The sequence below is a fragment of the Glycomyces sp. NPDC046736 genome (assembly GCF_040645615.1).
Classification (GTDB): domain Bacteria; phylum Actinomycetota; class Actinomycetes; order Mycobacteriales; family Micromonosporaceae; genus Glycomyces.
Genome location: NZ_JBEYYO010000009.1, coordinates 57,672 through 113,913 on the forward strand (window position 1 = coordinate 57,672; position 56,242 = coordinate 113,913).

Consider the following 56,242-nt stretch of genomic DNA (forward strand, 5'->3'; position numbering starts at 1 on the left):
TGCCGTTCCTGACGTACTTCCGCCGCGCCGTCACCATCACCGACTCCTACCCCTACCAGGAGATCGTGGAGTTCCTCGCGGGCCAGCGCCTGCGGGAGGACCGCGTCTTCTCCACGCTGGACTACTTCGACGGGATCCACTTCGCGGCCCGGGCAACGGCCCCGGCGCTGTATTCGGTGGGCTTGATGGACGAGACGTGCCCGCCTTCGACGGTGTTCGCCGCGTACAACCTGTGGCAGGGCCCGAAGCGGATCACGGTGTGGCCGTGGAACCGCCACGAGGGCGGTGGGGTGCACCAGCGGGGCGAGCACTTGAAGTTCCTCGCCGAGGTTCGCTGATCGGATAGGGAAAGGGGCGCGGCCGCATCGGCCGCGCCCCTTTCTATTCCCGGATCTTGAGCCGTTCCAGGGCCTGCTCGTGGAGGAGCCCGTTGGTCGCCAGCGCGGACCCGCCGTCGGGTCCGGGGCGGCCGCGCAGGTCGGTGAAGGTGCCGCCGGCCTCTTCGACGATGAGCGCGAGCGGCGCGAGGTCCCACAGGGCCACTTCGGGTTCGGCGGCGATGTCGACGGCCCCTTCGGCGAGGAGGCAGTAGGAGTAGAAGTCGCCGAAGCCCCTCTCGCGCCAGGCTTCGTGGAGCAGGGCGAGCATCGCGCCCTGGCGGTCGAGTTTGGACCAGCCGGTGATCGAGGAGATGCTCACCGAGGCGTCGCCGAGCGAGGCGACCTTGGAGACGTTGATGCGCTTGCCGGCGCGCTGGTCCCGTCCGGCGTAGGCGCCGGCGCCCTTCATGGCCCACCAGCGGCGGTGGAGGGCGGGGGCGGAGACGACGCCGACGACGGGTTCGCCGCGGTCGAACAGGGCGATGAGCGTGGCCCACACGGGTACGCCGCGCACGTAGTTGCGGGTGGCGTCGATCGGGTCGATGACCCATTTGCGGCCGGACGCCCCGGGGTTGTCGCCGAACTCCTCGCCGAAGATCCCGTCGCGGGGCCGGGCGCGCGCGAGCGTGGACCGCAGGACCTCTTCGATGGTGGTGTCGGCGTCCGAGACCTCGGTCATGTCCGGTTTGGAGGACACGCGCAGGTCGGAGGCCCTGAACCGGCTGGTGCCGATCTGCGCGGCCGAGTCGGCGAGCAGGTGCGCGAGGCCGAGGTCGTCGTTGTAGCTGGAGGTGGGCATGCCCACATCCTACTGAGAGCGGTACACCTGGCTAGTTCTTGGCATCGGACTCGTGGAGCGAGGCGAGGACGCGGCGGAAGGACGCGAGCCGCCCGGACCGCGGGTCGTCGGGGCCGATCTGGGCGTCGAGGGCGCAGTCGCCGATCTCGGGGGTGTGCGTGCAGCCGCGGGGGCAGTCGGCGGCCACGGCTTCGAGTTCGGGGAAGGCCTTGAGGATCGAGTCGGCGGTGACGTGCGCGAGCCCGAACGAGCGCACCCCGGGGGTGTCGATGACCCAGCCGCCGCCGGGCAGCGCGAACGAGACGGTGCTGGTGGACGTGTGCGAGCCCTTCCCGATCGAGCGGACCTCGCTCACGGCCCGGCCCGCGCCGGGGACGAGCCGGTTGACCAGGGTGGACTTGCCGACCCCGGAGTGCCCGAAGAACACGTTCTCCTTGTCTCGCAGCAGGTCCGTGAGCGCTTCGAGCGGCGCGTCGGGTTCGGTGGCCACGATCGTCAAGTCCAGCTGCGAGTAGTACGACCGCGCCTGTTCGACCACTTCGGGGGCGAGGTCGTTCTTGGTCAGGCACAGGATCGGCGCGACCCCGGCGTCGAACGCCGCGACCAGGCAGCGGTCGACGAACCCGTACCGCAGCGGCGGATCAACGGTCGCGGCCACGATCACGAGCTGGTCGACGTTGGCGACCACGACGCGCTCGGTGGCGTTCTCGTCGTCGGCCGAACGCCGCAGCTCCCCGTGCCTCTCGGCGATCCGCACGATCCGCGCGAGCGTCCCGGGGTTCCCCGAGAGGTCCCCGACCAGCGCCGCCCGGTCACCGACCACGATGGACTGCTTGCCGAGCTCGCGGGCCTTCATCGCCGTGACCGGCTCGCCCTCGACCAGGCACGTGTACCGGCCCCGGTCCACCGCCGTCACGAACCCCTCGACGGCGTGCTCGTGCTTCGGACGGATCTTCGTCCGCGGCCGCGAGCGCCGCGTGGGCCGCACCCGCACGTCGTCCTCGTCCCAGTCCTCGTCGTCCGGGTCGGCGGCGTCCCAATCGGGCCTCGGCACTAGGCCTCCCCGACCGGGCCGCCGAGCACGGCCCGCTCCCACGCCTCGGCGAAATCGGGCCACGTCTTCGACACGCACGCCACGTCGTCGAGCACCAACCCGGGGATCACCAGGCCCGCCACCGCACCCGCGTGCGCCATCCGGTGATCGGCGTACGTCGCCCACGTACCAGGCGTCGACCCGCCCTTGTTGACCCGCAGGCCGTCCTCGAACTCGTCCACGTCCGCGCCGATCTTCCGCAACTCGGTCACCAGCGCCGAGATCCGGTCGGTCTCATGCCCGCGGATGTGCGCCACCCCGCGGATCGAGAACGGCCCGGCATTCACCCCGAACAGCGCCGCCAGCGACGGCGTCAACTCGGAAGCATCCGACAGATCCAGCTCCACCGGCAGCAGACTCGGCGCCCCGACCACCGTCAGCCCGCCCCGCGACCACTCCACCCGCGAACCCAATCGCGTCAAGACCTCCCGGATCGCGTCCCCGGCCTGCGTGGTCTCGGTCGGCCAACCCTCCACGGTGACCCGCCCGCCCGCCGCCAGCGCCGCGCACAGGAACGGCGCCGCGTTCTGAAGATCAGGCTCGATCACCCACTCGCGGCCCTGAAGCTCACCGGGCTCGACCCGCCAGCGGTTCGGCTCCGCATCGTCCACCACCGCCCCGGCCTCGCGCAGCATCCGCACCACCATGTCCAGATACGGACGGCTCGGCACCGGCCGGTCACCCACATGCCGCAGATCCAAGCCCCGCTCGAACCGCGGCGCGGCCATCAACAGCGCACTCACCAGCTGCGACGTCTTCGAAGCGTCCACCTCGAGCACCCCGCCGCGCACCGCGCCGGTCGCGTTCACCGTGAACGGCAGCGCCAGACGGCCCCCGTCCTCGATGTCCACGCCCAGACCCCGCAGCGCCAAGATCACCCCGTCGTTCGGGCGCTTCCTCGCATGCGGATCCCCGTCGAAGGACACCGGGCCGTCGGCCAGCGCCGCCACCGGCGGCAGGAACCGCATCACCGTCCCGGCCAGACCGCAGTCCACCTCGGCCTCGCCCGCGAACGGCCCCGGCTCCACCGTCCACCGATCCGCATCCGAGGTGTCCACGCCCACCCCGAGCGCCCGCAGGCCCTCGACCATGAGCAGCGTGTCCCGCGCGATCAACGGCCGCCGGATCACCGACGGACCCGACGCCAGCGACGCGAGCACCAGAGCCCGCGCCGTCATCGACTTCGAACCGGGCACGCGCACGACCGCGTCCAGCTCCGACCCCGCGAACGGAGTCTCCCAACGGCGCTTCTGGGGGGCGGCGGTAGCATTCACGCCCGCCATTCTAAAGGCCCGCCCGGCCCAGGCCCGCATCTCGCCGAGCCCGCGCCGAAATGCAGGAACCGCATGTCGGTGCCCACCGCTACGGTGAACCCATGTGCGGAAGGTACGCGAACGCGAAATCCAGCCCCGACATGGCGGCACTCTTCGACGCCGAAGACCTCATAGCCGGCGCTTGGGCCCCCAGACACAACATCGCCCCCACCACCCAGGCCCCACTCGTGCGCCACTCCACCAGCAGAGCCAAACGCGTCCTCGAACTCGCCCGCTGGGGCCTGGTCCCGCCCTGGGCCGACGACCCCGCCATCGGCACCCGTATGTTCAACGCCCGCATCGAAACCGTGGCCACCTCCCGCGCCTACCGGCGCCCCTTCGCCTCCAAACGCGCCCTCATCCCCGCCGACGGCTGGTACGAATGGCGAAAACTCCCCGGCGGCGGCAAACAGCCCTACTACTTCACCCGCCCCGGCGGCCTCCTCCTCGCAGGCCTGTGGGAAACCTGGCGCAGCGACGACCTCGACCTCCTCACCTTCACCGTCCTCACCTGCCCCGCCCTCGACGACGCCATCGGCGCCGTCCACGACCGCATGCCCTACGTCCTCCCACCCCACCGCGCCGCCGCCTGGCTCGGCGAAACCGACGCGAGCGAAGCCGAACTCCTCGCCGGACCCGACACCGCCCTGACCCGCGACCTCGAAATCCGCAAAGTCAGCCGCGCCGTCGGCCGCGCCGACAACGAAGGCCCCCACCTCATCGCCCCCATCGACACCCCCGACGAACCCGACACCCTCCCCGGACTCTGACCACAGAATGTGAAGTCAATCACCACCCTCGAACGGTATCTGTACCCCAAGTCACCGATCTTTCGTGTACAAGCCGCCGCGGGCTGAAGGGAATCGCTTCCGAGCGCCGAGCCCATCGCACCCGGAAGGGCCCACGCCGGCAAGGAAAAGGGAGGCAGCAATGCGTCGAATCCGCCCCGAGGAAGTGGAACGTGCCCGCAGGGACCCCCGCCTGCACGACGCCACCGAATACCGCAACGAAGTCATCAGAGGCGCCTACCGCATGAGCGGCGACGACTGGCTCCGCCAAGGCAACTGCGCCGACGCCGAACTCGACACCATGTACCCCGAACCCCGCGAACCCGTCGACGCCGCGCTGGCGATGTGCGCGGCCTGCCCGGTGCGCACCCCCTGCCTGGTGCGCGCGCTGGAGGCCCGGGACCGCCACGGGGTGTGGGGCAACACCGCGCCGCGCGAGCGGCGGGCCATGATCGAGGTCTGGAAGGAAGTCAACCCCCTCGCCGTCGGCGCCTGACCGGCGGACCGAATGCCGCGACCGCTTCCGAGCGGGGCGCGGCTTCTCGGTGTCTGGAGGAAGTACCGCTCGCGGCGGTGCAGTGGGGGAGCTCCAGCCTCCCCGGACCGGCGACGGTGTCAAGTCCGCCGGCCCGGGGCAGGTACTGGGAGTTCACGCATCGGTCTCCCGACGCGATCGTGGCCCTCGCGGGCTCATTCACGATAACGGCTACTCGCACCGAAAGTCGCCGTTTCAATCCACAAAGTAATAATTCGGTGCGATCGGGCGCTCTGGGGCCGATCCTTCGCACCGCGCGCGGTGTGGCGAACGCGACGCGAGGGGTTTGGCCGGCGGCGGAATGAACCCCGACCGGGTGATGTTGTGGGTAGCGAGTCTCCGACCTCGGCTCGTCCGGTTCCCGCCTCGCAGTACCGGCGCGGCGCCCGGCGGGTCACGTACCAGTCCAGCAAGGAGCGCATCGCATATGACCACCACCCTCCGCGGACGCGAGGACCATCGCGTCGCCGCGCTGCTGAACGCCCCCGAGTGGACCCCGTCGGCCGGTGCCGACCGCGCCACCGCGCACGTCGGCGGCGTCACCGCCGACGGTATTTCCGCCGTCCCCGCCCGCACCCCTGCCGTAGGCTCGGAAGTGCCGGGCGACGAGAGGGAGACGGTGACCGAGGCAGGCAGCGAGAGCACCCAGGAGCGGCGCGACCGGTTCGAGCGCGACGCGATGCCGCTGCTCGACCAGCTCTACGGCGCGGCGCTGCGCATGACGCGCAACCCCGCCGACGCCGAGGACCTGGTGCAGGAGACCTACCTCAAGGCCTACTCCAAGTTCCACCAGTTCCGCGAGGGCACCAACCTCAAGGCCTGGCTGTACCGGATCCTCACCAACACGTACATCAACACCTACCGCAAGAAGAAGCGCCAACCCCTGACCTCGCCCACCGACGAGATCACCGACTGGCAGCTCGCGGACGCCGAGTCGCACTCGGCCCAGGGCCTGCGCTCGGCCGAGACCGAGGCGCTCGACCACCTGCCCGACTCCGACGTCAAGGACGCGCTCCAGAGCCTCGGCGAGGACTTCCGGCTCACGGTCTACCTCGCCGACGTCGAGGGCTTCGCGTACAAGGAGATCGCCGACATCATGGGAACGCCGATCGGCACCGTCATGTCCCGCCTCCACCGGGGCCGCCGCCAGCTGCGCCAGCTGCTCAGCTCCTACGCCGCCGATCGCGGCCTGTCGCCCGCACGGGAGGTTCAGTCGTGACCGGTCCCGAGGCGTCCAAGCCCAAGCTCGACTGCCGGGAAGTGCTCGAAGAGGTCTACCTGTACCTCGACGAGGAGTGCTCCGAGGTGCGGCGGAACGTGATCCGCGATCACCTGGAGGAATGCTCGCCGTGCCTCGCGGAGTACGGCATCGAGCAGGAGGTGCGCGTCATCGTGCACCGCTGCTGCTCCCAGGAGAAGGCCCCCGACGAGGTCAAGGAGCGCCTGCGTCAGAAGCTCAGCGCCGTCGAGCAGGTCAGCGAACTGTTCAGCGAGGCCGCCGAGCGCGATCGCTGACCGCGCCCGGCTTCGCTCAGAAGTCTCGGTTCAGGAGTCCAGCCGCTCGGCCTCGTTCGACCTGAGCAGGCCGATCGAGATCTGGAGCGAGGCCTCGCGGATCTCCTGCTCGGAGTCGTCGATCCTGGGGTAGGTGATCCACGCGCTGTAGAGCGTCGTGATCGCGTCCCACGCCCGCAGGCGGTGGGTCAGCGGATCGTCGGTCTCGATGAGCAGGGCGTGAAGCCTGCGCTGCCGCATCCGAAAGACCGACATGCGGTCCAGACGCGTCAAGGCGGCCTGGTTGTTCTGCATGAACTTCAGCACCGGCACATGCGAGCGGATGACCTCCGCGTACCGGCGCAGCAGTTCGGTGCGGGTATCCAGGTCGCGCGGCTGCGTGTCCCCCCACTCGCAGATGCGGTCGACGTCCTCGGCGTACGAGTCGAAGAAACTCGCCGCGATGTCTTCCTTGGTCTTGAAGTGGTAGTAGAGCGCGGCCTTGGTCACGCCGAGCTGCTCGGCGATCTCCCGCAGAGAGGTGCGTTCGTAGCCGTGCTCGCTGAAGAGCGCGATCGCGGTCTGCTGGATCCGCTCGCGGGTGCTCGGCTGCTGCTCGCGCGCTTCGCGCGGCGTATCGGTCATCTGGGCAAGTCTCGTTCTTGTCCGGTGTCGAGCTGTGCGATCGCGGAGCTGTGGCGGCCCGGGGGCCGCCTGCCCCACCACGCGCTAGCTGTTCGGCCGCTTCCCGTGGTTCGCGGCCTTCTTCTTACGCGACTTGCGCTTGCGAGCTGCTTTCGCCATGGCTCCTCCTTGATCGGTGTGAATGCAGGGGTCAACCTTACCGGCAACTTCACCGCCGCCCCGAGGGCGTTGACGAGTGCGTGAACTCGGAGGAGTGTTGAAGGGGGCGGCGCGTTCCGCACGGGCGGTCACCGCCCGTGCGCGGGACGCATCGCGCCCCGCCTTGGCGGCGAGAAGGGCAACGGCCGGTGGACGGGCGTGGTCAAGGTCGACTACCCTTCATTATGAAGGTTTATTTAATATTGGCTAGGCATCCGTGTACAAGGAGCGTCCCGTGAACCAGCCCCAGGTCGGCGCCGCCGACGAGACCAACGCCGCGCCCGGTGCGGGCATGGCCGCCGACATCGCCGAGCAGCCCGACGTGTTCACCGGTCTGCTCGACCACGGCGCCGCCGAGATCGCCAAGATCGCGGCCATCATCGCCGAACGGCGCCCCCGGTCGATCGTGTTCACCGCCCGCGGCACCTCCGACCACGCCGCCCTCTACGCCGCCTACCTCACCGAGATCCGCCTCGGCCTCCCCGCGAGCCTGGCCAGCCCCTCGGTCGTCACCGTCTTCGACGCCCGCCCCGACTGGTCCGACAGCCTCGTCATCGCCGTCTCCCAATCCGGCGGCTCCCCCGACCTCGCCCAGGTCGTCGCCGCGGCCCGCGCCTCCGGCGCGCTCACCCTCGCCGTGACCAACAACCCCGCCTCGCGCCTGGCCGCCGAAGCCGAACTCCACATCGACGTCCGCGCCGGCCACGAGCGCGCCGTCGCCGCCACCAAGACCTACACCGCCGAACTGCTCGCGCTGCTGCTCCTCATCGAGGGCATCCGCACCGGCACCGGCCGCCTGGAGACCGCCGAGGCCGCCGCCCTCGACAAGCTCCCCGAACTCGCCCAAGGCGTGCTCGACAACGCCGGCGCCCCCGAGCTGGCCGGGCGCTACCGCTTCGCGTCCCGCTTCGTGACCACCGGCCGCGGCTACGCCTACCCGACCGCCCGCGAGACCGCGCTCAAGCTCATGGAGACCTCCTACCTCCCCTCGCTCGCGTTCTCCGGCGCCGACCTCCTCCACGGCCCCCTCGCCATGACCGACCCCGGCGTCCCGGTCCTCGCCGTCGTCGGCTCCGGCCCCGGCGGGCACGCGATGTGGAACGTCCTCACCCGCTTGGAGAAGCAGCGCGCCGACGTCGTCATCGTGGGCGCCGCCGACGTCCCCGGCCAGAGCGCCCGCCTCGCCACCCCCGCCGTCGACGAGCGCTTCGCCGCCCTCATCGACATCCTTCCCCTGCAACAGCTCTCACTGCACCTCGCGATCGAACGCGGCGAGAACCCCGACGCCCCAAGAGGTCTCAAAAAGGTCACGGAGACGGTGTGATCCCAGCTCGCGGGCGTCGCCGGAGCGGTTGTTCACCTCGGATTCACCGTGATGTTCACCGTTCTCCGTACACTCAACGTCATGCAGGCACCACCGGCCGCGTTGTCCGGCACCACCGAGATCGTCTGGCACGACAGGCGTTACCGGGCCCGCCCGATCGCCGGTGGCGCCGCGTTCGAGATCTATTCGGACACTCGCGAGCAGGGATTCCAACTCAGCGGCAGCGCCTACCGCCGCTACGTCCACGCCTCCGAGGTCACCAGCGAGGGCGCCGAACTGCTCCGCGCCGGCGTCGCGCCGCTGTCGGTCCCGGTCATGCCCGGGGCCGACGCGGCCACCGTCCACCGCTACAGCCAGAACCCGCGCATCGGCGCCGCCGAGCGCGCGCTGGTCTCGGCGGTGCGCGCCACCGCGTTCGTGACCCCCGGCACACGCATGGTCAAGCCGCTCAGCCGCCACCAGGTCGCCAAGCAGCTCACCACCGCGCCGCTGGTCGGCGGGGTGTGCTTCCGCGAGTTCGACGTGGCCCACCTGCGCACCCCCGACGACCGCGTCGTCCTCTCCGGCGACCCCGACGACCTGCGCGACATCGCTTTCGCGTTGCGCTGGAAGGCCATCGCGGCTTGCGACTACATCAGCACCGAGGCGGTCAACCTCCCCGGCCTGGTCGGCATCCCCGGGCGCGAGCGGCGCGGCTCGATGATCCTCGGCACCGGGTTCCTTCCCAGCGGTACGCATCTGATCCCCGAATTCGCCACGGCCGGCCTCGCGGACCTGCCGCTCACCGCGCGCGCCGAGATCCTCGCGTACACGCCCGACGGCGGCGAGGTCGCGCTGTTCCAGTACCAGCCGCAGACGAACGTGTGGGACCGCATGGCCGGCGCGCGCCACCGCGACCTGGTCAACCGCATCCCCGGCCTCGAAACCGGCCGCGCGCTCTTTCGCGTCGACCCTTCCGTCCATGCCGGACTCATCGGCGAACATGAGGGCGAACGCGTCCCGGTCACCGCCGACCCGGGCCACGGCTTCAGCGTCTACGCCCGCGGCGCGGCGAGCCGCAGCCCGGTCGCGCGCCCGCAGCGGTTTCACACCCGCGCCACGTGGCGCGGCATCGACGTGCTCGCTTTGGGGCGCAACGAGGACTGGGTCCGCCTGCGCCTGGGCGAGCCCGACATCGAGGCGGTCATGGCGACCGATGCCACTTGCGTCGAACGCGGCGTCTACGAATGCTGGGCCCCGCGCGCCGAACTCGAACATCCCCGCACGATCACGATCGACTACCCGACCCCCACCAACCCGGCCCCGCACTGACCCGCCGGCGCCGGCCCGCGAAGCGGGTCGGCGCCGGGGGACGGTGCCGAGGCCGAATCGCTTTCGCCAGAACGGCGTTCGGCGGAGTACCGGGAGGGCTGTTCGCCTCGGCGGGGCCGAATCGCTTGCCGGAACCGCATTCGGCCGAATGCCGGTTGGCCGATCGCCCCGAGCCGAGTCGCCCGCTGTATTCGCGATCGGCGAGCGCAGTGCGGCACGCTCCGTCGGCGGGCCGCCGTAGGCGTCGCTGCGACGGGCGCAGAGATGCGAGGGTGGCTCGTGAAAATCTGCGCGCTCTGGGGGCCTCCCCCCCGCCCCCACCCCACCCCCTCCCACCCTTGTTGTTTTCGGACACGGTGCACCGTGATGTCAGCCGTTGGTCGGCACTTGGGTGCGCCTTCGGGGCGCTCTGGTGTCGGTCAGGGTTGGCCTCCTCTCGACAGGCGCCAGCGGCGGTCGATCTGGTCGACCCATCCGGTGGTCCGCAGGCGCTCTAGGGTCTCGGTGGCCGCGGTGAGGGGGATTCCTGCGGCTGCCGCCAGGCGGGGCGTCTCTACTACGTAGCCTCTCGGTAGGGCCTCGACCAGGCGGGCTTCGATCTCGTTCAGGCTGTCGAACGGGCGATGCTGTGACGGGGGACCGGTGGCCGCGAGGCCTCCGATGCCGGTGAGGTCCTCGATGACCTCCTCTGCGCGCGTTACCAGGCGGGCGTCCCAGGGTTCCCTCGCGAGTTGGTGGACCCCGGCGGAGGCCGAGGAGGTCACCGGTCCCGGGGTGAACATCAGGACCCTGCCCAGCTCGGCCGCGTGGCGGGCCGTGTTCCTGGCTCCTGAGCGGTTCGCCGCCTCGACGACCACCGTGCCCGCTGTGAGCGCGGCGATGACCCTGTTCCTGGTCAAGAAGCGGTGCTTCATGGCCGACGAACCCGGCGGCCACTCGCTCAACAGGAGGCCCTGCTTCAAGACCAGCTCGAACATCGCCCGATTGCTCTTCGGGTAAGGAAGCTCCACCCCCGAAGCGAGCACCGCGACCGTGGGGCCTCCCCGCGACATCGCACCCAGGTGAGCGGCACGGTCGATGCCCAGGGCTCCCCCCGAGACCACCGTCCACCCGGACTCGGTCAGATCAGTCGCCAGGTCGTCGGCCAGATGCTGGCCGTAGTCCGTGGCCGCCCGGGAGCCCACGATCGCCACCGAGCGGGCGCACAGCGCCGCCAGGTCGTGGTCGCCTCTGATCCACAGGCACCGCGGCGGCCGCACATGCGGTTCGTCGGCGTCGCAGACCAGATGGAGATCGTGCAGTTGCGGCGGCCAATCCGGGTCGCCCGGGATCACCACCCGTGCGCCGCAGGCTTCCGTGGCCTCGGCGATGTCCCTCGCGCTGTCCGCTGGGTCTTCCGCGCAGGCCACCGCCGCACTCGTGATGCGGCGCAGGCGCTCTGGGACTTCGCCCTCCCAGATGCGCCGCACCGCCTCGATCGGGCCCGTTTCGTCGAGCAGCTCGTCGAGTTCGGCGTCGCCCGGCTCCACCACTGAGGACAAGAGCATCAAGGCGAGTCTCGGATCGTTCGGCAGGTTCGTCATGACGCCTCCTCCATCGTGTTTCCGTTCTGCGGGTATCCCAGCCGCAGCTCCGTTGCCGCGAGCACGTCCTCAGCGCTCGGGCGGTCGTGGTCTCCCAGATCGGCGATCGTCCAGGCCAGGCGCAGCACCCGGTCGTAGCCGCGGGCCGTGATCCGCTCCTTCAAGAGCAGGTCGTCGACGTGCCTGCGGGTCTTCGGCGGCAGCCGCCAGCGCTCCGAGCGCAGCGCCGAGCCGGGCACTTCGCTGTTGAGCAGCCACGGTTCGCCGGCCTCGGCCCAGCGGGCCGCTCCCGCTTCGCGGGCTCGGGAGACGCGCTTGGCGACCGTCTCGGAGGACTCGGCCTCGCCGACCGCCGACAGGATCTCCGAAGGCGGCACCGGCGGGAGGTACACCCGCAGGTCGATCCGGTCCATCAGCGGGCGCGAGATGCGCAGCAGGTAGGAGCGCTTGACCCGGGGAAGACACGTGCAGTCCTGCGGTTTGTTCGGCGAGCACGGGCACGTGTTCGCCGCCAGGACCAGGATCACCTTGGCCGGGTAGCGGATCGAGGAGTTCGCTCGGCGCAGCAGGACCTCGCCGCTCTCCAGCGGTTGGCGCAGCGAGTCGAGGACCGTCCGGCGCCACTCGGGAGCCTCATCTATGAACAGGACCCCTCGGTGCGCCAAGGCCAGTGAGCCGGGGCCTATATGGCCGGAACCTCCTCCTACCAAGGCCTGCATGGTGATCGAATGGTGCGGCGACTCGAACGGCGGGTGTTCGATGAGCGTGGCCGCGCCTCCGGTGAGCCTGCCTCGCAGCGAATGCAGCGAGGTCACCTCGACGGCGTCGGAGTTCGACAGCGGCGGCAGGATCGACGGGAGGCGTTCGGCCAGCATCGTCTTCCCTGCGCCTGGAGGGCCCACGAGCAGCATGTGGTGGCCTCCCGCCGCGGCGATCTCCAGGGCCTTGCGGGCCTGGGACTGGCCCCTGACGTCGGCGAGGTCGGGCATCGGCGGCGGCTCCGGCTTCGCCGAGCGCAGGACCGGGTCGAGGGTGGTCTGGCCGTACAGCCAGGCCACCAACGTGGTCAGATCAGGTGGGGCGAGGATCGTGAGGTCCTCGACCAGGGCCGCCTCCTCGGCGTTGGCGGGCGGGACGATGGCCTTGCGGATGCCGAGCTTGCGGGCCTCGATGAGCGCCGGCAGCGTGCCCGGGACCGCGCGGAGACTGCCGTCGAGGCCCAGTTCGGCCAACAGGACCGTGTCCTGGAGTCTCTCCGAGGGCAGGGTCTCGTCAGCGCACATGATCGTGACCGCGAGTGCGAGGTCGGCGGCCGATCCGGTCGTGGGGACCGATGCGGGCATGAAGTTGACGGTGATCGACTTGTCGGGAAAGCGCATGGCGGAGTTGGCCATCGCGGAGCGGACCCGGGTCTGGGCCTGGTTGACCACGCTGTCGGGCAGGCCCGACATGCGGACCGTGTCCGCGCCTTTCGAAGTGGACTTGAACACTGAGGCCTCGACGGTGACGGCCACGGCGTTCGCGCCGATCATGCAGACGGTGTTGGTGCGTGCGTAAGCCATGGCGTTCTCCCCGGTGGTGTTCGACGCTGAGGGTGTGGTCGTCGGTGGCGGTCAGGCCCAGGCGGTCGATGCGCCAGGGCTGGTCGGGTCGGCAGTGCTCGCGGAGCCAGATCCTCGCGAGCTTCTCGACCTGGTCGAGCTTCTCGCCGTCGACGGCCCCGAGCGCCCCGCCGTGGCGGCGGGACCTGCGGGTCTTGACTTCGCAGAACACGACCGTGTCGGATTCGCGGGCGATGAGGTCGAGTTCGCCCTCGCGGTGCCGCCAGCCTCGGGCCAGGATCTGCATGCGGTGGCGCCGCAGGTGGATCGCCGCGAGCTGTTCGCCGAGGCTGCCGAGTTGGCGTGGTGTGAGGTCGCGGAGGCGGACCGTCGAGTTCGGGGCCAGCCGGTGCGTGGCCGTGTGCGACCGCTCGCGGACGATGGGTGCGCGGTTCATGGCCGCACCTCCGTTCCCGCGCCGGTCGCATGGGTCGCGCTGGCGGGCGGGTGGCCGGGGCGGGGGAGGAGGCGGACTTTGCCCGCGCCGAACAGGAGCATCGGGTCGAGGTAGAGCGGGCCGCGTTTGAGGCCCAGGTGGAGGCAGGTCGATTCGGGGCACGAGGCGTGGCCCGCCTGGAGTGTGCCGATGCGGTCGCCGGCCGCGACCTGCTGGCCGACGGTGACCTCCGGTTCGACCGGTTCGTAGGTGGTGCGCAGGCCGTTCGCGTGGGTGATGCTGATGACGCCTCGGCCCGCGAGGTCGTCGGCGAAGCTCACCGTGCCCGCCCCGGCGGCCAGGACCGGGAGTGCGGAGTCTGCGCCGAGGTCGACGCCGCGGTGGCCCGGCAGCCACGGCAGCGGCGGCGGGTCGAACGCGGTCAGCAGGTCGAGGTCGCCGGTGGGGGACTGCCAAGGACCCTGGTTCGGGTCCTGGGCTTTGACGAGTGTGGGTAGCAGTACGGCGGTGGCGGCGAGCAGTGAAGCGGTGATGAGCCCTACGATCATGGCGTTGTGTAGTCGTTGCATGACTCAATGGTCGACCCGCTGGGTGGTATTGCCAACAAAAAGTTTTTTGCCTGTGGATAACTTTCTCTGGGCGGTTTCTACCTGGGAGTTCGTCGTCGACCGGATTGCCGTCGCGCAGGCCGCCGGGGCGCTGCGCGGCGGTGCCGATTGCCTCGGTCACTGCCCTCCACCGCCTTCGCGGCGGAGCTCAAGGTCCAAGTACACTGATCGGAGCGGTACGGCGCCCTCGTGCGCCGAATCGACTTCGCGCGTTCGCCGCGGCCCGACCTCCATCGTTCGTTCGATCCGAACGCGGTGTCGAGGACTCGGTCCGGCCTAGCGATCTCCCAGGTCCGGGACTTCCCGGTTGCAGATCGTCGGAGGCGAGCGCCAGGCGCGGGCCGCCCGGACTTCGGGCGCAGCCCGCGAATGAACCAGGGAACGAAAGGAATACAACCGTGTCGGTTGTCACCATGAGGCAGCTGCTCGAGAGCGGCGTGCACTTCGGCCACCAGACCCGTCGCTGGAACCCGAAGATGAAGCGGTTCATCCTCACCGACCGCAACGGCATCTACGTCATCGACCTGCGCCAGACCGTGGACTACGCGGCCAAGGCCCACGACTTCGTCAAGAACGTCGTGGCCGAGGGCGGCGCGGTCCTGTTCGTGGGCACCAAGAAGCAGGCCCAGGAGGCCGTGTCCGAGCAGGCCCTGCGCGTCGGGATGCCGTTCGTGAACCACCGCTGGCTCGGCGGCATGCTCACCAACTTCCAGACCATCCAGAAGCGCCTCATGCGCCTCAAGGAACTCGAGATCATCGAGGCCAACGGTGCGGCCAACCGCACCAAGAAGGAAATGCTCCAGCTCATGCGCGAGAAGGACAAGCTCGAGCGCACGCTCGGCGGCCTCCGCGACATGGACAAGACCCCGGCCGCTATCTGGATCGTGGACACCAAGAAGGAGCACATCGCCGTCGACGAGGCCCGCAAGCTGGGCATCCCCGTCGTGGCGATCCTCGACACCAACTGCGACCCCGACGAGGTCGACTTCCCGATCCCCGGCAACGACGACGCGATCCGCTCCGTCGCCCTGCTGACCAAGATCATCGCCGACGGCGCCGCCGAAGGCCTCCTGGCCCGCTCCGGCGGCAAGGGCGAGAAGGGCGAGGGCGAACCCCTCGCCGACTGGGAGAAGGACCTCCTCGCGACTGAGAAGACCGCTGAGCCTCAGGCCGGCGAAGCTGACACCGAGAAGGTCGTCGAGCCGTCTGGCGAGAAGACCGCCGAAGAAGCCGACAAGTAAGAAGGGGAGCAATGGCCAACTTCACGATGGCTGACGTCAAGAAGCTCCGGGAAGCCACCGGCTCCGGGATGATGGACGTCAAGAAGGCCCTCGAAGCCGCCGACGGCGACTACGACGCCGCCCTTGAGGCCCTGCGCATCAAGGGCGCCAAGGACGTCGGCAAGCGCGCCGAGCGGACCACCGCCCAGGGCCTGGTCGCCCAGTCCGGCAGCACGCTGCTGGAGCTGCTGTGCGAGACCGACTTCGTGGCCAAGAACGGCGCGTTCATCGAGCTCGCGCAGAGCCTCGTCGAACTCGCCGACGAGGTCCGCCCGGCCGACGCCGAGGCCTTCGCCAAGGCCGAGCTGAACGGCAAGGCCGTCGCCGAGGTCGTGGCCGAGGAATCGGTCAAGCTCGGCGAGAAGCTCGCGCTCGGCCGCGTCGGCTCGCTCGACGGCGACGTCGCGGTCTACATGCACCGCAAGGCCGCCGACCTCCCGCCCGCCGTCGGCATCATCGTCGCCTACACCGGCGACGCCGAAGCCGCCCGCCAGGTCGGCATGCAGGCCGCCGCGATGCGCCCGAAGTACCTCACCGCGGACGAGGTCCCGGCCGAGATCGTCGAGGCCGAGAAGCGCGTCGCCCTGGAGACGGCCAAGGAAGAGGGCAAGCCCGAGCGCGCCTGGGACAAGATCGTGGAAGGCAAGGTCAACGCCTACTACCGCGACTTCGCCCTGCTCGAGCAGGCCTCGGTCCTGGAGAACAAGAAGACCGTGAAGCAGGTGCTCGCCGAGGCCGGCACCGAGGTCACCGGCTTCATCCGCTTCGAAGTCGGCCAGGAGTAGCGAGTAGTCCGCGCGAGCGGACTACACTGGCTCCAGCCGTAAGCATGGAAGGGGCGGCGGCGCAGGCCGCCGCCCCGTTCCATGTCCGCAGCAGGGACGAAAAGGGCCGAGCGGCCGAGGCCGCGCGCAGAGCAGGGAGTGCCATGAGTCAAACCGAGAACCGCCGAGTGGTGCTGAAGCTCTCCGGCGAGTCCTTCGGCGGCGGCGCCGTCGGCGTCGACCCCGACGTCGTCCAGGCGGTCGCCCGCCAGATCGCGGCCGGTGTGGCCGCGGGCGTCCAGGTGGCCGTGGTTGTCGGCGGCGGGAACTTCTTCCGCGGCGCCGAACTCCAGCGCCGCGGCATGGACCGCGCCCGCGCCGACTACATGGGCATGCTCGGCACCGTCATGAACTGCCTCGCCCTCCAGGACTTCCTGGAGAAGGAGGGCGTCGACACGCGCGTCCAGACCGCGATCGCCATGGCCCAGGTGGCCGAGGCGTATCTGCCGCTGCGCGCCATCCGCCACCTCGAGAAGGGCCGCGTCGTGATCTTCGGCGCCGGCGCCGGGATGCCGTACTTCTCCACCGACACCGTGGCCGCCCAGCGGGCCCTGGAGATCGGCGCGCAGGTCGTGCTCGTGTCCAAGAACGGCGTCGACGCGGTCTACACCGCCGACCCCAAGACCGACCCCGACGCGCAGCGCCTCGACGACATCACCTTCGACGAGGCCCTCAAGCGCGAACTCATGGTCGTCGACCAGGCCGCGTTCAGCCTCTGCAAGGACAACAGCCTGCCCATGCTCGTCTTCGGCGCCGACGACGACGGCAACCTCCGCCGCGCCATCGTCGGCGAGCAGCTCGGCACCCTGATCCACGCCGCCGACGACTGATCCGGGAATCGGCGGCCGCCGAGGACATCCACGCCACCGAGGGCCGACAGCGGGACGGTACGGTCAGAAGTGCTGTCAGGCCGCGAGAGAATGTGAGAAAGCCGTGATTGACGACACCCTCCTCGAAGCCGAGGAGAAGATGGAGCGGGCCATCGAGCACGCCAAGGAGGAATTCGCCGCCATCCGCACCGGCCGCGCCTCCTCCGCCATGTTCAACCGGATCACCGTCGACTACTACGGTGCCCCGACCCCGATCCCGCAGGTCGCCTCGATCGCGATCCCCGAACCGCGCATGGTCATCGTCAAGCCCTTCGACGCCTCCCAGATCAAGGACATCGAAGACGCGATCCGCAACTCCAACCTCGGCGTCAACCCCTCGAACGAAGGCACCCAGCTGCGGCTGAACCTGCCTCCCATGACCGAGGAACGCCGCCGCGAGATGATCAAGGTCGCCCGCGCCAAGGGCGAGGACGCCAAGATCGCCGTCCGCAATGTGCGCCGCAAGGCCAAGGACGAGATCGGCAAGGCCGTCAAGGAGAGCGAGATCTCCGAGGACGAGGGTCGCGGCGGCGAGAAGGAGCTCGACGACCTGACCGGGCGCTTCACCAGCCACGTGGACGAGCTCGTCAGCGCCAAAGAGTCCGAGCTGCTCGAAATCTGATGAGCGCGATTCCCGACGGCGCGCCCGGCCGCCGACCACGGCCGGACGGGCGCGAGACCGACCCCGACGACACCCCCGAGCCCGATGGCGACCGGGGGCCCAAGGCAGGCCGCAACCTGCCCGTCGCCATCGGCGCCGGGCTCGGCATGGCCGCGGTGGTCCTCGCCTCCCTGCTGATACAGCCGGTCGCGTTCCTCGGCCTCGCCGCGGTCGCCGTGGCCGTCGCCTGCTGGGAGACCGGCACCGCGATGCGCAAGGGCGGCAAGAACGTCCCTGTGATCCCGCTCGCCGCCGCCGGGGTGCTCATCGTGGTGCTCGCCTGGTTCGGCGGCGCCACCGGACTGCTGCTGGGCACCGCCGTCGGCGTCGCCGCGCTGTTCGTGTGGCGCCTCTCCGAAGGCGCCACCGGCTACCGCACCGACGTGCCCGCGGCAGCGCTGCTCTTGGTCCAGGTGCCGTTCCTGGCCGGGTTCGTGATGCTCCTGGCCACCTCCGGGAACGACTCGGCCCGCTTCATCGACGGCGCCGCCGCGCAGGTCATCATCATGCTGTTCACCGTGGTCTGCTCCGACACCGGCGGCTACATCGCCGGGGTCCTGTTCGGGCGCCACCAGATGACCCCCACCATCAGCCCCAAGAAGTCCTGGGAGGGCCTGGCCGGATCGGTCGTGCTCGCCTCCCTGGGCGGCGCGGCCACCCTGTGGGCGTTCTTCGGGGTCTCGATCCCGCTGGGCGTGGCGTTCGGCGTGTGCGTGGCACTGGCCGCTACGTTGGGGGACCTGTCGGTCTCGCTCCTGAAGCGGGACCTGGGCATCAAGGACATGAGCAATCTCATTCCCGGCCACGGAGGGGTGATGGACCGGCTCGACTCGATTCTCATGGTCGCGCCGGTGGCCTATGTGTGGTTCCGTTACCTGCTCGGGTGATGTGTCCTGATTGGTGTATCCGATGAAGGAGGGCCCGGGGTGAATTCCGCGATCCGGGGTTGGCGACTGCCGGTCCTCTCATGCGAGACTAGGTCGTGACATGTCTGTAGCACTCACGTTGACCGAACCGCGCCCGCGCAAGGCCGCGCCGCGACACCTCGCCGACCTCGATCTGGCCGGGTGCCAATCCGTCCTCTCCGAGATCGGGCAGCCCGCCTTCCGCGCCAAGCAGCTGCGTCAGCAGTACTTCGGCCGCCACGTCGGCGACGCGTCGCTCATGACCGACCTCCCCGCCGCCTCCCGCGACGCGATCGGCGCGGCCCTGCTGCCGCGCCTGCTCGACCCGGTGCGCGTCGACTCCTGCGACGAGGGCCGCACCGTCAAGGCCGTGTGGCGCCTCTACGACGGCGCGCTCGTCGAGAGCGTCATCATGGCCTACCCCGACCGGGTGACCGCCTGCGTCTCCTCCCAAGCCGGGTGCGGCATGGCCTGCCCGTTCTGCGCCACCGGCCAGGGCGGCCTGACCCGCAACCTCACCACCGCCGAGATCGTCGACCAGGTCGTGGCCGCCGCTCGGGTGTCACAGGAACGCGGCCTGGGTCGCCTGTCCAACATCGTCTTCATGGGCATGGGCGAGCCGCTCGCGAACTGGAACCGGCTCAAGAGCGCCCTGCACCTGATCACCTCCCCGGTGCCCGACGGGATCGGGCTCTCGGCCCGCAACATCACCGTCTCCACCGTGGGCCTGGTGCCCCAGATCAAGAAGCTCACCGAAGAGGGCCTGCCGGTGACGCTGGCGGTGTCCCTCCACGCGCCCGACGACGAACTGCGCGACGAACTCGTGCCCATCAACACCCGCTGGAAGGTCGCCGAGGTCCTCGGAGCGGCCTGGGAGTACGCTCGGGTGACGAAACGTCGCGTTTCGATCGAATACGCGATGATCAGGGACGTCAACGACCAGCCCTGGCGAGCCGACCTTCTCGGGAAGCTGCTCGCGGGCAAGCTGGTCCACGTCAATTTGATCCCCCTGAACCCCACGCCGGGGAGCCGCTGGGACGCCAGTCCCAAGCCGGTGGAGGCGGAATTCGTGCGGCGGCTGCGAGCCGCAGGAGTGTCCACGACAGTGCGCGATACGCGCGGCCAAGAGATCGACGGCGCCTGCGGGCAGCTGGCCGCTTCGGTCCGGGAGGCCGGGACGCCCGGTGACCCCGGGGCGAAGCCGCTCGGCGCCGCCGGCGCCGCGGATTAGGCGGAGAAGGGTGGCTTGGTAGTGGCGAGTCATGGTGACCGGTTCCGGCGCCGGGCGTTGAGCCGGGGCTACAAGGTCGACGAAGTCGACGCGTTCCTGGACCGTGTGGAGGCGACGCTGGCCGGAGAGCCGGTGGGCAGCCCCGTGTCGGCGGACGAGGTGGACGACGTCGTCTTCCGGGTCCGTTTCGGCGGATACGACGAGTGGCAGGTCGACGTCTACCTCGACCGGGTGGCCCGGCAGCTCGCCGAGCTCGAAGAGCGCGGCGTCCTCGGCACCGCCCCCGCCCCCGACTACGGCAAGCCCGACGCGATCCCCGCGCCCCCCACCCAGGCGTCCCCCGGCGCGCGCCGCGCCCCCGAACCCCAGGCGACCCAGGTCATCCCCGCAGCGACCCAGGCGATTCCCGCCCACGACCTCATGGCCGCCCGCGAGATGGCCCCCCCGCCGCCCGCCCCCGAACCGGCCGGCCGCGGCAGGGGCCCCGCCCCCCGCAGCGCCGCCCCCGACCCCGACGGCTTCGGCGACCTCCGCGGCGACGACGACGAGGGCTTCGGTTTCCTCGCCGGACCGCCCGGCGACGACTACGACGACCCGTTCGCCAAGCGCGGCTCCGACCTCGGACGCGGCCAGGACTTCGGTCGAGGCGGCCAAGGCGACTTCGGCCGCGACGAGTTCGCGCCCGCCGGGAACGACTACGGACGCGATGAGTTCGCACCCGCAGGCGGCAACGAGTACGGTCGCGACGACTTCGCCCCGGCCGGAAACGAATACGGCCGCGACGACTTCGCTCCCGCGGGCAACGAATACGGCCCCGCCGGGAACGACTACGGCCGCGACGAGTTCGCTCCTGCCGGGAACGAGTACGGCCGGGACGACTTCGCCCCCGCCGCGAACGAGTACGGCGGCCAGCGCGGCCCCGGCCCGAACGGCTTCGGTCCCCGCGGCGGCGCTCCCGAGCCCGGGTTCGGGCCTCGCGGCGGCGACCCGCGCGGCGACTTCGCGCCGCCCGCGCAGGCCGGTCCCAGGGCCGGAGGGCCGATGCACGACGGGCCCCAGGCGGGCCCCGGTCCGCACGGCGCGACCGAGCAGCTGCCGCTCCAGTCCGATCCGCGGCGCGGCGGGTTCGCGCCCGCCGATGGCGGTTTCGGCCCCGCGCCCCGCCGTCCCGAGCCCGCGCCCGGTTTCGGCGCGGCCTACGACGACGAGTTCAGCGACACCGGCAGCCGCCGTGCGGCCGTGCCGCAGCAGTCCCCGCAGCCGCCGATGCCGCAGCACCCGATGGGCGCGCCCCACCAGGGTGCCCCGCAGGGCGGCCGCTACGGCCAGCCCGAACCCGAGCCGATGCCGCCCGCCGCGCCGACGCAGGCGATCCCGCAGAACCTGGTGCCGGGCATGGGCCAGGGCCCGGCGGGCCGCCCCGAACCGGCCCCTTCGGACCCGTACGGGGCGCCGCGCCGCGACTTCGCGCAGTCGAGCTTCCCGGCCCCGCAGGAGGACACCGGTTTCGGCCGCCGCGCGCAGCCGAGCCCGCCGATGCAGCAGCAGGGCTTCGAGCGCCAGCATGAGCCCACCGGCGGCTTCGGCGCTCCCGCGCCCGACCAGGCGTTCGCGCCGCCGCCTCCGGCCGATCAGGGTTTCGGGGCCCCGGCCCCGCGGGGCGCGGCCACGCCGCCGGACTTCGGCCGCCGCAACCCCTATGAGGGCCGCGGCGCGTTCGAGGCCCCCGGCCGCCACGGCCGCGAGGAGATGACCACCGAGATGCGCGCCTCGGACTCCCCGTTCACCCCCGACGACGTGCAGCGGCTCGAACAGCTGCGCCGGGCCTTCCAGCCGCGCCGGTTCGGTTCGGGGTACGACCCGAGCCAGGTGGACCAGATGTTCGACGCGGTCTCGGCGGCGATGACCGGCCGCAACCCGGTCCCGCTGTCCGATCGTGAGCTCGACACCAGTCAGTTCTCGCTGGTCCAGGGCGGCTACTTCGAAGCCGAAGTGGACTCGGCGCTGCGCGAGGTGCGGGAGATGTTCGCCCGCCGCGGCATGATGCACTGAGCCGCAGCGAAAGACCAGACCGGGGGCGGGACCGCAGTAGCGGTCTCGCCCCCGTTTCGTCTGCGGACGCGAAGGAACCGGCCGCGGGGATCGCGACCGGTTCGTTCGAAGTCCTTGCGGCCCTTAGCGCAGGCCCGCCTTGCGCAGCCACACGTCGGAGACGATGACGGCCAGCAGGCACAGCGCGGTGATGATGAGGAAGGCGTCCTCGACCCGTCCGGGGTGGTTGCCGAACAGGTACGACAGGTTGATGACGATGCCGACGATCAGCGCGGCGTACAGCGCCTTGCGGCTGGTGGGCTTGCGTTGGGCGGGCGAGAGAATCTGCTCTTCGGCGGCCATGTGGGTTCCTCCAACCTCTGCGGTGATCGCACACAGTCTCGCACGCCACATGCCTGAACGTCCCGGCCCCGCCCAGGCTGTGACTTGTAGAGTTGAGGCGTCGTCGTCCTCGTGCCTCCGGAAGGGTAACCGTGCGAATCACCGGTACTGGCCACGCCAGCATGTTCATCGAGACCGCCGCAGGAACGATCCTGTGCGACCCCTGGGTGAACCCCGCCTACTTCGCGTCCTGGTTCCCCTTCCCCGACAACTCGCAGCTGGACTGGGACACGCTCGGGCAGGCCGACTACCTGTACGTGTCGCACCTGCACCGCGACCACTTCGACGAGGAGAACCTCACCAAGCACATCAGCAAGGACACCACGGTCCTGCTGCCGGAGTACCCCACCGCCGAACTGGAGTCGGAGCTGCGGGCCCTGGGGTTCCACAAGTTCATCAAGACCGTCTCCGAGGAGATCGTGGAGCTGCCCGGCGGGGTCAAGGTCATGATCCAGGCGCTCACCAGCCCCACCGACGGCCCGATCGGCGACTCGTCGCTGTGGGTCGAGGACGCCGACGGGACCCGCCTGCTCAACCAGAACGACGCGCGTCCCACCGACATGAGCGTGTTCCTCCAGCACGGGAAGATCCACGCGCACCTGCTCCAGTTCTCCGGCGCGATCTGGTTCCCGATGGTCTACGAGCTGCCCGACAGCGCCAAGCGCGCGTTCGGCAAGCAGAAGCGCGAGCGGGGCTTCGACCGCTCGCTGCGCTACATCGACGACGTCAAGGGCGACTGGGTCTTCCCGATCGCCGGCCCGCCCTGCTTCCTCGACGACGAGCTGTACCAGTTCAACGACGTGTTCGGCGACGAGGGCAACATCTTCCCCGACCAGATGTCCTATGTCGAGTGGCTGGAGCAGCAGGGCCACGACAAGAACATCATCCTGCTCCCCGGTTCGGTCGCCGAGGTCTTCGCCGACGGGCGCGGCTCGGTCGAGCACCCCGTCGACGACCTGCGCGAGTGGTTCGCGAACAAGAAGCAGCACCTCGACGAGTTCAAGGAGCGGATGCAGCCGCGCATCGCGGCCGAGAAGGCCTCGTGGTCGCATCCCGAGATCGACGTCCTGGAGACGCTGCGCGAGCGCATCGAGCCGCTCATGGTCTCGGCCGAGCACATCGCGACCGGCATCGGCGGGCCCGTGCGCTTCGACCTGACCGCCCCGGATTCGGACGAAGTGGTCGAGTCGATCGTCTTCGACTTCCTGGAGCGCAAGATCTACCCCGACGACGGGGCGAAGGTCCGCTACCGGTTCCGCACCGAGCGCCGCCTCATCGAGCACCTGCTGCACATCCGCGAGGTCGACTGGGTCAACTCGCTGTTCCTGTCGTGCCGGTTCACCGCCGCGCGCATCGGGCAGTACAACGAGTACGTGTACGCGTTCTTCAAGTGCCTCTCCGAGGAGCGGCTCCAGTACGCCGAGGGCTGGTACGCCGAGCAGCGCCCCGACGACGAGGACATCACCATGCAGGGCTGGCAGTTCCAGCGCCGCTGCCCGCACCTCAAGGCCGACCTGTCGGTGTTCGGCAAGATCGAGGACGGGGTCCTCACCTGCCAGATGCACGGCTGGAAGTGGAACCTAAAGTCCGGCAAGTGCATGACCTCGGTCGGGCATGACATCAGAAGCGCTCGCGCTGAGGATGAGTGAGCTGAGCCGAAGCTGCCCCGCCGAGGACGCCTCGGCGTAAGTCGTGAGTGAAAGGCCGGTCCGTCTCGGACCGGCCCTTCGCGCGTCACTCGCTGATGCCGAAGTCGCGCAGCATCGTCATGACCTGGGTCTTGTAGAACTCGTCCACGTTCTCCTGCACGGGAAGGCTCCCGAAGGCCTCCATCACGACCAGGCCGAACACCCGCACCCACGCTGAGACGAACGAGTAGATCCACGGCAGCGGGACCTGCTCGCCCACGATGAACCGCGAGCACTTGTCCTGGAGTTCCTCGGCGAGCGCCTCGGATACCTCCGGCATGGGCGGCCCGCCCGGCGCGGTGCCTCCCTCAGCCTCGGTCTGGCGCCAGAACGCGGCGAGCTCCCTCCCGCACAGGTGCGAGTGCTCCAGGGAGCGGCGGGTCACCGGGTCGAGGGCCTCGAAGCCGTCTTCGAGCTTGCGGCCGTCGAGGGTGAGGGCCCCGTCGCCTTCGGGGAAACTGAGCATGAGCTCGAACCGGCGGCGGTTGGCCACGGCCCAGGACCGGAAGCACCAGACCCAGGCCTTCATCCGTTCGAGGTGGGCCTCGGGCGGCGATGCGTCCATCGAATCGCGGGTGACGGCGATAAGTTCGTCGTAGAAGTCGCAGCACAGTTCGGTGAGCAGCGCGTCGAGGCTGTCGAAGTACCGGTAGAGGGCCGCCGGGGTCACCCCCACGTCGCGGGCGATCGCCCGCAGGGACACACCGCTGGGCCCCGACTCCTCCAACTGGGCCCTCGCGCTCGCCTTGATCTCGGCGATGGTCTCGGCGCGCATCCGCTCGCGACGGGTCGGGCCACCCGCGGTGTTCGAAGTCACTGCTCTCCTCAGACTACAACTTTGTTAACGGCGTTGACTCTACGAGGGGCGTTCATTAAAGTGAACACCGTTAGCTTTCTAATCAATGCTCACCATCTTACCGCCGGGTCGACGTCGGGCACCAGCGGTCACAGCCTCCAATCGAGGAAACCCAGAGGAGAGACTCATGTATTCCCTGCTAGGCCGCGCGGTGATCAAAGCGCGATGGTTCATCCTCGCCTGCGCCGCCGCGGTCTTCGCCATCGGTGCGACCTGGGGCGTCGGCGTCTTCGACGAGTTCACCGACGGCGGCTTCGTCTCCGATGACGCCCTGTCGGTGCAGGACGCCGAGGCCATCGAGGACGAGTTCGGCGCCACCGGCGCCGAGGTCGTGGTCCTGTACTCCTCCGACGACCTGACCGTGGACGACCCGGCCTTCGCCGACGCCGTGCGCGGCGCGGTGGCCGACATCGACGCGATCGAGAGCGTCGAGAGCGTCGTCTCCTACTTCGACACCGGGCTGCCCTCGTTCGTCTCCGAGGACGGCCACGCCACGTTCGCGGCGATCTCGCTGGCCGGGGCCTCCGACGAGGAGCGGGCCGACGCCTACGAGCTGATCGAGGACGACCTGCGCGCGGCCGGGGACACCGAGGGCCTGGACGTGCGGCTCGGCGGCGGCGCGGCGGTCTGGGCCGACCTCAACGAGCAGGTCCAGCACGACCTGGAGATCGCCGAGATGATCTCCCTGCCGATCCTGCTGCTCATCATGATCGTGGTCTTCGGGGCCCTCGTGGCCGCCTCGCTGCCGCTGCTCATCGGCGGTCTGTCGATCCTCGGCGGTTTCGCGATCACCCGCGTCATCACCGAGTTCACCGACGTCTCGGTGTTCGCCGCCAACGTCATCACCATCATCGGCCTGGGCATGTCCATCGACTACTCGCTGTTCGTGCTGCGCCGGTTCCGTGAAGAACTGGCCGCCGGTCGCGACAAGCGCGCCGCGGTGCTCAGCACCGTGGCCACCGCCGGGCGCACCGTCATGGTCTCGGGGCTCATCATCGTCCTGTCCATGGTCGGCCTGCTCCTGGTCGACGTGCCGTTCCTGCACGGCATCGCCTACGGCGTCATGTCCGCCGTCGGCGTCGCGATGCTCTCGGCCCTGGTGGTCCTGCCCGCGATCCTCTACCTGCTCGGCCACCGCGTCGACAAGGGGCGTCTCCCTTGGCGGCGCAACGCCGTCGCCAAGACCGACTCCGGGTTCTGGCACCGCGTCGCCTCCGGCGTCATGCGCCGCCCGGTGCTGGTCCTGCTGCCGGTGCTCGCCTTCATGGCGCTGCTGGCCAGCCCCGTGCTCGGGGTGCAGTTCGGCGGCGTGGACGAGCGCGACATGCCCGAGGACGCCGAGTCCCGCGTGGTCACCGAGACCATCGCCGCCGACTTCCCCGGCGGCGAGGAGGAGACCTTCAAGGTCATGGTCTTCGGCGGGGGACCCGAGGCCGCAGCCGAGGCGACCGAGGCGCTGCTGGCCCTCGACCGCGTCGACGACGTGCGCCCGGCCGCCGAGCCGACCGCAGACGCCGTGCTCCTGGACGTGCTCTACGACCTCGACCCGTTCAGCGCCGAGGCCCGCGAGCTCATCGAGGACGCCCGCGCGATCACCGTCCCGGGCGCCGACCTCTACATCACCGGCGGCGCCTCCGACCGGGTCGACATGCTCGACGCGATCGGCGACGGCCTGCCCTACATGCTCGGGTACATCGTCCTGGTGACCATGATCGTGCTGTTCCTCGCGTTCGGCTCGGTGCTGCTGCCGCTCAAGGCCGTCCTGATGAACGCCGTGTCCCTGGGCGCGGCCCTGGGCGTGATCGTGTGGATCTTCCAGGACGGCAACTTCTCCGACTTCCTCGGCTTCACGCCCTCGGGCTTCATCGACCCGTCGAACCTGCTGCTCATGATCGCGCTGCTGTTCGCGCTGGCCACCGACTACGAGGTATTCCTGCTCTCGCGGGTCCGCGAGGAATGGGACAAGGGCGCGGACAACCGCACCGCGGTGCTGCGCGGCATGCAGTCGACCGGGTCGATCATCACCGCCGCGGCGCTCATCCTCATCGTGGTGGTCGGGGCGTTCGCCTTCAGCGGCATCACCTTCATGAAGATGCTCGGCCTGGGGATGGCGATCGCGATCTTCCTGGACGCCACGGTGGTGCGGATGCTCCTGGTCCCGGCCACGATGCGCCTGCTGGGCCGCGCCAACTGGTGGGTGCCCGGGCCGCTCGCGAAGCTGTACTCCAAGTACGGCATCAAGGAGACCGACGACTCCGTTGAGCCCCTTGAGAAGCGGACCCCGATGAAGGTCTAGGCAACGATTCGCAAGGCCCGCCCGGCCCCGACCGGGCGGGCCTTCGTGCTGCCTCGCAGGTCGCGAGCCGATCGGTTACCGTCGTGGGATGTTCGTCGTGTCGACCGCCCAAATTCCATTCAAGAATTTAAGTGGAGCCATTGACATCCGGCAAGCGGTTGCATAACCTGGTGTGATCTAGGAGCCAACCCCCTCCGAAAGGTCCCGAAACCTTATGACCGACAACGATGTCGCTGTGGTGCGCCCGAGGCAGCGCCGCTCGGGCGCCCCTCCCGAGCCCGCTCGCCCCGCACCCTCACGGCGTCCCGCCAGGGACCGCCCGGGCGTCGGCAAGACCATCCGCTCGCGCGAACGCTGGGCCGCGCTGAGCTTCATGTCCCCGTGGCTGATCGGCCTCATGGTCATCACCATCGGGCCGATGGTCGCCTCGTTCTACCTGTCCTTCACCGACTACAGCCTCGGCTACGGCGAATGGATCGGCACCGAGAACTACGCGCGGATGCTCGACGACCCGCGCCTGGCCCAGTCGATCAAGGTCACCGCGATCTACACGTTCGTGTCGGTCCCGCTCCAGCTCGCCGCCGCGCTCCTGCTCGCGATCGTGCTCGACCGGGGCCTGCGGGGCATGTCGTTCTACCGCTCGGTGTTCTACCTGCCCTCGCTCTTGGGCGGCTCGGTGGCCATCGCCATCATGTGGCGGCAGGTCTTCGGCACCGAGGGCCTGGTCAACCAGGTCCTGGCGATCTTCGGCATCCAAGGCGAAGGCTGGGTCTCCCACCCCGACTACGCCCTGGGGACCCTGATCATCCTGCACGTGTGGACCTTCGGCTCCCCGATGATCATCTTCCTCGCGGGCCTGCGCCAGATCCCCGCGATGTACTACGAAGCGGCCAAAGTGGACGGTGCGGGGGTGATGCGCCGGTTCGTGAACGTGACGCTGCCGCTGTTGACCCCGATCATCTTCTTCAACCTGGTGCTCCAGATCATCAACTCGTTCCAGTCCTTCACCCAGGCGTTCATCGTCTCCAGCGGCAAGGGCGGCCCGGCCGACTCGACCCTGTTCCTCACGCTCTACCTCTACGACCAGGGCTTCACCAAGTTCAACATGGGCTACGCCTCGGCCATCGCCTGGCTGCTCCTGGCCATCATCGCGATCTTCACCGCGCTCAACTTCCTCATGTCGAAATTCTGGGTGTTCTATGGCGACAATGACTGAGACCAAGGCCCCGGCCCGCCGGGTCGAACGCGGCGGCGGCCCCCTGGGCCTGCGCAAGTTCGTGTTCCACCTGCTGCTCACCATCGCGGCGATGGTCATGATCTACCCGCTGCTGTGGATGCTCTCGGCCAGCTTCAAACCGCTCGACGAGATCTTCTCCGACCCCGGGCTCATCCCCACCACCTGGGAATGGGGCAACTACGCCGAGGGCTGGAACACCCTGCCCCACCCGTTCGAGAAGTACATCTTCAACTCGATGATCCTGGTGGCCGGGTCCATCATCGGCAACCTCGTGTCCTGCTCGATGGCCGCCTACGCCTTCGCCAGGCTCCGGTTCCCGTTGCGGGGCATGCTCTTCGCGATCATGCTCGGCACCATCATGCTGCCGATCCACGTCGTGATCATCCCGCAGTACATCCTGTTCAACAACCTCGGCTGGGTCGACACGTTCTGGCCGCTCATCGTCCCCAAACTCCTCGCCACCGACGCGTTCTTCGTGTTCCTCATGGTCCAGTTCATCCGCGGCCTGCCGCGCGAACTCGACGAGGCCGCCGCGATCGACGGCTGCGGCTACTGGGGCACCTACCTGCGCATCGTCATGCCGCTGTGCATGCCCGCGCTCGCGACGACCGCGATCTTCACGTTCATCTGGACCTGGAACGACTTCTACTCGCAGCTGATCTACCTGCGCGACGTCGACCTCCAGACCGTGCCCCTGGCTTTGAGGCTCTTCATGGACTCGACGGGCCAGACCTCTTGGGGTGCTCTGTTCGCGATGTCGATCGTCGCACTGGGCCCGATCTTCGGGTTCTTCCTCGTCGGCCAGCGGTACCTCGTCAGGGGCATCGCCACCACCGGCATCAAGTAACCACCCTCAACACGTCCCGAAAGGACGAAGACGATGAAGTCGAACAACCCCTCGGGCCTCTCCAGGAGAACGCTCGCCAAGGCCGGGATCTTCGGCGCCGCCGCCGCACCCCTGCTCGCCGCCTGCGGCGACGACAGCAACGAAGGCGACGGCGACCTGGACTTCTGGTGGTGGGGCTCGGAGCCGCGCCACGAGTACACCCAGCAGATCATCGACGCCTTCCTCGCGAAGAACGAGGGCATCACGATCAAGCCCAGCCCGGCGGACTTCTCCGGCTACTGGGACGCCCTCAACGTCTCGGTCTCGGGCAACAACACCCCCGACGTGATGCAGCAGGACGAGAAGTACCTGCGCGACTACGCCGACAAGAACGCGCTCCTGCCGCTCGAAGAGCTCGACATCGACCTCTCCGAGGTCGAGGAGTCGATCATCCAGTCCGGGCAGCTCGACGGCAAGACCTACGGCATCGCCACCGGCGTCAACGCCATCGCGCTCCTGGTCAACCCCGCCCTGGTCGAGGCCGCCGGCCTGACGATCCCCGACGACACCACCTGGACCTGGGCCGACTTCGTCCGCTTCACCTCCGACCTGTCCTCGGGCGGCGACGCGATCGGCAACTCCGGGGTCTCGTTCAACAACGAGTCCCTGTTCAACGTGTTCGCGCGCCAGAAGGGCGAGAGCCTCTACACCCCCGAAGGCGGACTCGGGTTCTCCGAGGCGACCATGACCGAGTGGTGGCAGATGGTGATCGAACTGCGCGACGCCGGCGCCACCCCCGCGGCCAGCAAGGTCGTGGAAGGCTATGCCGCCGGGCAGGACCAGGCCCCGCTGGCCACCGGCACCGGCGTCACCGAGTTCTACTGGACCAACCAGATCGGCGCGATCCAGTCCGTGCTCGACTCCGAGCTGCTCCTGCTGCGCGTCCCCGGCGAGTCCGAGGCCGCCCAGCCGGGCATGTTCCTCAAGTCGGCCATGTTCTGGTCGGTCGCCCGCACCACCTCCGACAAGGAGGCCGCGGGCAAGTTCGTGGACTTCCTGCTCAACAGCGACGAGTCCCTCGACCTCACCCTGGGCGACAAGGGCCTGCCCTCCAACCTCGCCCAGCGCGAGCGCATCCTCCCCAACCTCCCGGCCGACCAGCAGATCGGCGCCGACTTCATCGCCGCGATCACCCCCGGCCTGTCCGAGCCGCCGCCGGTCCCGCCGGTCGGCGCGGGCGCCGTCGGCGACATCATGCTCGGCCTCTACGAGTCCCTGCTGTTCGACCAGACCACCCCCGAAGAGACCGCCGCCCTGTTCATCGAGCAGGTCAGCGCCGAGATCGGATAGCCACACGAACCGGGTCACACCGAAGGGGGCGGGCCGCCCGGCCCGCCCCCGCTCCGCGTCCGACATGCGGGCGTGACGCATCTCGATTGCCGCCCCACCCGAACCGTCCGTATCATTGAGCGGATGACCAGCCAGTTCGTGCTCACGCTCTCGTGCCCCGACCGCCTCGGCATCGTGTACGCCGTCTCGGGTTTCCTCACCCGCCGCAACGCGAACATCGAGGACTCCCAGCAGTTCTCCGAGCACGGATCCGGCCGCTTCTTCATGCGCGTCGAGTTCAAAGCTGACGGCACCCGCGACGAGCTCGCCGTCGGCATCGCCGAGATCGCCCGCGAGTTCGACATGGACTGGCAGCTCCACGACCGCGCCGTCAAACCCCGCGTGCTCATCATGGCCTCCAAGCAGGGCCACTGCCTCAACGACCTGCTCTACCGCTTCCGCATTGGGGCCCTCCACGGCGAGGCCGCCGCCGTGGCCTCCAACCACCCCGACTGGGCCGACCTCGCCGCCTCCTCCGGGGTGCCCTTCCACCACCTGGCCGTCGGCCCCGACGGGCGGGCCGCCCAGGAGCAGCGCCTCCTCGACCTCATCGAAGCCGAGAACATCGACGTGGTGGTCCTGGCCCGGTACATGCAGATCCTCTCCTCTGAGTTCTGCGCCAAACTGCCCGGGCGCATCCTCAACATCCACCACTCGTTCCTGCCCAGCTTCAAAGGCGCCCGGCCCTACCACCAGGCCCACGCCCGCGGCGTCAAGCTCATCGGCGCGACCTGCCACTACGTCACCGCCGACCTCGACGAGGGCCCCATCATCGACCAGGAGGTCGCCCGCGTCGACCACGCGATGACCCCCGAGGACTTCGTGGCCGCCGGAAGGGACCTCGAATCCACCTGCCTGGCCCGCGGCCTGGCCGCCCACCTCGATCAGCGCATCCTCCTCAACGGCCAGTCCACCGTCGTTTTCCGCTAAGCGATAATGCTTCCCGTGAGCGACCAACGCGAGATCGTGCTGCTGGGATCCACCGGCTCCATCGGCACCCAGGCCATCGACATCGTCCGCGCCAATCCCGACCGGTTCCGCGTCGTCGGCGTCGGCGCGGGCGGCGCCAAGGCGGGTCTGCTCGCCGAGCAGGCCCTCGAACTCGGCGTCGAGGTGATCGCCGTGGCCGACGCCACCGCGCTCGAAGCCGTCCAGCGGGCCCTGTTCGCCGCCGCCAACGCCCGCGACTGGACCGGGGGTGGCTTCAAGATGCCGAAACTCCTGGCCGGACCCAAGGCCATGACCGAACTCGCCGCCTGGCCCTGCCACACCGTGCTCAACGGCATCAACGGCTCCATCGGCCTCGAACCGACCCTCGCCGCCCTCAAAGCCGGACGCCAAGTCGCCCTCGCCAACAAGGAGTCCCTCGTCGCCGGCGGCGCCCTCGTGCGCGAGGCCGCCGCGCCCGGCCAGATCGTGCCGGTCGACTCAGAGCATTCCGCGCTCGCCCAGTGCCTGCGCTCGGGCGAGCCCGAACGCGTCGCCAAACTCGTCGTCACCGCCTCCGGCGGTCCCTTCCGCGGCAAGACCCGCGACCAGCTCGCCGACGTCACCCTCGACCAGGCCCTGGCCCACCCCACCTGGGCCATGGGCCCGGTCGTCACCATCAACTCCGCGACCATGGTCAACAAGGCCCTCGAGGTGATCGAGGCCCACGAGCTGTTCGACCTGCCCTACGAGCGGATCGAGGTCGTCGTCCACCCCCAGTCGGTGATCCACTCCATGGTCGAGTTCACCGACGGCTCCACCATCGCCCAGGCCTCCCCGCCCGACATGCGCCTGCCCATCGGCCACGCCCTCGCCTGGCCCGACCGCCTCCCCGGATCGGCCCGCCCCGTCGACTGGACCCAGGCCGCCGACTGGCACTTCGAACCGCTCGACGAGACCGCCTTCCCCGCCGTGGCCCTCGCCAAGGCCGCCGGACGCGGCGGCGGCCTCCTCCCGGCGATCTACAACGCCGCCAACGAAGAGGCCGTGGCCGCCTTCCGCGACGGCCGCCTCCCCTTCCTGGGCATCGTCGACACCCTCGAAGCGGTCCTGGCCGCCGCCCCCGCCGACCTCTCGGGGCAGGCCGGGCGGCCCGGAAGTGTCGCAGACGTGATCGAGGCCGAGAACTGGGCGCGGTCGAGCGCCCGGCGGCTAATCTTGGACGCGTCCGAGCGTTAGAAGGAGTCCGACTTTGCTCGCCTACATCTCCGGGATCGTCCTGTTCGCGCTGGCGATCCTCATCTCCGTGAGCCTTCACGAGTTCGGGCACATGCTCACCGCGAAGGCCTTCGGAATGAAGGTCACCCGGTACTTCGTGGGCTTCGGGCCCACGCTGTGGTCCTTCCGCAAAGGCGAGACCGAGTACGGCGTCAAAGGCGTCCCCCTCGGCGGGTTCGTCAAGATCACCGGCATGACCCCCCTCGAAGAAGAGGAGGAAGAGGTCTCCGAGGCCGATAAGAAGCGCGTGTTCTGGCGCAAGCCGCTGTGGCAGCGCACGGTCGTGCTCGCGGCCGGGTCGGCCACCCACTTCCTCCTCGGGTTCGTGGCGCTGTGGATCCTCGTCTCGTTCGTGGGCGTGACCGCCAACCCGGCCTACGCCGAGGCGCAGGCCGACTCCGAGGCGCGCTCGCGCGTCACCGTGGCCCCGTGCGTGGTCGCCACCGAGACCGCCGCGGTCCAAGGCGACTGCGAGGAAGGCCAGACCGAGGGCCCGGCCTGGGCCGCGGGCATCGAGGACGGCGACGCGATCACCTCGGTGGCCGGGACCGCCGTCACCGACTGGGACTCGCTGCTGGAGGCCGTCTCCGACCTGACCCCCGGCGAGGAGGTCACCGTCGGCTTCGACCGCGACGGCACCGAGCAGACCGTCGAGCTCACCCCGTACGGGGCCGTGGCCGAGACCGAGGACGGCGGCACCGAGACCGTGGCGCGCCTCGGCGTGTGGGTCTACGTCGACCCGTCCATCGAACCCGCCCTCGCGGTGGGCCCGATCGACGGCGTGGGCGAGACCGTCTCCTTCTCCGCCGACATGTTCAAGGAGACCTTCATCGCACTCGGCAAGCTCCCCTCGAAGATCCCGCCGCTGTGGGACTCGATCTGGGGCGCCGAGCGGGGCGACGACACCCCGGTGAGCGTCGTGGGCGCCTCGCGCCTGGGCGGCGAGATGGTCCAGTACGAGCAGTGGGCGATGTTCTTCATGCTGCTGGTGGTCCTGAACTACTTCATCGGCGTGTTCAACCTGCTCCCGCTGCTGCCGATGGACGGCGGGCACATCGCGATCGCCTGGTACGAGAAGTTCCGCTCCTGGGTCGCCTCCAAGCGCGGCAAGCCCGACCCGGGGCGTGTCGACTACTTGAAGCTCATGCCGCTGACCTACGCTGTCATCGTCCTCCTAGGCGGCTTCATGCTCCTGACGATCACCGCCGACATCGTCAATCCCATCACCATCTTCAACTGATTCGCGAATCCGGGTGAAAACTAGTCCCATGACCGCTGTGAACCTCGGTATCCCCACCAAGCGACACGAGCACGAGATCGAGCCGCTCGCCCCGCGCCGCCAGACCCGGCAGCTGAACGTCGGCGGCGTGCTCGTCGGCGGCGGCGCGCCCGTCTCCGTCCAGTCGATGACCACCACCCGCACCTCCGACATCGGCGCCACGCTCCAGCAGATCGCCGAGCTCACGGCCACCGGCTGCCAGATCGTGCGCGTGGCGTGTCCCACCCAGGACGACGCCGACGCTCTGAAGGTCATCGCGAAGCAGTCGCAGATCCCGGTCATCGCCGACATCCACTTCCAACCCAAGTACGTGTTCGCCGCGATCGACGCCGGGTGCGCGGCGGTCCGCGTGAACCCGGGCAACATCAAGCAGTTCGACGACCGGGTGGGCGAGATCGCCAAGGCCGCCAAGGCCGCCGGGACCCCGATCCGCATCGGCGTCAACGCGGGTTCGCTCGACAAGCGCCTGCTCCAGAAGTACGGCAAGGCCACCCCCGAGGCGCTGGTCGAGTCCGCGCTGTGGGAGGCCTCGCTGTTCGAGGAGCACGACTTCCGCGACATCAAGATCTCGGTCAAGCACAACGACCCGGTGGTCATGATCAAGGCCTACCGGCAGCTGTCGCAGCAGTGCGACTACCCGCTGCACCTCGGCGTCACCGAGGCCGGGCCCGCCTTCCAGGGCACCATCAAGTCCGCCGCGGCCTTCGGGGCGCTGCTCGCCGAGGGCATCGGCGACACCATCCGCGTCTCCCTCTCGGCCCCGCCGGTCGAGGAGGTCAAGGTCGGCAACCAGATCCTGGAGTCCCTGGGCCTGCGCGAGCGGGGCCTGGAGATCGTCTCGTGTCCTTCGTGCGGCCGGGCCCAGGTGGACGTGTACACGCTGGCCGAGCAGGTCACCGCCGGGCTCGAAGGCCTGCCGGTGCCGCTGCGCGTGGCCGTCATGGGCTGCGTCGTCAACGGCCCCGGGGAGGCCCGCGAGGCCGACCTCGGCGTGGCCTCGGGCAACGGCAAGGGCCAGATCTTCGTCAAGGGCGAGGTCATCCGCACCGTGCCCGAGTCGCAGATCGTGGAGACCCTCATCGAGGAGGCCGTGCGCCTCGCCGAGGAGATGGGCGCCGAGCTGCCTGAGGAGCTCCAGGGGCTCACCGGCCCGGTCGTCCAGGTCCACTAGTGTCGGATCGCCGACTTCCCGTCGGCGCTCACTTCCCTTAGGCTGGAACGCAATGCCAGCTGAGCGACCCCTGGCAGCCCATTGAAACGGACATAGCGCGCTTCTTGTGTGAAATTCCACTTCGGTGACTCGGGGGATTCCGCCTGCCCGCCGGGCGGGGCCGCGCATAATGACATTCGTGTCCAGTTAGGCCCGCGCCAGCCGAATGAGGGAGCCACCGGCATGGGGAAGTTCGAACGTCAGATATCCGAGGGTGTCACCAAGTACTACTGGTACCCCGGCGAGAAGGTCGACTGGATCCGGGGCGTGCTGACGATCCTCGGCGGCGGCCTGCTCTTCGCGCTCATTCTCGTCGTCACCAAGAACAGTCTCCTCGCGGCGGTCGTCGCCGGGACCGCCGTGCAGGCGGTCGTGGGGGCGTATCTGGGGCGGCGGGACGCGGCAGGGCTCTCGGAGTTCCACGACCCGGCCACCGAGCGGCGCGAGGCGGTCATGGACGGCACCCGCGCGGCCTGGCGCGGCACGCTCCAGGGCCTGCTGTGCGCCGGTTCGGCGATCTTGGTGATCAACATGCCGCATTCGGGGTTCCTCGCCGACTGGGTGCTGCCGTTCGTGCCCTCGATCATCGGCGCGATCGCCCACTCCGGCGGGATGCTGTGGGAGCGCCTGGCCCAGGAGGTCACCGCCGAGAACCAGATGGTGGCCGCCGCCGAGGGCGAGCCCGAGGCGCCGACCAAGGCCCTCGAAGCGGCCTGAGACGCCACGACACGGCCCGCGCATCGAATGCGCGGGCCGTCGTGCTGCCTTGGGGGAGTGGTGAGCCGACGCGGGGCGGCTGCACGCCGCATGGGTTGGACAGGCGGGGCGCTCGACCGCGGGAGGTGTCGTACACCGCGGCCCGGTCGCAGCCGGGTCGCGGACTTCCGCGGGAGCGGCGCCCCGCGTCGGCTCGGCAGGAGGGCCTGCGCGGGTCCGGCCTGCCTGGTCGGCTCGCCGGTGCACTCAGAATGTCGGGTGCCGAGCCGAAACGCAAGAGGTTTTCCCTTCCGCTGCGGGGCTATTTCGGCGTCGTCTCGGTAACGGAGTCACAGCGGCCCCGCAGGTCCCGAGGGCCTTGGCTTTAGGCTGTGCCAATGAGTTCCCGTCCCGCGCTGCGCCCTGGCCGGCAGAGTCCGCGCCGAAGCGTCCCCGAGTCCATCGCCCGCCCCGAATACGTCGGGAAGCCCGCGCCGCAGCCGTTCACCGGCTCCGACGTGCAGGACGCCGAGACGATCGAGCTGATGCGCACGGCCGGGCGCATCGCCGCCGACGCCCTCGTGGAGGCCGGGAAGGCCGCCGTGCCCGGCACCACCACCGACGAGATCGACCGGATCGTGCACGAGTACCTGTGCGACCTGGGGGCCTACCCCTCGACGCTCGGCTACCGCGGCTTCCCCAAGTCCTGCTGCACCTCGCTCAACGAGGTCATCTGCCACGGCATCCCCGACTCGACGGTGATCGAGGACGGCGACATCGTCAACGTCGACATCACCGCATTCATCGGCGGCGTCCACGGCGACTGCAACGCCACCTTCCTGGCCGGAGACGTCGCCCCCGAGGTCCGCGACCTCGTCGAGCGCACCTGGAAGGCCACGTGGCGCGGCATCAAGGCCGTCAAGCCCGGCCGCCAGCTCAACGTGGTCGGCAAGGTCATCGAGGCCTACGCCTCGCGCTTCGGCTACGGCGTGGTCCGCCAGTTCACCGGCCACGGCATCGGCACCGCGTTCCACTCCGGGCTCTACGTCCCCCACTACGACAACCCGGGCCTGGACCGGACCATCGAGACCGGCATGACCTTCACGATCGAGCCGATGATCAACCTCGGCACCGCCGCGCACGAGATGTGGGACGACACCTGGACGGCCGTCACCGCCGACCGCAAATGGACCGCCCAGTTCGAGCACACGCTCCTGGTTACCGACGACGGCTTCGAGATCCTCACCCTGCCCACCTCCGGCCCCCCGGCCGGAACCCCAGAAGGCCAGGCTTAAACGAAAAGGACCCGTCGGCGCACTGCGCCGACGGGTCCGGGTTTCCTCCGGTTACGTCAGTCGCCGCTCACTGGGGAGCCGCGCCTTGGTGAACACCAGCGCCCCGACTGCCGCCAGGATCGGCACCGCCAAGAGCATGATCCCGAAGTTCGCCCACGGCAGTTCCCAGCCGTACAGCGTCTCGAACGGGTACTGGTTCTGGAGCGGCCGGTTGAGCGCCGCCTGGATCAGCGCGTAGCCGATGAGCCCGGCTATCGTCCCCAGGAGGGTACCGAACAGCGCGATCATCGTGGTCTGCCACATCGCGAACCGCTTGCGCAGCCCCGGTGCGGCGCCGACCGCGCCGAGCGTGGTCATCTCCTGGCGCTGCTCGGCGATGATCAGGCCGGTCGAGACCGCCGTCGAACCCAGCGTGATCGCGGCGCACAGCGCGGCCACGGCCAGCATGATGTACAGCGAACTTCGATCGGTGTAGTCGGCACGCTCGAACCGGGCCTCGATGGAGCCGTTCACCAGTTTGGGGCTGAGATCGGACGCGATGCTCTCGACCAGCGCCCCGTCGACGGCCGTGGAGGTCTCCACCACGTACCGCTGGATCCAGTGCGAGGGGGTCATACCCAGCTCCTCGGCGGCACCGGGGCTCAAGAACACCCCCGCGTAGCCCAGGCGGTCCCGGTCCACGCTCATCGCGGGCAGGGTGGTCGTGAACGTCGCGGCCGCCTCGCCGTCGCTGTTCATGTCCCAGATCTCGGTCAGGAACTCGACCTGGCCCGAGTCGTCGATCGCCCAGGAGTCGGACACGATCACGCCGCCTTCGTCGAGCACCGCCATCGCCTCGTCGAGCTTCTCGCCCTTCAACCCGGTATAGAGCTCCACGACCCTCGGGTCGTCCGAGGTCGGCACCTCGTAGAGACCCCAGCCGCTGTTGGCGGAGGTCTCGTCGCAGCGCGGGTCCTCCCGTGCCGCCTCGACGGCTGCTCTGACCTCGTCCTCGTTGGTGGTCTCGATCTGCCAGTACGAGCACTCGTTGGCCTCGGGCCGGACCAGCGTGTAGTTGCAGTAGGCCTGCAAGGGGTCGTCGATGCCCTCGACGCCCGCGGCGCAGTCGAAGCCCACATCGGAGAGGGAGACCGGGATGAGCTCCACGTCGCTCAAGTGCTTGCGCAGCTTGGCCTCGGCCTCGGCCGCTCCGGCGTCGTAGTCGGCCTCCTCGACGACCTTGCCGTCCTCGTCGATGTCGACAAAGGAGTACAGGTCCAACGTCGTGGTGCCTTCGGGCAGCGCACGGTCCTGGTTGCTCTCGTTGCGCACGTTGTCGGCGGTGACGACCAGCGTGAACGCCATCCCGCCCGCCACCACGCCGAGCACGGCCGCGATCGCCGGGGCCGCCGAACCGCGGTTGCGGCCCGCCTCCCGCAGCGCCATCCGCGGCGCCAGCGGCATCCAGCGGCCGAGCCTCGCGGCCGCCGCCAGCAGCGCGGGCGTACACGCGACCAGGCCCAGTTGCAGCAACACGATCGCGGCTGCCATGAGCGGCAGGCTCCACAGCGTGATGCCCCCGAAGCCCGAAGCCATACCGGCTCCGACCATCACCAGTCCCAGCACCAGCCAGCGCTTGGAGCCCTTGCGACCGGGCGTGCGGCCCATGAGCGCCGCGACCACGTTGACGCGGGAGGCGCTGATGGCCGCCGCGAGCGCCGACAGCAGGCCTGTCGCGATGGCCACGACCACCAGGGACGCCTGGAGCCACGGCAGCACCTCCAGGGAGGGCGTGCGCTGCCCGATGATCTGTTCGAGCAGGGGCCTGCCGATCGCGACGGTCGCGATGCCGATCGTGACCGCGGCGATCGCCGCGAGCAGGCCGAACAGCACGCCGCCGGCGAGGACGGTGTTGCGGATCTGCGACGGGGTGGCCCCGCTGGCGCTCATGAGGGCGAACTCGCGGGTGCGGCGCTTGGCGCTGATCGCGAACGCCGGCCCGGCCAGGAGGATGACCTCCATCAGGATGACCACGACGAGCAGGCCGTAGATCATGAGCGACCACTCGTCGACCATGTACGACTCCTGCACCGCCACGCCCGAAGGCGGGAGGTCCAGCAGCGAGCCGGCCCACACGGTCATGCCCAGCTCGTTGAGCTTGAGCGCGTCCTCGTGCGTCAGCTCCTCGGGCGTGTCGACCAGCCAGCCGTTCGCGTTGTCGGGGAACATCGGTCCGATAGCGAAGTGGCCGTTGATGTTCCAGGGGATCTCCACGATCCCGGTGACCTCGAAGTCCTGATTGCCGGTGGTCTCGAGCGAGTCGCCCACCCCGACCTCCAGGTAGGACGCGGCGTCCTCGCTGAGGACCACTTCGCCCCTGCCCGGCGCGCCGCCTTCGAGGTATTCGAGGCCGGAGTCCTCATAGATCGGGTCGGACAGGTCGTACCCGTAGCCTTCGATCGTGCCGATCCCGTTCGGGGTCTGGACCCCGATCTCCTCGGTGGACCAGCCCATCGCGTCGTAGGGCGCGATCCACGACCCGAGCGGCAGGGCCGCGAGGATCTGGGTCTTGGACGGCACGATGTCGGACATGTCCTCGTACCCGCCGGAGTTGACCGGCTCGGCCCAGGGGTTGCGTTCGTCCCACGAGTGCTGCACGATCGCGCCGCCCATGTAGGCCGGTTCGATGTACGCGTCGGTCTCGCCCAGGTACAGCTCGGCGTCCTGCTCAGGCGACAGCACCGCCGTGTCGTACGCGCTGGCCCCGATGGCCACGCCGAGCAGCGGCAGGCCGAGCAGCACGATCGACAGGACCGACCGGCCCTTGTAGCGCAGGGCCTCGCGCCTGGCGATCCGGTACGCCAGTCGGGTGCTCGCCAACATCATTCGGCCCCTTCGAGGAGCGTCGTCGCGTCGGCCAGCGGCGCGGACGAGTCCACGACCCGCCCGTCGCGCAGGAACACCACCCGGTCGGCCCAGCCCGCGTGCCGGGCGTCGTGGGTGACCAGCAGGCCCGCCGCGCCCGCGTCGCAGCGGCGGCGCAGGAGCTTGAGGACCTCTTCGCCGGTGTTGGAGTCGAGCGCGCCGGTCGGCTCGTCGGCGAGCACGAGCCGCCGCTCCCCGATGAGCGCCCGCGCGATCGCGACGCGCTGCGCCTGCCCGCCGGAGATCTCGTCGGGGAAGCGGTCGCCCTGCTTCGCGTCGAGCCCGACCTCTTCGAGCGCGGCCATGGCCACTTTGCGGGCCTTCCCGGCCGACATGCCGTCCAGTTCCAAGGGCAGTGAGGCGTTCTCGGCCGCGGTCAGGCTCGGCACCAGGTTGTAGTCCTGGAACACGTAGCCGATGCTGCGCCGCCGCAGCCCGGCGAGCTTCTTCTTGTTGAGCGAGGCGAGGACGGTGCCCTCGACCAGGACCTCGCCGGAATTGGGGGCGTCGAGGCCCCCGGCGAGGTTGAGCAGGGTGGACTTGCCGGAGCCGGACGGGCCCATGATGGCCACGAGCTCACCGGCCTTCACGGTCAGGTCGGCGTCGATCAAGGCGTGCACGGCGTTCTCGCCGAGGCCGTGGACACGGCTCACGCCCCGGAGGTGCAGGACGGTCATCAGGGGGGGCTACCGCTTCTCTTCGAAGGTGTCGTCGGAGGCCAGGACGAACGCCTGGCCCACGCTGTCGGTCTCGGGTCCGGGCTGGGGGAGCGGGACTTTCGGCTCCCGGGCGGCGCGCGCCACCACGGCCTCGGTGTGGTCGAGCCAGCGGATCTCGGCCTCGGCGCGGAAGATCATCGACTCCAGGACCAGCCGCCAGGCCAGTTCGGCGCGCTCCTCGGCGGCCTTGAGCCGGGTGAACTCCTGGAGCAGGCGCAGGGTGGCCGACCTCTGGCGCTGGATGACGTCGGCGACGTCGACGCCGGGCGTGGTGACCGCGAGCGCGAGCTTGATCGTGAGTTCGTCCCTGGGGCGGTCGGCGGCCTGCACGGGGGAGGCGAACCAGCCGGCGAGCTGGCGGCGGCCGGGCTCGGTGATCCGGTAGGGCCGCTGGCCGGATTCGTTCTCGGGCAGGGCCTCGACGAGGTCGTCGCGTTCGAGGCGGTTGAGGGTGGTGTAGACCTGGCCGATGTTGAGCGGCCAGGTGTTGCCGGTGGCGCTCTCGAAGGCGGCTCGGAGCTGGTATCCGTAGGCCGGTCCGCGTTCGAGCAGTGCCAGGAGGCTGTGTTTGACACTCATGTGCAACCTCGTATCGCTGGTGAAAGTTATTTCAGATACCGAGTATGGCATAGCTGGTATGCAGGCTGCGAGCGCGGGGCATGACGAATCGGCGACAACCGGGTGAAGCCGCCGCCGATCCTTCGAGAACGCCTCTTATTCCGGGCGGCCCGGCCACGGGTCGGCCGCGGCCGACCCGATCGCGATCCTCCAGCGGGCCAAGGCCACCGCGGCGTCGATGTACATGTCCAGGCACAGTTCCCGGACCTCGGGCTCGGAGCCCAGGCCCGCCCGCCACACGGTCGTGACGTTCGCCTCGACCTCCAGCAGCAGCTGCTGCGCTCCCTCGGCGTCGGTGAGCGGCTCGAAGTCGTACCCGGCCAGGGCCGGGGGCGCGTCGAGCCCGTTCGCGTCGTAGTAGTCCAGCAGAGCGTCCCTGCGCGAGCGATGCTCGGCCTCAAGGGACTCGGCCACCCAGCGCGGATCGCCGTCCAGGTGCACGGTGGCCGCGCCGTAGGCGTAGATCGCCGCGTACTCGGCCGCCAGGCCGTCGTCGGTCGCCGTCATGCCAGCACCGCCGCGTGGGCCGCGCGGGAGGCGGCCAGTTCGCCGAACAGGACCGCGTACTTCGTGCCGGTCTTCAGGCACGCCTCGGCGGCCTCGGCGCTGCCGGTCCGCTCGGCCTCGGCCAGGGCCGTGGCGTCGGCGGGCAGCGCCGCCTCGACCTCGCCGACCTTGCCCGGCCGCAGCAGTCGCTCCAACGTGGACACGTGGGCGAGGTGGTCCTGGGCGATGTCGCTGTAGCCCAAGGCCTCGGCGCCCTGAGCCAGGGCGCGGGCGGTGTGGAGCGCGGCGGTCAGGTCCGCGTCGGAGATGATGATCTGCGCCTTCTCCCGGGTGCAACCGGCGGCCGCGAGTACGGCCGCCCCGACCAGGAGTCCGCGTCGGGTCGTGAACACGCACCCAGTTTCCCAGGCTGTCCTTTCCTTTCGGCCCCCGGGCGGTTAATCTCGGCGGATCAGGCAACGGGAGGGGTATTGCGCATGGGTGCTGAACGGCAGGCCGAGGTCGAGGCGATCCTGGCTCCGGCCATCGGGGACGCCGGTTACGACCTCGAAGGACTCCAGGTCACCAAGGCCGGACGGCGGCTGCTGGTGCGGGTTCTGGTCGACAAGGACGGCGGGATCAGCCTCGACGACGTGGCCGTGGTCTCCAAGGCGTGCTCGCGCGCTCTGGACGAGGCCGAGGCCACCGGGGGCCCCTTCGCCGACGCCGCCTACACCCTGGAGGTCTCCTCTCCCGGCGTCGACCGTCCGCTGACCGAGCCTCGGCACTGGCGGCGTAATATTGGGCGCTTGGTAGCCGTGCAGATCGGGGAGGAGCCCGTCACCGGGCGTGTCACGGCCGCCAGCGAGCGGGGGATCGAACTAGAGGCCGACGGCGTGCGCCGTTCGGCCGCCTATGCCGAGCTGGGGCCCGGCAAGGTGCAGATCGAGCTGAGATGAGCGCCCGGCGGGCGCCGCGGCTCGCACGCCTTGAACGGCCGCGGTGAGGACAACTCAAAAGACTTAAGGAGAACGGGTGCATATCGACCTGGCCGCGCTGCGGTCGCTTGAACGCGAGCGCGACATCCCTTTCGAGACCATCCTCGGCGCCATCGAATCGGCGCTGCTGACCGCCTACAAGCACACCCCCGGGGCCGATGAGCGCGCGCGCGTGGTCGTCAACCGCGACAACGGCATCGCCAACGTCCTGGTACCGGTCTTGAACGAAGAGGAAGAAGTAGTCTCCGAGCGGGACGACACCCCCGAGGGCTTCGGCCGCATCGCCGCCCAGACCGCCAAGCAGGTCATCCTCCAGCGCCTGCGCGAGGCCGCCGACGAGGTCAACTACGGCGAGTACTCCGGCAAGGAGGGCGACATCGTCACCGGCGTCGTCCAGGCCCACGGCGAACGCAACGAACGCGGCATCATCACCGTCGACCTCGGTAAGATCGAAGCCACCCTGCCCCTCAACGAGCAGGTCCCCGGCGAGAACTACGAACACGGCAAGCGACTGCGCGCCATCGTCATCCAAGTCAACCGCACCGCCCGCGGCCCCCAGATCACCCTCTCGCGCACCCACCCGGCCCTGGTCAAGAAGCTCTTCGCGTTCGAGGTCCCCGAGATCGACGAAGGCGCCGTGGAGATCCCAGCGATCGCACGTGAGGCCGGTCACCGTTCCAAGATCGCGGTGCGCGCCACAACCAAGGACGTCAACGCCAAGGGCGCGTGCATCGGCCCGATGGGCTCACGCGTGCGCGCGGTCATGAGCGAGCTCGGCGGCGAGAAGATCGACATCGTCGACTGGGACGCCGACCCGGCCCGCTTCGTGGCCAACGCCCTGTCCCCGGCGAAGACCCTGTCAGTGCGGGTCGTCGACGAGGCCACCCGCTCCACCGAGGTCGTGGTCCCCGACTACCAGTTGTCGCTGGCGATCGGCCGCGAGGGCCAGAACGCGCGCCTGGCCGCGCGCCTGACCGGGTGGCGCATCGACATCAAGTCCGACGCGCACGTCTCCGGCGGCGCGAAGGAGGAGACCGGCCCGGCCGGTGGCGCTCGCCGATCCGGGAGGTAGACTGAACATCGGATCGCAACGTGACGCAGCGGTCGTCCGCACCTGTGTGGGCTGCCGCCGGCGCGCATCGGCTTCCGAGCTGCTGCGCGTCATCGTTCAACGCTCTGAGGGTTCCCAGAACCTGCTGGTTCCGGACCCGAAGCGCCGCCTCAGCGGACGCGGAGCCCATGTGCACCACGACACGAACTGCCTTGAACAGGCAGTTCGTAAGCGTGCGTTCGCCCGGGCGCTCAGGATAGAAGGACCCGTGGACGTCGCCGCGGTGCGAGCCCTTGTCGAGTCGGAGTCGGCCGAGAGGCCGACTCCCGCACACGCAAAGTAGGTATGGACCGAATGAAGACCACGCGATGAAGTTCTCCCGATGAACTGGTTGCTAGTGGAAAGCTGAGGTCGGCGGGCGCTGCCCGTACGACCTCGAATGTGAGGAGTGCAGTGGCAGCAAAGCCCCGCGTACATGAACTTGCCAAGGAACTGGGCACGACGAGCAAGGAACTGCTCGCCAAGCTCGGCAACATGGGCGAGTTCGTGAAGTCAGCGTCGAGCACGGTCGAAGCGCCGGTGGCGCGTCGGCTGCGGCAGGAATACGCCGACGGACAGGGCGCCCCGGCAGCGTCGGCCGGGAACACCGAGTCCCCGACGCCCGAGCCCCAGAAGGCGGCGGCCCCCAAGGGTCCGCGCCCGGCGGCTCCCAGCCCGTCCAAGATCATGCAGGCCAAGGTCGACGCCAAGGACGCCAAGTCCGAGGCGAAGGCCGAGGCCGTGGCCAAGAAGGCCGCGAAGAAGGCCGCCCCGAAGCCGGGTGCGGCAGGACCGAAGCCGGGCCCCAAGCCCGGCCCCGTCCAGACCCAGCCCGAGCCGAAGCCGGCCAGCGCCCGAGACATCGAGGTCGCCGCCGAGCAGAAGCGCGCCGAGGAGCTGCTCAAGCGTCAGCAGGAGCAGGCCGAGGCCGCGCGCGTCGCCGCGGCGGCGCCGAAGCCGGGCCCCAAGCCCGCTCCGGCCGCCCGTCCCGGCGGCCCCAAGCCCGGGCCCAAGAACCCGTTCGGCGTTGGCGGCGGCACCGGTGCGAAGCCGCGCCCGGCCGCCCCTGAGGGCGGCGGCGACCGCCCCGGCGGTCCCCGTCCCAGCCCGCGCATGATGCCCCCGCGGCCGAACCCGGGCATGATGCCCGGTCGTCCGGCCGGCGGCGGTCGTGACGGCGGCGGTCCCCGCGGGGCCCGCGGCGGCGGTCGCGGCGGCCCCGGCGGCGGCGGTCGTCCCGGTGGCGGCGGTGGCCGTCCCGGTGCGGGCGGCGGTGGCAACTACCGCGGCACGTTCGGCGGCTCCGGCGGAGGCGCGGGCGGCGCCGGCGGTTCCGGTCCTTCGACCGGCGCACCGGCTCCGTACCGTGGCGGCGGCGGTCGCGCGGGCGGCGGCGGCAAGGCGCGCGGCGGCGGTGCCGCGGGCGCGTTCGGCCGCGGCGGCCCCCGAGGCAAGAGCCGCAAGTCGCGTCGTCAGCGGCGCCAGGAGTTCGACAACCTCGCAGCGCCGAGGATGCAGTCGGGCGCGCCCCGAGGCAACGGCGAGACCATTCGCCTCGCCCGCGGCGCGTCGCTCTCGGACTTCGCCGACAAGATCGGCACCCTGCCGGGGACCCTCGTGCAGGAGCTGTTCGGCCTCGGCGAGATGGTGACGGCCACGCAGTCGGTCTCGGAGGACACCTTCGAGCTGCTCGGCGCCCACCTCGACTGGGACATCAAGATCGTGTCCCCCGAGGAAGAGGACCGCGAGCTGCTCTCGCAGTTCGGCATCGACCTCGACGAGGAGGACAAGGACACCTACGTGTCGCGTCCCCCGGTCGTCACGGTCATGGGCCACGTCGACCACGGTAAGACGAAGCTCCTGGACGCGATCCGCCACACCAACGTCGTGGCGGGCGAAGCGGGCGGCATCACCCAGCACATCGGCGCCTACCAGGTGCACGTCGAGCACGAGGGCGAAGACCGCGCGATCACCTTCATCGACACCCCGGGCCACGAGGCGTTCACCGCCATGCGCGCCCGCGGTGCGAACGTGACCGACATCGTGGTGCTCGTGGTCGCGGCCGACGACGGCGTCATGCCGCAGACGGTCGAGGCCCTCAACCACGCCAGCGCCGCCGGCGCCCCGGTCGTGGTGGCGGTCAACAAGACCGACCTTCCCGACGCCAACCCGGGCAAGGTCCGCCAGCAGCTGACCGAGTACGGCCTGGTCGCCGAGGAGTACGGCGGGCAGACCATGTTCGTCGACGTGGCCGCCAAGCCGCGCATCGGCATCGCCGAGCTGCTCGAAGCGGTCCTCCTGACCGCCGACGCCTCGCTCGAACTGGAGGCCTCGGCCACCGGGAACGCGCAGGGCATCGCGATCGAGGCGCACCTCGACAAGGGCCGCGGCCCGGTCGCGAGCGTCCTGGTCCAGAAGGGGACGCTGCGCGTCGGCGACTCGATCGTGGCGGGCGGGGCCCACGGCCGCGTCCGGGCGATGCACGACGCCGACGGCCACCGCGTCACCGAGGCGACCCCGTCGTTCCCGGTGCAGGTGCAGGGTCTGTCCTCGGTCCCGATGGCGGGGGACGTGTTCCTCGCCGCCGACGACGACCGCATGGTCCGCCAGATCGCCGAGCAGCGGCAGGCTCGCCGCCGCGCGGCGCAGCAGGCGTCCCGCGTCTCGCGCACCACGCTCGAGAACCTCATGGACAAGATCGCCGAAGGCGAGCGCACCACGCTCTCGCTCATCATCAAGGGTGACGGCGCCGGTTCGGTCGAGGCCCTCGAAGAGGCGCTGGTCGCGCTGGAGATCCCGGAGGAAGTGCAGCTCCAGGTCATCCACCGCGGGGTCGGTCCGATCACCGAGTCGGACGTCAACCTCGCCGCGGCCGGCGACGGCGAGTCGGCGACGATCATCGCCTTCAACGTTCGGGCCGAGGGTCGCGTGCGCGACATGGCCGAGCGCGAAGGCGTGGACGTCCGGTACTACACCGTCATCTACCAGGCGATCGAGGAGATCGAGACCGCGCTCAAGGGCATGCTCAAGCCCGAGTACGAGGAAGCGGCCCTCGGCACCGCCGAGATCCGCGAGGTCTTCCGGTCCTCGAAGTTCGGCAACATCGCCGGTGCGCTGGTCACCAGCGGCTCCATCAAGCGCAACGCGAAGGTGCGGCTCATGCGCGACGGCAACGTCGTCATCGAGACCACCATCTCCACGCTGCGCCGGTTCAAGGACGACGCGACCGAGGTCCGCGAGGGCTTCGAGTGCGGTTTCACCTTGAAGAACTACAACAACATCGAAGAGGGCGACGTCATCGAAGCCTTCGAGATGCGCGAGAAGCCGCGCGACTAAGTGCGTCTGCTCGAAGCTGAGGCCGCAGCGCGGCTCGGCGAGGCCCTCCGGGGCTTCGACCGGGCCGCGCTGCGGCGCGTCTACGGCCCCGATGCCGTGGACGCCGCCGACCGGGGCGACTACCGGGCGCTGCTGGCGCAGTGCGGGGACGACCGGCTCGGGGTGTGGACCCGACTGTTCGTGATCGGCGTCGAGGTCGCCACCGAGGCGGCCGAGGCCGCTTTGGCGCCGTTCACCGTGGGCGAGGCGATCCGCTGCGGCCTGCTGGTCTCCGGCGGGTACGAGGTGATCGCGGGCTGGGGCGCCCAGTTCGAGGGCGGGCGGGTCCTGTTCTCCGACCAGCGGCCGAACACGACCGGTGGGCGTTCGCGCCAGCACGTGCTCGGCGTGGGCGGGGCCTCCAGGCTCCTCCTCGACCTCACGCCGCGAGAGGGGGTCCAGAGCGCGCTCGACGTGGGCACCGGGTGCGGTGTCCAGGCGCTCGCTTTGAACGCGGGCACTGTCACCGCGACCGATCTGAGTGAACGCGCTTTGGCGTTCGCGGCGTTGAACGCTCAAGTGGGCGGCACCGAACTCGAACTGTTGCAAGGGGACCTGCTCGCGCCCGTAGAGGGCCGCCGGTTCGACCTGGTGGTCGCGAACCCGCCGTTCGTGATCGCCACGCCCGGTTCGGGCTGGACCTACCGCGACGCCGGGCGCGAGGCCGACGGCGTGGCAGCCGAACTCGCCGCCGCGTCCACCTCGATCCTGAACCCCGGCGGTGACATGCGGTTCCTCGCGAACTGGCTGCACCGCAAGGGAGAGGCTTGGGGCGAGAGGATCGCGGGCTGGTTCCCCGAGACCGGCGCGCGGGTGTGGGCGGTCGAACGCGAAGTGCTCGACCCGCTCGACTACGTGCGGACCTGGCAGCGGGACTCAGGTGAGGACCACGACGCAGACCAGGCCGCCGCATGGCTCGACTGGTTCGACGTCAATGGCGTCGAAGGCGTCGGGTTCGGCTTCATCGCCGTGCGCCGCATCGACGCCCCGACCGAAGTGGTCTGCGAAGAGGCCCGCCACGCGGTGGAGACGCCGTGGCGCGACCGGATCGCCGACTGGTTCGCTCTCCGCGAGGCCGACCTCGAACCGGAGACCCTGTGGACCGCGAAGCTCCGAGTGGCGGAAGGCGTGGCCCTCCAGCAGGCGGCCGCGATCGGCGAAGAAGGCTGGGACGTCGACCGCCAATGGCTCCAGCAGGCCGAAGGCATGCGCTACGCCGAAGAGATCGACCCGCTCGTGGTGGCGTTCATGGGAGCCTGCACCGGCGAGACGGAGGTGCGCCTCCAAGTCCAACTCCTCGCCGACACCTACGGCGCCGACCCCGCAATGCTCTACGCCCAGCTCTACCCGATCATCCACCGCCTCACCGAACGCGGCTTCCTGCGCCTCGCCTGAAACGGAACACGAGCCTCCGGCGTGTCGATCCGCTTATGTTCGAATGGCTTCCGGAACCCTCGCAAGGGTGAAGCAACGCGAATTGCTGAGAGCTTTGATGAAGATCGCCGAGGACAAGGACGCTAGTCTGGAGTTCGTTCGGCACGGCGGGAGCCATGACATGTACCGGATCCTTGATCAGGCGCTGTTCGTGCCGCGTCACCGGGAGATCAAGGAAGGCACGGCGCGAGCCGTCATCCGGCAGGCAGAGGAGGCTTGAGATGCGCTATCACGCGATCGCCGAGGCGGCGCCTGAAGGTGGTTGGGTCGTCGCCGTTCCCGGTATCCGGGGCGCGGTGACGCAGGGTGAGGACTGGGCCGACGCCGTGGCGATGGCCCAGGATCTCATCGCGACGATGTTCGATGTACCCATCGCATCCGTCGAGATCACCCTCACCGAGGTCGGCACCGGCGGTGTCGATTCCGTCGTCGAAGCCTGGCACGCCAAGGCCGGCGCGGCCTGATCGCGGTCAGGACCTGAGGTAGGCGAGGACGGCTTTCACTCTTCGGTGGTGGTCGGTGTCTTCGCTGCTGAGGGCGAGTTTGGTGAAGATGTTGCGGATGTGCTTCTCGACCGCGCCGTCGGAGATGAAGAGGCGCTTGCCGATCGCCTTGTTGGAGTGGCCTTCGGCCATGAGGCCGAGGACTTCCTTCTCGCGGGGGGTGAGGGTCGCGACGGGGTCGTTGCGGCGGCGGCGGACCATGAGCTGGCTGACCACTTCGGGGTCGAAGACCGTGCCGCCGCCGGCGACGCGGCGCAGGGACTCCATGAAGTCGTCGATGTCGATCACCCGCTCCTTGAGCAGGTACCCGACCGCGCCGCGGGCGTCGGCCAGGAGGTCGTCGGCGTAGGAGACCTCGACGTACTGGCTGAGGATGAGGATCGGAGCGCCCGGGACGAGTTCCCGGGCGCGAGTGGCGGCTCTGAGGCCTTCGTCGGTGAACGAGGGCGGCATTCGAACGTCTACTACGGACACATCGGGGCGGTGCTCGGCGACGGCCTCCACTAGGGAGTCTCCGTCGCCGACCTCCGCAACCACTTCACAGTCGAACTCCTGCAAGAGCTTGACCAGACCAGTACGAATCAGTACAGCGTCGTCAGCTACGACTACGCGCACGGGACCTCCACGACGATCACGGTCGGACCGCCGTCGGGGGAGTCGATCGTCCATTGGCCCTCGACGGCCTTGACCCGGTCGGTCAGGCCCGCGAGCCCGTGCCCCTTGGACACGTGGGCCCCGCCGATACCGTTGTCGCCGACCGAGAGCACCAGCCTATCTCCCCAGTCCTCGACCGACACGGTCGCTTTCGTCGCCCCCGAGTGCTTCGCGATGTTCGTCAGGCACTCCGCGGTCACGAAGTACACCGTGCTCTCCACCGCCGCCCGGTAGCGGCCCTCCAAGTTCGTCTCCAACTCCACCGGCACGAGCGAGCGTGCCGCCAGCGCCGCCAGTGCCGCGTCCAGGCCGCGGTCGGTCAGGATCGGTGGGGCGATGCCCCGCGACAGCGACCGCAGCTCGTCGATCGTCTCCCGGGTCTGGGTGATCGCCGCGTCCAACGTCTCCTGCGCCGCTTCGGGATTGGTCGCCAACTGGCGCCTGACGCGGGCCAGCTCCATGCCCAGGCCCACCAGCCGCTGCTGCGGGCCGTCGTGGATGTCCCGCTCGATCCGGCGCAGCGCGTCGGCCTCGGCCGAAGTGGCCGCGTTCCGCGACTCCTCCAACTGGTCGATCCGCTCGTGCAGACCGCTGAGCGAAGTGAGCATCCCCTTGCCGATGAGCGCCTCGGCCATCGCCATGCCCCGCAGGACCGGCACGATCGTCAACGCCATCACGACCGCGCCGCACAGCGTCAGCGCCGACATCGCCAGATATGAGTCGCCCCAGCCGAGCCAACGGGTCGCGTATTCGAGGCCCTGCCCCGACTCGCCCGTCGCGACGATGATGATCCAGCCCCACAGCGGGTACGACAGCGTCGCCAGCAGCACCGACCACCACGCGATCGCGATCGCGAAGCCCGCGATCGCCACCGGCAGCACCGTCACCGCCCACAGGATGTTCAACCACGACTGCCCGTCGGTCAAAGCCGTCAGGAACCGCCGCAGCGCCGAAGCGCCCTCCGGGGCCTGCTTGTACCTGGGACGGGGCACCTCGCGGCGCAGCACCGCCGGGAGCATCGAACGGCCCGCGGCGGCCATGCCGCGCATCGCGAACATCGTCGACGCGGCGATCGGCACCCCGATCCAGATGATGGCCGTGCCGACCCCGAGCAGGGTGCCGACGACACCGATGATGAAGGCGGGCAAGGCAATGGCGAACATCGAGATCAGATATCCGGTGTCGACGCCCAATTGCCGAAGGGTTGTACGCATGCGTCAACATTAGAAAAGCCGGGCCGCCACCGCGACCCGGCCGCCCCGCCTGTTGACGGTAGGGCTGTCCTTACCCTCAGGCCACGCCCGCACCCGGCGCGCGCGCACCGCGCGTGGCGATCCCCGCCACCGAGTTCAGCAGACTCATCACGCAGATGCCGATGACCAGGTTCAACGCCGCCGTGGCGATCTGCGACTCCGTCGCCGCCGACACCGTGAACGGGATGAGCACTCCCACCGCGATCACCAGCAGCATGATCCAGTTGAAGAAGCTCATCGGCCGCGGCATGAGCAGCAGCAGGACGTGCACCACCCCGGTCGCCAGCACCGCCACCGCGAACGCCCCGAACGCGTACGTGGTCGTGGTCGCGTCCCCGTACGTCCCCGCGTCCGAAGGCGAGAGGATGTGGATCCCGAGCACCCCGCGCACCAGCAGGATCCCCACCAGCGCCACGAGCGCGGCCACCACGGCCGTCCCGAACCCGCCCGCCCACAGCTTCCCGGCGTCCACCGACGAGCGCTGGCCCGCGCGAGGATCGGCCGCGGGCGGGTACTGCCTCGTCGGATCCTGGTAGTTCCCGTCCCAGCCGCCTTGCGGTGCCGACATCGCTCCTCCTCTGATCGCACTGCGCTCATGGTGGCAGTAACCCGTTCACGGGGTCGGCAAACGGAGATTTCGGATCATCCTTCGCCGCCAGGTCCGCCCCGGCGAAAAGATCTTGGGGATGTCGGCCGCCGCGCGTAACCTTGAGCGGTGTTCATCGGAAGCGCCGAATTCGATCTTCTCCTCCCCTCAGACGCCCGCTCGCTCAAGGGCAAACGCGCCTACGTGCGCCCGATCGTGGCCGCGCTGCGCAAGTACGAAGTGGCCGTCGCCGAGGTCGGCCACCAGGAACTCCACGGTCGCACTGTGATCGGAGTCGCCGCCGTCGCAGGCGATCACGGCCATGTCCGTGAGATCCTTGACGCCTGCGAGCACCACATGGCGGGCAGGCCGGAAGTGGAGCTCCTCAGTTCCAGGCGGCGCCTCTTCGGCCCCGAGGACGACTGACAGCCGCGCACGACGCGCGGCGAAAGATCATGGCGCGCCCGAATCCGAGGCGCGCGAAGCGGAAGGCAGGAAAGCGATGGCAGACGCGGCGAAGCGGGCCCAGGTGTCCAAGCGGGTCATGGAACTCACCGCGCAGGCGGTGCGCAAGCTCAAGGACCCGCGGGTCGGGATGGTCACCATCACCGACGCCCGCATGACCCCCGACTTGCGCGAGGCCACGGTCTTCTACACCGTCCTCGGCGACGACGACCAGGTCAAGGCCTCCGCGGCCGGGCTCGAACGGGCCACCGGGCACCTGCGCACCACCGTCGGCCGGGCCCTCGGCATGCGCCACACGCCCTCGCTCACGTTCGTGGCCGACACCGTCCCCGACCAGGCGAACCGCATCGAGGAACTCCTCGCCAAGGCCGCCGCCTCCGACGCCGAGATCCACAAGATCGCCGAAGGCGCCTCCTACGCGGGCGACCCGAATCCCTATATCGAAGACGACGAGGAGGAAGAGGAACCGGAAGCACCGGCACGGTGACCTCCGGCCCCTCCACCGAACCGGCCGCGGCCCCGCCGCGGCCGGCCTCCTACCGGCGGATCGCCTCCCTCGCGATCCCCGCCCTCGTCGTCCTCGCCGCCGAACCCATCTACCTGCTCATCGACACCGCCGTCGTGGGCCACCTCGGCGCGGTGCCCCTCGCCGGACTCGCCCTCGGCGGCGTCATCATGGGCCTCGCCCCGTTCGTGGGCGCCGTCCTCGCCTACGGCACCACCGCCCGCGCCTCCCGCCGCTTCGGCGCGGGCGACCGCACCGGCGCCGTGGCCGAAGGCGTCCAAGGCACCTGGCTCGCCCTCGCCGCCGGCCTGGCCATGATCGCCGCCGTCGAAGTCTTCGCGAGCCCCCTCGCCGGACTCATGGGCGACGACCCCGCCGTCGAGGCCGCAGCCGCCGAATGGCTCCGCGTCGCCATCCTCGGCGCCCCGTTCCTCCTCGTGGCCGGAGCCGGCCAAGGCTGGATGCGCGCCGTCCAGGACACCAAGCGCCCCATGTGGTTCGTGTCCGTCTCGTTCGTGATCTCCGCGATCCTCGCCCCGATCCTGGTCTACCCCGCAGGGCTGGGCCTGGTCGGCTCCGCGTGGGCCAACGCCGTCGCCCAGGCCATCTCCGGGACCCTGTTCCTGCTCGCACTGCGCCGCGAACGCGTCCCCCTGCGCGTCGACTGGCCGCTGATGTCCAAGCAGCTCGTCGCCAACGGCGACCTCATCGTGCGCGGCGTGGCCTTCCAGGTCTCCTCGTTCTCGGCCGCCGCCGTGGCCGCCCGGGTCGGCACCGCCGCCCTCGGCGCCCACCAGATCGGCATGCAGCTCTGGTTCTTCGCCGCGCTCGCATTGGACGCGGTCGCGATCGCGGCGCAGGCCCTCATCGGGGCCGACCTCGGCGCGGGCCGCCCGGAGACGGCGAAGGCCTCGGCCAAGCGCATCACCGTGGTGGGCGTCGGGTACGGCCTGGTCTTCCTGGTCATGGTCTTCGCGCTGCTGCCGGTCCTGCCGAAGCTGTTCACCGCCGACGACTCGGTGCAGGACCAGCTGGGGTACATCTGGCCGTGGCTGGTGCTGCTGCTTCCGGTCGCGGGCGTGGTGTTCGCGCTCGACGGGGTCCTCATCGGGGCGGGCGATTTGAAGTTCATGCGGAACATGACGGTCGTGGCGATCGCGAGCGGGCTGCCGTTCACGTGGCTGACGCTCGTGTTCGGGTGGGGCCTCACCGGCATCTGGGGCGGGATCGCCGTCTTCATGCTGGTGCGCCTCGGACTCATCTTGTGGCGCTTGCGATCCGGTCACTGGATCGTCACAGGAGTCGAGCGAACCTGAGCAATCTCGTCTCAACATGTGGTTTCACTGCTGCGATAGTCCTGAACCTTCGTTAAGGTGTCGAGGATGAGCACCAGAAAAGCGACCTCGCGCAAGCGTCGGGTTCGTCCCAACAAATGGGACGAGGAGAAGGCGGAGGCGCTGCGCGCCCTCCAGGAATCACTCGACCGGCACCAGTAGCGGTATCTGGCGGCTGGGCCCGGACCCGGCTTCGCGCCGCCTTCGGGCCCGCGGTTAGCCTCTACGACCGTGACCGCTGCGCAGCCCAAGCCTTCGCCCGTGCCGGGCCTCATCGTCGTCGACAAGCCTCAGGGCATCACCTCGCACGGGGTGGTGGCCCGCATGAGGCGCATCTGCGGCACCAGGAAGGTGGGCCACGGCGGCACCTTGGACCCGATGGCGACCGGTGTGCTCATCGTCGCGGTCGGCAAGGCCACCAAGCTGCTCACGTATGTGTCGGGCCTCGACAAGTCGTACGCGGCCACGATCCGGCTGGGACAGGCCACGGTCACCGACGACGCCGAAGGCGAGGCCACCGCGAGCGTCGATGCCTCCGGTGTGGCCGATGCGGCGATCCGGGACGGCCTCGCTGCGATGACCGGCGAGATCGACCAGGTGCCGAGCGCGGTGAGCGCGGTCAAGATCGACGGGCAGCGCGCGTACAAGCGGGTCCGCGACGGCGAGACGGTCGAGCTCAAGGCCCGGCGGGTCACGATCGCCGCGATCGAGGTCGGGCAGGTCCGGCGCGAAGGCGAGTTCGTGGACGTGGACGTGGAGGTCTCGTGCTCCTCGGGCACGTACATCCGCGCGATCGCGCGCGACCTCGGCTCGGCACTCGGTGTCGGCGGGCACCTGACCGCGCTGCGCCGCACCAGGATCGGCGGTTTCGGCATCGACGCGGCGGCGACGCTGGAGGCGCTCGCGGAGCGCTCCGAAGCGGGCGAACCGCTCGGCGTATTGACGATGGGCGAGGCCGCCGCGCGCCTGATGCCGATCCGCACGGCCACCGAGGCCGACGCGAAGGCGCTCTCCTACGGCAAACCGCTCGAAGCGGCGGGCATCGAAGGCCGCTACGCGGTGCTGAGCGAAAGCGGCGACCTCCTGGCGGTCATGACCGAGACCGGCACGAAGGCAAAACCCGAAACAGTCTTTGCCGCCGCTTGACCGAGCGCCGCACGGCCGCAAGTGATCTCGGCGACACTCCGGCCCGGATTCGCCCCGACTTGTCACACCCCCAAGTCACCGTTGAAACCCGGGGGCCCATCCCCAGGGGTCTTGGACGTTGTCGGCGTGCGCGGCGTTCGGCGTGCGACGCGAATGGTGTTCGCGGCCGCGGATTGTCGTACCCCTCCGGCATCCTTGAAAACCGGGGGCCCATCCCCAGAGGTCCTGTGTACGTTCGTGGTGCGCTGCGGTCGGTCAGGCCAGTTTCGGTGCCAAGACGTGTTCCCTGAAGGCGATCGGGGTCATTCCGGTTCGCTGGGTGAAGAACTTGTTGAAGTTCGTCGCGCTCGAAAAGCCCAGGCGCTCACCGATCTTGGCCGCCGGAGTCGCCGAGCAGGCCAGGGTTCGCTTGGCCTCCAACACCACCCGCCGGTCGATGAACTCCTTCGCCGGGATTCCCGCCGCCGCCAGCGTCGCCCTCGACAGCGTCCTGGGGGAGTAGGCCAGCGCCGCCGCGTAATCGGCCAGGCGCCTGGTGTTCGCGAAGTCGCGTTCGACCGCGTCGCGAAACGCCAGGTACACCTCGCTCGGTCCCGCACCCGTCTCCGTCCCCGGGAGGCTCGCCACCCGCAACACCAGCACCGCCAGCAGGTGCCGCAGCACCTGCAAGCGGGTGTCCAGCGCCAGCCGGTCGGCCGAGTGCTCCCATTGGAGCTGCGTCGTCGCGGCCCGCAGCAGCGCGTGGTCCTCGGCCTGCGGCACGCGCAGGACCGGGGCGTGCGGGTCGTCGGCGCACACGCCGATCGCCGTGTCCGGGTCGAGGAACCCGGTGTCGAAGCGGATCAGCGTCCCCTCCGCGCCGTCGAGCTCGCCCCATTGCTGCACCTGCCCCGGACGCGCCCACAGCCACTGGCCCGGCGCCA

53 protein-coding genes and 2 pseudogenes (2 of these 55 only partly in view) are annotated in these 56,242 nt (G+C 69.9%); 36 read left to right on the forward strand and 19 right to left on the reverse strand.

All coding sequences use genetic code 11. The features are described from left to right. Positions 1–338 carry the end of an acetylxylan esterase gene (locus AB0B28_RS11045; protein WP_360119605.1) on the forward strand. It extends 631 nt beyond the left edge of the window, so the window shows 338 of its 969 coding nt (coding positions 632–969); the start codon falls outside the window, past its left edge; its stop codon occupies positions 336–338. Between the two features lie 43 nt (positions 339–381). Here AB0B28_RS11045 and hisN read toward each other — a convergent pair whose 3' ends face one another. Genes hisN through aroA form a run of 3 tightly spaced genes read right to left on the reverse strand, consistent with a single transcriptional unit; the run spans position 382 to position 3,474 of the window. Beyond that, positions 382–1,179 (reverse strand): histidinol-phosphatase, encoded by a 798-nt coding sequence (gene hisN / locus AB0B28_RS11050; RefSeq protein WP_360119607.1) that lies wholly within the window; start codon positions 1,177–1,179, stop codon positions 382–384. 31 nt (positions 1,180–1,210) lie between these two features. After that, positions 1,211–2,233, reverse strand: coding sequence for a ribosome small subunit-dependent GTPase A (gene rsgA, locus AB0B28_RS11055; RefSeq protein ID WP_360119609.1), 1,023 nt, complete (start codon positions 2,231–2,233; stop codon positions 1,211–1,213). Then, the gene (gene aroA, locus AB0B28_RS11060) at positions 2,233–3,474 is read right to left on the reverse strand and encodes a 3-phosphoshikimate 1-carboxyvinyltransferase (protein WP_360119611.1); all 1,242 of its coding nucleotides are present in this window, start codon (positions 3,472–3,474) and stop codon (positions 2,233–2,235) included. The genes rsgA and aroA overlap by 1 nt, the downstream gene beginning before the upstream one ends. 173 nt (positions 3,475–3,647) lie before the next feature. Here aroA and AB0B28_RS11065 point away from each other — a divergent pair, with 173 nt between their 5' ends. The 4 genes from AB0B28_RS11065 (at position 3,648) to rsrA (ending at position 6,423) form a co-directional block, all read left to right on the forward strand. Beyond that, positions 3,648–4,355, forward strand: coding sequence for an SOS response-associated peptidase (locus AB0B28_RS11065; RefSeq protein WP_360119613.1), 708 nt, complete (start codon positions 3,648–3,650; stop codon positions 4,353–4,355). Between the two features lie 160 nt (positions 4,356–4,515). Continuing rightward, entirely contained in the window at positions 4,516–4,869 is a 354-nt protein-coding gene (locus AB0B28_RS11070) for a WhiB family transcriptional regulator (RefSeq protein WP_360119615.1), read from the forward strand. A 466-nt stretch (positions 4,870–5,335) separates the two neighbouring features. Next, positions 5,336–6,127 carry a sigma-70 family RNA polymerase sigma factor gene (locus tag AB0B28_RS11075; protein ID WP_360119617.1) on the forward strand — a complete coding sequence of 264 codons (792 nt, stop codon included), beginning with the start codon at positions 5,336–5,338 and terminating at the stop codon, positions 6,125–6,127. Continuing rightward, entirely contained in the window at positions 6,124–6,423 is a 300-nt protein-coding gene (gene rsrA, locus AB0B28_RS11080) for a mycothiol system anti-sigma-R factor (RefSeq protein ID WP_360119619.1), read from the forward strand. Before AB0B28_RS11075 ends, rsrA begins: the two co-directional genes overlap by 4 nt. A 30-nt stretch (positions 6,424–6,453) precedes the next feature. Here rsrA and AB0B28_RS11085 read toward each other — a convergent pair whose 3' ends face one another. After that, positions 6,454–7,047, reverse strand: a complete 594-nt coding sequence (locus AB0B28_RS11085; RefSeq protein WP_360119621.1) for a helix-turn-helix domain-containing protein — start codon at positions 7,045–7,047, stop codon at positions 6,454–6,456. Positions 7,048–7,537: 490 nt separating this feature from the next. Between AB0B28_RS11085 and AB0B28_RS11090 the strand changes: the two genes are divergently transcribed. Beyond that, entirely contained in the window at positions 7,538–8,569 is a 1,032-nt protein-coding gene (locus tag AB0B28_RS11090) for an SIS domain-containing protein (protein WP_360119816.1), read from the forward strand. Positions 8,570–8,650: 81 nt separating this feature from the next. After that, a complete protein-coding gene (locus AB0B28_RS11095) occupies positions 8,651–9,880 on the forward strand; it encodes a hypothetical protein (protein ID WP_360119623.1) in 1,230 nt (409 codons plus the stop codon). Positions 9,881–10,299: 419 nt separating this feature from the next. On the opposite strand, the gene dprA is transcribed toward AB0B28_RS11095, so the two are convergent. The 4 genes and pseudogenes from dprA to AB0B28_RS11115 form a co-directional block, all read right to left on the reverse strand. Beyond that, the gene (gene dprA / locus AB0B28_RS11100) at positions 10,300–11,463 is read right to left on the reverse strand and encodes a DNA-processing protein DprA (protein WP_360119625.1); all 1,164 of its coding nucleotides are present in this window, start codon (positions 11,461–11,463) and stop codon (positions 10,300–10,302) included. Continuing rightward, positions 11,460–13,025 (reverse strand): YifB family Mg chelatase-like AAA ATPase, encoded by a 1,566-nt coding sequence (locus AB0B28_RS11105; RefSeq protein ID WP_360119627.1) that lies wholly within the window; start codon positions 13,023–13,025, stop codon positions 11,460–11,462. The genes dprA and AB0B28_RS11105 overlap by 4 nt, the downstream gene beginning before the upstream one ends. A 52-nt stretch (positions 13,026–13,077) precedes the next feature. Continuing rightward, positions 13,078–13,461: pseudogene (locus AB0B28_RS11110) on the reverse strand (YraN family protein); the annotation flags it as partial. Then, a complete protein-coding gene (locus AB0B28_RS11115; RefSeq protein ID WP_360119629.1) occupies positions 13,458–14,030 on the reverse strand; it encodes a M23 family metallopeptidase in 573 nt (190 codons plus the stop codon). The gene AB0B28_RS11115 and the pseudogene AB0B28_RS11110, both read right to left, overlap by 4 nt. 437 nt (positions 14,031–14,467) lie before the next feature. On the opposite strand from AB0B28_RS11115, the gene rpsB reads away from it, so the two are divergent. The 7 genes and pseudogenes from rpsB to AB0B28_RS11150 form a co-directional block, all read left to right on the forward strand. After that, the gene (gene rpsB / locus AB0B28_RS11120) at positions 14,468–15,310 is read left to right on the forward strand and encodes a 30S ribosomal protein S2 (RefSeq protein ID WP_360119631.1); all 843 of its coding nucleotides are present in this window, start codon (positions 14,468–14,470) and stop codon (positions 15,308–15,310) included. Positions 15,311–15,321: 11 nt separating this feature from the next. Then, a complete protein-coding gene (gene tsf / locus AB0B28_RS11125) occupies positions 15,322–16,134 on the forward strand; it encodes a translation elongation factor Ts (protein WP_360119633.1) in 813 nt (270 codons plus the stop codon). A 143-nt stretch (positions 16,135–16,277) separates the two neighbouring features. Further along, positions 16,278–17,003 (forward strand): UMP kinase, encoded by a 726-nt coding sequence (pyrH, locus tag AB0B28_RS11130; protein ID WP_360119635.1) that lies wholly within the window; start codon positions 16,278–16,280, stop codon positions 17,001–17,003. 103 nt (positions 17,004–17,106) lie between these two features. Next, positions 17,107–17,664, forward strand: a complete 558-nt coding sequence (gene frr / locus AB0B28_RS11135; protein ID WP_360119637.1) for a ribosome recycling factor — start codon at positions 17,107–17,109, stop codon at positions 17,662–17,664. Beyond that, on the forward strand, positions 17,664–18,590 hold the full coding sequence (locus AB0B28_RS11140) for a phosphatidate cytidylyltransferase (RefSeq protein WP_360119639.1): 927 nt from the start codon (positions 17,664–17,666) through the stop codon (positions 18,588–18,590). The genes frr and AB0B28_RS11140 overlap by 1 nt, the downstream gene beginning before the upstream one ends. Positions 18,591–18,690: 100 nt before the next feature. Continuing rightward, complete coding sequence (gene rlmN / locus AB0B28_RS11145; RefSeq protein ID WP_360119641.1) at positions 18,691–19,839, forward strand: 23S rRNA (adenine(2503)-C(2))-methyltransferase RlmN; 1,149 nt, start codon at positions 18,691–18,693, stop codon at positions 19,837–19,839. Between the two features lie 21 nt (positions 19,840–19,860). Further along, positions 19,861–20,127, forward strand: a pseudogene (locus tag AB0B28_RS11150) (DivIVA domain-containing protein); the annotation flags it as partial. Between the two features lie 1,887 nt (positions 20,128–22,014). Here the strand turns inward: AB0B28_RS11150 and AB0B28_RS11155 are convergent. Then, entirely contained in the window at positions 22,015–22,233 is a 219-nt protein-coding gene (locus AB0B28_RS11155; protein ID WP_360119643.1) for a DUF2631 domain-containing protein, read from the reverse strand. A 131-nt stretch (positions 22,234–22,364) separates the two neighbouring features. Between AB0B28_RS11155 and AB0B28_RS11160 the strand changes: the two genes are divergently transcribed. Then, complete coding sequence (locus AB0B28_RS11160) at positions 22,365–23,921, forward strand: Rieske 2Fe-2S domain-containing protein (protein WP_360119645.1); 1,557 nt, start codon at positions 22,365–22,367, stop codon at positions 23,919–23,921. Positions 23,922–24,006: 85 nt separating this feature from the next. On the opposite strand, the gene AB0B28_RS11165 is transcribed toward AB0B28_RS11160, so the two are convergent. Beyond that, on the reverse strand, positions 24,007–24,777 hold the full coding sequence (locus tag AB0B28_RS11165) for a TetR/AcrR family transcriptional regulator (protein WP_360119647.1): 771 nt from the start codon (positions 24,775–24,777) through the stop codon (positions 24,007–24,009). 166 nt (positions 24,778–24,943) lie between these two features. Between AB0B28_RS11165 and AB0B28_RS11170 the strand changes: the two genes are divergently transcribed. The 10 genes from AB0B28_RS11170 (at position 24,944) to map (ending at position 37,249) form a co-directional block, all read left to right on the forward strand. Further along, entirely contained in the window at positions 24,944–27,112 is a 2,169-nt protein-coding gene (locus tag AB0B28_RS11170) for an MMPL family transporter (protein WP_360119649.1), read from the forward strand. 214 nt (positions 27,113–27,326) lie between these two features. Next, positions 27,327–28,328, forward strand: coding sequence for a sugar ABC transporter permease (locus AB0B28_RS11175; protein ID WP_360119651.1), 1,002 nt, complete (start codon positions 27,327–27,329; stop codon positions 28,326–28,328). 91 nt (positions 28,329–28,419) lie between these two features. Next, positions 28,420–29,196, forward strand: coding sequence for a carbohydrate ABC transporter permease (locus AB0B28_RS11180; protein WP_360119818.1), 777 nt, complete (start codon positions 28,420–28,422; stop codon positions 29,194–29,196). A 33-nt stretch (positions 29,197–29,229) separates the two neighbouring features. Then, positions 29,230–30,525, forward strand: a complete 1,296-nt coding sequence (locus tag AB0B28_RS11185) for an ABC transporter substrate-binding protein (RefSeq protein ID WP_360119653.1) — start codon at positions 29,230–29,232, stop codon at positions 30,523–30,525. Between the two features lie 123 nt (positions 30,526–30,648). Next, a complete protein-coding gene (gene purU, locus AB0B28_RS11190) occupies positions 30,649–31,494 on the forward strand; it encodes a formyltetrahydrofolate deformylase (RefSeq protein ID WP_360119655.1) in 846 nt (281 codons plus the stop codon). A 36-nt stretch (positions 31,495–31,530) separates the two neighbouring features. After that, entirely contained in the window at positions 31,531–32,730 is a 1,200-nt protein-coding gene (dxr, locus tag AB0B28_RS11195) for a 1-deoxy-D-xylulose-5-phosphate reductoisomerase (RefSeq protein ID WP_360119820.1), read from the forward strand. A 13-nt stretch (positions 32,731–32,743) separates the two neighbouring features. Continuing rightward, positions 32,744–34,009: a site-2 protease family protein gene (locus AB0B28_RS11200; protein ID WP_360119657.1), complete on the forward strand. Its 1,266-nt coding sequence runs from the start codon at positions 32,744–32,746 to the stop codon at positions 34,007–34,009. A 28-nt stretch (positions 34,010–34,037) separates the two neighbouring features. Continuing rightward, complete coding sequence (ispG, locus tag AB0B28_RS11205; protein WP_360119659.1) at positions 34,038–35,219, forward strand: flavodoxin-dependent (E)-4-hydroxy-3-methylbut-2-enyl-diphosphate synthase; 1,182 nt, start codon at positions 34,038–34,040, stop codon at positions 35,217–35,219. A gap of 222 nt (positions 35,220–35,441) precedes the next feature. Next, a complete protein-coding gene (locus AB0B28_RS11210; RefSeq protein ID WP_360119661.1) occupies positions 35,442–35,975 on the forward strand; it encodes a hypothetical protein in 534 nt (177 codons plus the stop codon). A 377-nt stretch (positions 35,976–36,352) separates the two neighbouring features. After that, entirely contained in the window at positions 36,353–37,249 is an 897-nt protein-coding gene (map, locus tag AB0B28_RS11215) for a type I methionyl aminopeptidase (protein ID WP_360119663.1), read from the forward strand. Between the two features lie 51 nt (positions 37,250–37,300). Here the strand turns inward: map and AB0B28_RS11220 are convergent, their stop codons facing one another. The 5 genes from AB0B28_RS11220 to AB0B28_RS11240 all read right to left on the reverse strand — a co-directional run bounded on the left by AB0B28_RS11220 (position 37,301) and on the right by AB0B28_RS11240 (position 42,389). Then, positions 37,301–40,111 (reverse strand): FtsX-like permease family protein, encoded by a 2,811-nt coding sequence (locus tag AB0B28_RS11220; protein ID WP_360119665.1) that lies wholly within the window; start codon positions 40,109–40,111, stop codon positions 37,301–37,303. After that, on the reverse strand, positions 40,111–40,830 hold the full coding sequence (locus AB0B28_RS11225) for an ABC transporter ATP-binding protein (RefSeq protein WP_360119667.1): 720 nt from the start codon (positions 40,828–40,830) through the stop codon (positions 40,111–40,113). Before AB0B28_RS11225 ends, AB0B28_RS11220 begins: the two co-directional genes overlap by 1 nt. Positions 40,831–40,839: 9 nt before the next feature. Further along, positions 40,840–41,451 (reverse strand): PadR family transcriptional regulator, encoded by a 612-nt coding sequence (locus AB0B28_RS11230; protein WP_360119669.1) that lies wholly within the window; start codon positions 41,449–41,451, stop codon positions 40,840–40,842. A gap of 135 nt (positions 41,452–41,586) precedes the next feature. After that, complete coding sequence (locus AB0B28_RS11235; RefSeq protein WP_360119671.1) at positions 41,587–41,997, reverse strand: DUF4439 domain-containing protein; 411 nt, start codon at positions 41,995–41,997, stop codon at positions 41,587–41,589. Then, positions 41,994–42,389 (reverse strand): hypothetical protein, encoded by a 396-nt coding sequence (locus AB0B28_RS11240; RefSeq protein WP_360119673.1) that lies wholly within the window; start codon positions 42,387–42,389, stop codon positions 41,994–41,996. Before AB0B28_RS11240 ends, AB0B28_RS11235 begins: the two co-directional genes overlap by 4 nt. Positions 42,390–42,473: 84 nt before the next feature. Here AB0B28_RS11240 and rimP point away from each other — a divergent pair, with 84 nt between their 5' ends. The 7 genes from rimP to AB0B28_RS11275 all read left to right on the forward strand — a co-directional run bounded on the left by rimP (position 42,474) and on the right by AB0B28_RS11275 (position 49,337). After that, entirely contained in the window at positions 42,474–42,935 is a 462-nt protein-coding gene (rimP, locus tag AB0B28_RS11245; protein WP_360119675.1) for a ribosome maturation factor RimP, read from the forward strand. A gap of 76 nt (positions 42,936–43,011) precedes the next feature. Next, positions 43,012–44,046, forward strand: a complete 1,035-nt coding sequence (gene nusA, locus AB0B28_RS11250; protein ID WP_360119677.1) for a transcription termination factor NusA — start codon at positions 43,012–43,014, stop codon at positions 44,044–44,046. 46 nt (positions 44,047–44,092) lie between these two features. Further along, complete coding sequence (locus AB0B28_RS11255) at positions 44,093–44,368, forward strand: YlxR family protein (protein ID WP_360119822.1); 276 nt, start codon at positions 44,093–44,095, stop codon at positions 44,366–44,368. A gap of 110 nt (positions 44,369–44,478) precedes the next feature. Next, entirely contained in the window at positions 44,479–47,400 is a 2,922-nt protein-coding gene (gene infB / locus AB0B28_RS11260) for a translation initiation factor IF-2 (RefSeq protein WP_360119679.1), read from the forward strand. Next, entirely contained in the window at positions 47,401–48,834 is a 1,434-nt protein-coding gene (locus tag AB0B28_RS11265) for a methyltransferase (protein ID WP_360119681.1), read from the forward strand. Between the two features lie 67 nt (positions 48,835–48,901). Next, positions 48,902–49,093, forward strand: coding sequence for a type II toxin-antitoxin system HicA family toxin (locus AB0B28_RS11270; RefSeq protein WP_360119683.1), 192 nt, complete (start codon positions 48,902–48,904; stop codon positions 49,091–49,093). 1 nt (position 49,094) lies between these two features. After that, positions 49,095–49,337 carry a type II toxin-antitoxin system HicB family antitoxin gene (locus AB0B28_RS11275; protein WP_360119685.1) on the forward strand — a complete coding sequence of 81 codons (243 nt, stop codon included), beginning with the start codon at positions 49,095–49,097 and terminating at the stop codon, positions 49,335–49,337. 6 nt (positions 49,338–49,343) lie between these two features. On the opposite strand, the gene AB0B28_RS11280 is transcribed toward AB0B28_RS11275, so the two are convergent. The 3 genes from AB0B28_RS11280 to AB0B28_RS11290 all read right to left on the reverse strand — a co-directional run bounded on the left by AB0B28_RS11280 (position 49,344) and on the right by AB0B28_RS11290 (position 51,851). Then, a complete protein-coding gene (locus AB0B28_RS11280) occupies positions 49,344–49,991 on the reverse strand; it encodes a response regulator transcription factor (protein ID WP_360119687.1) in 648 nt (215 codons plus the stop codon). Continuing rightward, positions 49,982–51,244: a sensor domain-containing protein gene (locus AB0B28_RS11285; RefSeq protein ID WP_360119689.1), complete on the reverse strand. Its 1,263-nt coding sequence runs from the start codon at positions 51,242–51,244 to the stop codon at positions 49,982–49,984. The genes AB0B28_RS11280 and AB0B28_RS11285 overlap by 10 nt, the downstream gene beginning before the upstream one ends. A 76-nt stretch (positions 51,245–51,320) precedes the next feature. Beyond that, positions 51,321–51,851, reverse strand: coding sequence for a DUF6069 family protein (locus tag AB0B28_RS11290; RefSeq protein ID WP_360119691.1), 531 nt, complete (start codon positions 51,849–51,851; stop codon positions 51,321–51,323). 147 nt (positions 51,852–51,998) lie between these two features. On the opposite strand from AB0B28_RS11290, the gene AB0B28_RS11295 reads away from it, so the two are divergent. From AB0B28_RS11295 to truB, 4 genes are all read left to right on the forward strand, one after another. Then, complete coding sequence (locus AB0B28_RS11295) at positions 51,999–52,295, forward strand: DUF503 domain-containing protein (RefSeq protein ID WP_360119693.1); 297 nt, start codon at positions 51,999–52,001, stop codon at positions 52,293–52,295. Positions 52,296–52,371: 76 nt separating this feature from the next. Beyond that, the gene (gene rbfA, locus AB0B28_RS11300; RefSeq protein ID WP_360119695.1) at positions 52,372–52,821 is read left to right on the forward strand and encodes a 30S ribosome-binding factor RbfA; all 450 of its coding nucleotides are present in this window, start codon (positions 52,372–52,374) and stop codon (positions 52,819–52,821) included. Next, positions 52,818–54,155, forward strand: coding sequence for an MATE family efflux transporter (locus AB0B28_RS11305; RefSeq protein WP_360119697.1), 1,338 nt, complete (start codon positions 52,818–52,820; stop codon positions 54,153–54,155). The genes rbfA and AB0B28_RS11305 overlap by 4 nt, the downstream gene beginning before the upstream one ends. A 249-nt stretch (positions 54,156–54,404) precedes the next feature. Then, a complete protein-coding gene (gene truB / locus AB0B28_RS11310) occupies positions 54,405–55,319 on the forward strand; it encodes a tRNA pseudouridine(55) synthase TruB (RefSeq protein ID WP_360119699.1) in 915 nt (304 codons plus the stop codon). Between the two features lie 255 nt (positions 55,320–55,574). Here truB and AB0B28_RS11315 read toward each other — a convergent pair whose 3' ends face one another. After that, on the reverse strand, positions 55,575–56,242 hold the 3' portion of the coding sequence (locus AB0B28_RS11315; protein WP_360119701.1) for a helix-turn-helix domain-containing protein. Its footprint extends 223 nt past the window's final position; 668 of the gene's 891 nt are visible here — the last part of the coding sequence; the start codon falls outside the window, past its right edge — the gene reads right to left on this strand; its stop codon occupies positions 55,575–55,577.

Excerpts from the sequence above, each read along its gene's own strand:
- map (WP_360119663.1), top strand. The coding sequence starts at position 36,353 with ATGAGTTCCCGTCCCGCGCTGCGCCCTGGCCGGCAGAGTCCGCGCCGA.
- dprA (WP_360119625.1), bottom strand. The coding sequence starts at position 11,463 with ATGACGAACCTGCCGAACGATCCGAGACTCGCCTTGATGCTCTTGTCC.
- rlmN (WP_360119641.1), top strand. The coding sequence starts at position 18,691 with ATGTCTGTAGCACTCACGTTGACCGAACCGCGCCCGCGCAAGGCCGCG.
- AB0B28_RS11285 (WP_360119689.1), bottom strand. The coding sequence starts at position 51,244 with ATGCGTACAACCCTTCGGCAATTGGGCGTCGACACCGGATATCTGATC.
- ispG (WP_360119659.1), top strand. The coding sequence starts at position 34,038 with ATGACCGCTGTGAACCTCGGTATCCCCACCAAGCGACACGAGCACGAG.
- hisN (WP_360119607.1), bottom strand. The coding sequence starts at position 1,179 with ATGCCCACCTCCAGCTACAACGACGACCTCGGCCTCGCGCACCTGCTC.
- AB0B28_RS11090 (WP_360119816.1), top strand. The coding sequence starts at position 7,538 with ATGGCCGCCGACATCGCCGAGCAGCCCGACGTGTTCACCGGTCTGCTC.
- AB0B28_RS11075 (WP_360119617.1), top strand. The coding sequence starts at position 5,336 with ATGACCACCACCCTCCGCGGACGCGAGGACCATCGCGTCGCCGCGCTG.
- AB0B28_RS11085 (WP_360119621.1), bottom strand. The coding sequence starts at position 7,047 with ATGACCGATACGCCGCGCGAAGCGCGCGAGCAGCAGCCGAGCACCCGC.
- AB0B28_RS11070 (WP_360119615.1), top strand. The coding sequence starts at position 4,516 with ATGCGTCGAATCCGCCCCGAGGAAGTGGAACGTGCCCGCAGGGACCCC.
- AB0B28_RS11290 (WP_360119691.1), bottom strand. The coding sequence starts at position 51,851 with ATGTCGGCACCGCAAGGCGGCTGGGACGGGAACTACCAGGATCCGACG.
- AB0B28_RS11220 (WP_360119665.1), bottom strand. The coding sequence starts at position 40,111 with ATGTTGGCGAGCACCCGACTGGCGTACCGGATCGCCAGGCGCGAGGCC.
- AB0B28_RS11230 (WP_360119669.1), bottom strand. The coding sequence starts at position 41,451 with ATGAGTGTCAAACACAGCCTCCTGGCACTGCTCGAACGCGGACCGGCC.
- tsf (WP_360119633.1), top strand. The coding sequence starts at position 15,322 with ATGGCCAACTTCACGATGGCTGACGTCAAGAAGCTCCGGGAAGCCACC.
- AB0B28_RS11170 (WP_360119649.1), top strand. The coding sequence starts at position 24,944 with ATGTATTCCCTGCTAGGCCGCGCGGTGATCAAAGCGCGATGGTTCATC.
- AB0B28_RS11275 (WP_360119685.1), top strand. The coding sequence starts at position 49,095 with ATGCGCTATCACGCGATCGCCGAGGCGGCGCCTGAAGGTGGTTGGGTC.
- rimP (WP_360119675.1), top strand. The coding sequence starts at position 42,474 with ATGGGTGCTGAACGGCAGGCCGAGGTCGAGGCGATCCTGGCTCCGGCC.
- pyrH (WP_360119635.1), top strand. The coding sequence starts at position 16,278 with ATGAGTCAAACCGAGAACCGCCGAGTGGTGCTGAAGCTCTCCGGCGAG.
- AB0B28_RS11175 (WP_360119651.1), top strand. The coding sequence starts at position 27,327 with ATGACCGACAACGATGTCGCTGTGGTGCGCCCGAGGCAGCGCCGCTCG.
- AB0B28_RS11235 (WP_360119671.1), bottom strand. The coding sequence starts at position 41,997 with ATGACGGCGACCGACGACGGCCTGGCGGCCGAGTACGCGGCGATCTAC.
- AB0B28_RS11065 (WP_360119613.1), top strand. The coding sequence starts at position 3,648 with ATGTGCGGAAGGTACGCGAACGCGAAATCCAGCCCCGACATGGCGGCA.
- AB0B28_RS11180 (WP_360119818.1), top strand. The coding sequence starts at position 28,420 with ATGGTCATGATCTACCCGCTGCTGTGGATGCTCTCGGCCAGCTTCAAA.
- rbfA (WP_360119695.1), top strand. The coding sequence starts at position 52,372 with ATGGCAGACGCGGCGAAGCGGGCCCAGGTGTCCAAGCGGGTCATGGAA.
- purU (WP_360119655.1), top strand. The coding sequence starts at position 30,649 with ATGACCAGCCAGTTCGTGCTCACGCTCTCGTGCCCCGACCGCCTCGGC.
- AB0B28_RS11095 (WP_360119623.1), top strand. The coding sequence starts at position 8,651 with ATGCAGGCACCACCGGCCGCGTTGTCCGGCACCACCGAGATCGTCTGG.
- AB0B28_RS11225 (WP_360119667.1), bottom strand. The coding sequence starts at position 40,830 with ATGACCGTCCTGCACCTCCGGGGCGTGAGCCGTGTCCACGGCCTCGGC.
- AB0B28_RS11140 (WP_360119639.1), top strand. The coding sequence starts at position 17,664 with ATGAGCGCGATTCCCGACGGCGCGCCCGGCCGCCGACCACGGCCGGAC.
- AB0B28_RS11210 (WP_360119661.1), top strand. The coding sequence starts at position 35,442 with ATGGGGAAGTTCGAACGTCAGATATCCGAGGGTGTCACCAAGTACTAC.
- AB0B28_RS11105 (WP_360119627.1), bottom strand. The coding sequence starts at position 13,025 with ATGGCTTACGCACGCACCAACACCGTCTGCATGATCGGCGCGAACGCC.
- AB0B28_RS11115 (WP_360119629.1), bottom strand. The coding sequence starts at position 14,030 with ATGCAACGACTACACAACGCCATGATCGTAGGGCTCATCACCGCTTCA.
- AB0B28_RS11155 (WP_360119643.1), bottom strand. The coding sequence starts at position 22,233 with ATGGCCGCCGAAGAGCAGATTCTCTCGCCCGCCCAACGCAAGCCCACC.
- AB0B28_RS11185 (WP_360119653.1), top strand. The coding sequence starts at position 29,230 with ATGAAGTCGAACAACCCCTCGGGCCTCTCCAGGAGAACGCTCGCCAAG.